This window comes from Halospina sp. K52047b, from assembly GCF_008709855.1.
Classification (GTDB): Bacteria; Pseudomonadota; Gammaproteobacteria; order Pseudomonadales; family Oleiphilaceae; genus Halospina; species Halospina utahensis_B.
Genome location: NZ_VYJH01000011.1, coordinates 55731 through 113401, shown reverse-complemented (window position 1 = coordinate 113401; position 57671 = coordinate 55731). Strand labels below are relative to the sequence as shown.

48 protein-coding genes (2 of these 48 cut by a window edge) are annotated in these 57671 nt (G+C 64.2%); 24 read left to right on the top strand and 24 right to left on the bottom strand.

The genetic code is table 11. The features are described from left to right. The 3 genes from F3089_RS13170 to F3089_RS13160 all read left to right on the top strand — a co-directional run. On the top strand, window positions 1–175 hold the end of the coding sequence (locus F3089_RS13170) for a DNA-binding protein (protein ID WP_151441246.1). 596 nt of this gene lie to the left of the window's left edge; only the last 175 of its 771 coding nucleotides appear in the window; the start codon falls outside the window, past its left edge; its stop codon occupies window positions 173–175. Between the two features lie 136 nt (window positions 176–311). Next, on the top strand, window positions 312–1544 hold the full coding sequence (locus tag F3089_RS13165) for a DegT/DnrJ/EryC1/StrS family aminotransferase (protein WP_151441245.1): 1233 nt from the start codon (window positions 312–314) through the stop codon (window positions 1542–1544). Window positions 1545–1590: 46 nt separating this feature from the next. Continuing rightward, window positions 1591–2961, top strand: a complete 1371-nt coding sequence (locus F3089_RS13160) for an MBL fold metallo-hydrolase RNA specificity domain-containing protein (protein WP_151441244.1) — start codon at window positions 1591–1593, stop codon at window positions 2959–2961. Between the two features lie 107 nt (window positions 2962–3068). Here the strand turns inward: F3089_RS13160 and F3089_RS13155 are convergent, their stop codons facing one another. From F3089_RS13155 to F3089_RS13145, 3 genes are all read right to left on the bottom strand, one after another. Then, window positions 3069–3416, bottom strand: a complete 348-nt coding sequence (locus F3089_RS13155; RefSeq protein ID WP_151441243.1) for a HepT-like ribonuclease domain-containing protein — start codon at window positions 3414–3416, stop codon at window positions 3069–3071. Beyond that, entirely contained in the window at window positions 3406–3720 is a 315-nt protein-coding gene (locus tag F3089_RS13150) for a nucleotidyltransferase family protein (RefSeq protein ID WP_151441242.1), read from the bottom strand. The genes F3089_RS13155 and F3089_RS13150 overlap by 11 nt, the downstream gene beginning before the upstream one ends. Window positions 3721–3826: 106 nt before the next feature. Further along, a complete protein-coding gene (locus tag F3089_RS13145) occupies window positions 3827–4321 on the bottom strand; it encodes a hypothetical protein (protein ID WP_151441241.1) in 495 nt (164 codons plus the stop codon). 419 nt (window positions 4322–4740) lie between these two features. Between F3089_RS13145 and F3089_RS13140 the strand changes: the two genes are divergently transcribed. Next, the gene (locus F3089_RS13140; protein ID WP_225741761.1) at window positions 4741–5793 is read left to right on the top strand and encodes a DUF2333 family protein; all 1053 of its coding nucleotides are present in this window, start codon (window positions 4741–4743) and stop codon (window positions 5791–5793) included. Between the two features lie 85 nt (window positions 5794–5878). Here F3089_RS13140 and F3089_RS13135 read toward each other — a convergent pair whose 3' ends face one another. Next, a complete protein-coding gene (locus F3089_RS13135; RefSeq protein WP_151441240.1) occupies window positions 5879–7858 on the bottom strand; it encodes a nucleoside-diphosphate sugar epimerase/dehydratase in 1980 nt (659 codons plus the stop codon). Between the two features lie 219 nt (window positions 7859–8077). On the opposite strand from F3089_RS13135, the gene F3089_RS13130 reads away from it, so the two are divergent. Beyond that, entirely contained in the window at window positions 8078–8437 is a 360-nt protein-coding gene (locus tag F3089_RS13130) for a rhodanese-like domain-containing protein (protein ID WP_151441239.1), read from the top strand. A 2-nt stretch (window positions 8438–8439) separates the two neighbouring features. Here F3089_RS13130 and F3089_RS13125 read toward each other — a convergent pair whose 3' ends face one another. Beyond that, window positions 8440–9171, bottom strand: a complete 732-nt coding sequence (locus F3089_RS13125; RefSeq protein ID WP_160897733.1) for a Crp/Fnr family transcriptional regulator — start codon at window positions 9169–9171, stop codon at window positions 8440–8442. A 225-nt stretch (window positions 9172–9396) separates the two neighbouring features. On the opposite strand from F3089_RS13125, the gene F3089_RS13120 reads away from it, so the two are divergent. Beyond that, window positions 9397–9975: a DUF2452 domain-containing protein gene (locus tag F3089_RS13120; protein ID WP_151441237.1), complete on the top strand. Its 579-nt coding sequence runs from the start codon at window positions 9397–9399 to the stop codon at window positions 9973–9975. A 111-nt stretch (window positions 9976–10086) separates the two neighbouring features. On the opposite strand, the gene F3089_RS13115 is transcribed toward F3089_RS13120, so the two are convergent. Further along, a complete protein-coding gene (locus F3089_RS13115; RefSeq protein WP_151441236.1) occupies window positions 10087–11361 on the bottom strand; it encodes an MFS transporter in 1275 nt (424 codons plus the stop codon). 232 nt (window positions 11362–11593) lie between these two features. On the opposite strand from F3089_RS13115, the gene F3089_RS13110 reads away from it, so the two are divergent. Next, entirely contained in the window at window positions 11594–12526 is a 933-nt protein-coding gene (locus tag F3089_RS13110; protein WP_151441235.1) for a carbohydrate kinase family protein, read from the top strand. Between the two features lie 173 nt (window positions 12527–12699). Here the strand turns inward: F3089_RS13110 and F3089_RS13105 are convergent, their stop codons facing one another. Next, entirely contained in the window at window positions 12700–13656 is a 957-nt protein-coding gene (locus F3089_RS13105; RefSeq protein WP_151441234.1) for a radical SAM protein, read from the bottom strand. A 321-nt stretch (window positions 13657–13977) separates the two neighbouring features. Here F3089_RS13105 and F3089_RS13100 point away from each other — a divergent pair, with 321 nt between their 5' ends. After that, the gene (locus tag F3089_RS13100) at window positions 13978–14751 is read left to right on the top strand and encodes an enoyl-CoA hydratase (RefSeq protein WP_151441233.1); all 774 of its coding nucleotides are present in this window, start codon (window positions 13978–13980) and stop codon (window positions 14749–14751) included. Window positions 14752–14814: 63 nt separating this feature from the next. Here F3089_RS13100 and F3089_RS13095 read toward each other — a convergent pair whose 3' ends face one another. Continuing rightward, window positions 14815–15948 (bottom strand): patatin-like phospholipase family protein, encoded by a 1134-nt coding sequence (locus tag F3089_RS13095; protein WP_151441232.1) that lies wholly within the window; start codon window positions 15946–15948, stop codon window positions 14815–14817. Window positions 15949–16097: 149 nt separating this feature from the next. Here F3089_RS13095 and F3089_RS13090 point away from each other — a divergent pair, with 149 nt between their 5' ends. Then, window positions 16098–16412 carry a DUF4156 domain-containing protein gene (locus F3089_RS13090; protein ID WP_151441231.1) on the top strand — a complete coding sequence of 105 codons (315 nt, stop codon included), beginning with the start codon at window positions 16098–16100 and terminating at the stop codon, window positions 16410–16412. 57 nt (window positions 16413–16469) lie between these two features. Here F3089_RS13090 and F3089_RS13085 read toward each other — a convergent pair whose 3' ends face one another. Further along, entirely contained in the window at window positions 16470–16889 is a 420-nt protein-coding gene (locus tag F3089_RS13085) for a hypothetical protein (RefSeq protein WP_151441230.1), read from the bottom strand. 55 nt (window positions 16890–16944) lie between these two features. Further along, window positions 16945–17679, bottom strand: a complete 735-nt coding sequence (locus F3089_RS13080; protein WP_151441229.1) for a hypothetical protein — start codon at window positions 17677–17679, stop codon at window positions 16945–16947. A 290-nt stretch (window positions 17680–17969) separates the two neighbouring features. Here F3089_RS13080 and selD point away from each other — a divergent pair, with 290 nt between their 5' ends. Then, window positions 17970–20243 carry a selenide, water dikinase SelD gene (gene selD, locus F3089_RS13075; RefSeq protein ID WP_151441228.1) on the top strand — a complete coding sequence of 758 codons (2274 nt, stop codon included), beginning with the start codon at window positions 17970–17972 and terminating at the stop codon, window positions 20241–20243. Window positions 20244–20329: 86 nt separating this feature from the next. Further along, window positions 20330–20911 carry an exopolysaccharide biosynthesis protein gene (locus F3089_RS13070; protein WP_225741760.1) on the top strand — a complete coding sequence of 194 codons (582 nt, stop codon included), beginning with the start codon at window positions 20330–20332 and terminating at the stop codon, window positions 20909–20911. A gap of 6 nt (window positions 20912–20917) precedes the next feature. On the opposite strand, the gene F3089_RS13065 is transcribed toward F3089_RS13070, so the two are convergent. The 3 genes from F3089_RS13065 to senB form a co-directional block, all read right to left on the bottom strand. Beyond that, window positions 20918–21661 carry a putative 4-mercaptohistidine N1-methyltransferase gene (locus F3089_RS13065; protein WP_151441227.1) on the bottom strand — a complete coding sequence of 248 codons (744 nt, stop codon included), beginning with the start codon at window positions 21659–21661 and terminating at the stop codon, window positions 20918–20920. 165 nt (window positions 21662–21826) lie between these two features. Continuing rightward, a complete protein-coding gene (senA, locus tag F3089_RS13060; RefSeq protein WP_151441226.1) occupies window positions 21827–23185 on the bottom strand; it encodes a selenoneine synthase SenA in 1359 nt (452 codons plus the stop codon). 138 nt (window positions 23186–23323) lie between these two features. Then, a complete protein-coding gene (gene senB / locus F3089_RS13055; protein ID WP_151441225.1) occupies window positions 23324–24298 on the bottom strand; it encodes a selenoneine biosynthesis selenosugar synthase SenB in 975 nt (324 codons plus the stop codon). Window positions 24299–24492: 194 nt separating this feature from the next. On the opposite strand from senB, the gene F3089_RS13050 reads away from it, so the two are divergent. The 4 genes from F3089_RS13050 (at window position 24493) to F3089_RS13035 (ending at window position 28670) form a co-directional block, all read left to right on the top strand. Beyond that, entirely contained in the window at window positions 24493–25350 is an 858-nt protein-coding gene (locus F3089_RS13050; RefSeq protein ID WP_151441224.1) for a putative selenate ABC transporter substrate-binding protein, read from the top strand. Further along, entirely contained in the window at window positions 25350–26000 is a 651-nt protein-coding gene (locus tag F3089_RS13045) for a phosphonate ABC transporter ATP-binding protein (protein ID WP_151441223.1), read from the top strand. The genes F3089_RS13050 and F3089_RS13045 overlap by 1 nt, the downstream gene beginning before the upstream one ends. Window position 26001: 1 nt before the next feature. Beyond that, window positions 26002–27474: a PhnE/PtxC family ABC transporter permease gene (locus F3089_RS13040; RefSeq protein ID WP_151441222.1), complete on the top strand. Its 1473-nt coding sequence runs from the start codon at window positions 26002–26004 to the stop codon at window positions 27472–27474. A 74-nt stretch (window positions 27475–27548) separates the two neighbouring features. Beyond that, the gene (locus tag F3089_RS13035) at window positions 27549–28670 is read left to right on the top strand and encodes an HD-GYP domain-containing protein (RefSeq protein ID WP_151441221.1); all 1122 of its coding nucleotides are present in this window, start codon (window positions 27549–27551) and stop codon (window positions 28668–28670) included. Between the two features lie 3 nt (window positions 28671–28673). On the opposite strand, the gene F3089_RS13030 is transcribed toward F3089_RS13035, so the two are convergent. Genes F3089_RS13030 through F3089_RS13010 form a run of 5 tightly spaced genes read right to left on the bottom strand, consistent with a single transcriptional unit; the run spans window position 28674 to window position 35361 of the window. Then, window positions 28674–32678, bottom strand: a complete 4005-nt coding sequence (locus tag F3089_RS13030) for a pilus assembly protein (protein WP_151441220.1) — start codon at window positions 32676–32678, stop codon at window positions 28674–28676. Between the two features lie 48 nt (window positions 32679–32726). Next, entirely contained in the window at window positions 32727–33284 is a 558-nt protein-coding gene (locus tag F3089_RS13025) for a pilus assembly PilX family protein (RefSeq protein WP_151441219.1), read from the bottom strand. A 3-nt stretch (window positions 33285–33287) separates the two neighbouring features. Continuing rightward, window positions 33288–34388, bottom strand: a complete 1101-nt coding sequence (locus tag F3089_RS13020; RefSeq protein ID WP_151441255.1) for a PilW family protein — start codon at window positions 34386–34388, stop codon at window positions 33288–33290. Then, window positions 34388–34846 (bottom strand): type IV pilus modification protein PilV, encoded by a 459-nt coding sequence (gene pilV, locus F3089_RS13015; protein ID WP_151441218.1) that lies wholly within the window; start codon window positions 34844–34846, stop codon window positions 34388–34390. The genes F3089_RS13020 and pilV overlap by 1 nt, the downstream gene beginning before the upstream one ends. Beyond that, complete coding sequence (locus F3089_RS13010) at window positions 34843–35361, bottom strand: GspH/FimT family pseudopilin (RefSeq protein ID WP_151441217.1); 519 nt, start codon at window positions 35359–35361, stop codon at window positions 34843–34845. The genes pilV and F3089_RS13010 overlap by 4 nt, the downstream gene beginning before the upstream one ends. A gap of 179 nt (window positions 35362–35540) precedes the next feature. Here F3089_RS13010 and F3089_RS13005 point away from each other — a divergent pair, with 179 nt between their 5' ends. From F3089_RS13005 to F3089_RS12985, 5 genes are read left to right on the top strand one after another with little or no spacing between them, the layout of a single operon-like run. Further along, window positions 35541–38519, top strand: coding sequence for a hybrid sensor histidine kinase/response regulator (locus tag F3089_RS13005; RefSeq protein WP_151441216.1), 2979 nt, complete (start codon window positions 35541–35543; stop codon window positions 38517–38519). Continuing rightward, window positions 38506–40284: an EAL domain-containing response regulator gene (locus tag F3089_RS13000; RefSeq protein ID WP_151441215.1), complete on the top strand. Its 1779-nt coding sequence runs from the start codon at window positions 38506–38508 to the stop codon at window positions 40282–40284. The genes F3089_RS13005 and F3089_RS13000 overlap by 14 nt, the downstream gene beginning before the upstream one ends. Window positions 40285–40287: 3 nt before the next feature. Continuing rightward, entirely contained in the window at window positions 40288–40845 is a 558-nt protein-coding gene (locus tag F3089_RS12995; RefSeq protein WP_151441214.1) for a copper chaperone PCu(A)C, read from the top strand. A 15-nt stretch (window positions 40846–40860) separates the two neighbouring features. Then, window positions 40861–41385 carry a DUF2489 domain-containing protein gene (locus F3089_RS12990; RefSeq protein WP_151441213.1) on the top strand — a complete coding sequence of 175 codons (525 nt, stop codon included), beginning with the start codon at window positions 40861–40863 and terminating at the stop codon, window positions 41383–41385. A gap of 58 nt (window positions 41386–41443) precedes the next feature. Further along, window positions 41444–43000: a sensor domain-containing diguanylate cyclase gene (locus F3089_RS12985; protein ID WP_151441212.1), complete on the top strand. Its 1557-nt coding sequence runs from the start codon at window positions 41444–41446 to the stop codon at window positions 42998–43000. On the opposite strand, the gene F3089_RS12980 is transcribed toward F3089_RS12985, so the two are convergent. The 3 genes from F3089_RS12980 to F3089_RS12970 all read right to left on the bottom strand — a co-directional run bounded on the left by F3089_RS12980 (window position 42968) and on the right by F3089_RS12970 (window position 47458). Next, window positions 42968–44335 (bottom strand): HDOD domain-containing protein, encoded by a 1368-nt coding sequence (locus F3089_RS12980; protein ID WP_151441211.1) that lies wholly within the window; start codon window positions 44333–44335, stop codon window positions 42968–42970. The genes F3089_RS12985 and F3089_RS12980 overlap by 33 nt on opposite strands. Before the next feature lie 76 nt (window positions 44336–44411). Next, a complete protein-coding gene (gene recG, locus F3089_RS12975) occupies window positions 44412–46490 on the bottom strand; it encodes an ATP-dependent DNA helicase RecG (RefSeq protein WP_151441210.1) in 2079 nt (692 codons plus the stop codon). 2 nt (window positions 46491–46492) lie between these two features. Further along, window positions 46493–47458 carry a hydrogen peroxide-inducible genes activator gene (locus F3089_RS12970; protein WP_151441209.1) on the bottom strand — a complete coding sequence of 322 codons (966 nt, stop codon included), beginning with the start codon at window positions 47456–47458 and terminating at the stop codon, window positions 46493–46495. Window positions 47459–47526: 68 nt separating this feature from the next. Here F3089_RS12970 and F3089_RS12965 point away from each other — a divergent pair, with 68 nt between their 5' ends. Both F3089_RS12965 and F3089_RS12960 read left to right on the top strand, forming a co-directional pair. Beyond that, window positions 47527–48384 (top strand): NAD(P)H-binding protein, encoded by an 858-nt coding sequence (locus F3089_RS12965; protein ID WP_192497381.1) that lies wholly within the window; start codon window positions 47527–47529, stop codon window positions 48382–48384. Between the two features lie 32 nt (window positions 48385–48416). Further along, entirely contained in the window at window positions 48417–51914 is a 3498-nt protein-coding gene (locus F3089_RS12960; RefSeq protein ID WP_151441207.1) for a hybrid sensor histidine kinase/response regulator, read from the top strand. 70 nt (window positions 51915–51984) lie between these two features. Here the strand turns inward: F3089_RS12960 and F3089_RS12955 are convergent, their stop codons facing one another. From F3089_RS12955 to acs, 3 genes are all read right to left on the bottom strand, one after another. Further along, window positions 51985–53109: an alpha/beta fold hydrolase gene (locus tag F3089_RS12955; protein ID WP_192497380.1), complete on the bottom strand. Its 1125-nt coding sequence runs from the start codon at window positions 53107–53109 to the stop codon at window positions 51985–51987. Between the two features lie 239 nt (window positions 53110–53348). Next, window positions 53349–54005, bottom strand: coding sequence for a response regulator (locus F3089_RS12950; RefSeq protein WP_095616503.1), 657 nt, complete (start codon window positions 54003–54005; stop codon window positions 53349–53351). A 178-nt stretch (window positions 54006–54183) separates the two neighbouring features. After that, entirely contained in the window at window positions 54184–56148 is a 1965-nt protein-coding gene (gene acs, locus F3089_RS12945) for an acetate--CoA ligase (RefSeq protein ID WP_151441205.1), read from the bottom strand. 267 nt (window positions 56149–56415) lie between these two features. On the opposite strand from acs, the gene F3089_RS12940 reads away from it, so the two are divergent. After that, window positions 56416–56694, top strand: a complete 279-nt coding sequence (locus F3089_RS12940; protein WP_151441204.1) for a DUF4212 domain-containing protein — start codon at window positions 56416–56418, stop codon at window positions 56692–56694. A gap of 12 nt (window positions 56695–56706) precedes the next feature. Then, window positions 56707–57671, top strand: the 5' portion of a protein-coding gene (locus F3089_RS12935; RefSeq protein ID WP_151441203.1) for a sodium:solute symporter family protein. 769 nt of this gene lie beyond the right edge of the window; the window shows 965 of its 1734 coding nt (coding positions 1–965); it begins with the start codon at window positions 56707–56709; the stop codon falls past the right edge of the window.

Here is a 57671-nt window from a genome sequence, read left to right as displayed (position 1 = left end):
CCACGATCTGATGAACGCGGTTTCTGAAGCATCGAACGACCTCAGAGCGGAAGTAGCACGAGTAAACCCCGCGCCAGTGCCCCACAACCAGCGGGTTCTGGTACAGATGTCAGGCCACCTGCCAACCAATTACAGTCCGATGGATTCAGAGGAATTCATTCCGCTGGTAGGCTGACTCCCTCAGAGCTAGCGATATCCCGCCCATGTAGGAGCGAGCCTTGCTCGCGATCTTTTGTATTCCGGATCTTATCGCGAGCGAGGCTCGCTCCTACGGTGTTGAATTCGAATTTGATGATGGAATGTTTTAACCGATGCTGAACGGTCCTTTCTCTCCCTGGCCCTCCTTCACCCAGGAAGAAGCCGATGCGGTGCAGCAGGTGCTGCTGTCCAACCGGGTGAATTACTGGACGGGCGGGGAGTGCCGTGCCTTTGAGCGGGAGTTCGCGGCCTTTGCCGAGACCGAATACGCGGTGGCGGTGGCCAACGGCACTCTGGCGCTGGATCTGGCGCTGAAGGGGCTGGGGATTGGTGAGGGGGATGAGGTAATCGTGACCTCGCGGTCCTTCATCGCTTCGGCGTCCTGCATCGTCACCGCTGGTGCCACGCCGGTGTTTGCGGACGTGGACCGGGATTCGCAGGTGATCACGCCGGAGACCATCCGCCCCTGCATCACGGAGCGCACCCGCGCCGTCATCTGCGTGCACCTCGCGGGCTGGCCCTGTGACATGGACGGCATCAATGCCCTGGCCCGGGAACACGGGTTCTCTGTGATCGAGGACTGCGCCCAGGCCCACGGGGCCCGCTACAAAGGGCGTGCCGTGGGCAGCCTGGGGGATGTGGGCTGCTGGTCGTTCTGTCAGGACAAGATCATGACCACTGGTGGCGAGGGTGGCATGGTCACTACCAGTGATTCCGAACTCTGGGCCCGCATGTGGAGCTTCAAGGACCACGGCAAGAGTTACGACGCGGTCTACAACCGCGAGCACCCACCCGGGTTCCGCTGGCTCCATGAGAGCTTCGGCAGCAACTGGCGCATGATGGAGATGCAGGCGGTGATCGGCCGCATCCAACTCCAGCGCATGCCCCGGTGGCAGGAGCAGCGCTTGGCCAACTGTGAGGCGATCTGGTGCACCGCCCGCGAGTGCCCCGGCCTGCGTGCGCCGGAGGTGCCGGCGGACATCGAGCATGCCGGCTACAAGTGTTATGTGTTCGTGGAGCCGGACCAGCTCGCCCCCGGCTGGGATCGCGATGCCATCCAGCACGCGATCATGGAGCGTGGCGTGCCCTGCATGTCCGGTTCCTGCTCTGAGGTTTACCTGGAGAAGAACTTCCGGGATGCCGGGCTTGGGCCCGGATCGCTTGCGGGGGTTCAATCGCGAGCGGGGCTCGCTCCTACAGAAGATAACGAGAATGCCTTCCTTCCTGTTGCCCGCGAGCTGGGCAGCACCAGCCTGATGTTCCTCTGCCACCCCACCCTGACTGATTCCGAAATTGAGAAAACCTGTGATGTGCTGAAGGCGGTTATGGTCCAGGCGACGGGGTAATTGAGCGTTCCAGCGCACTCTGGGAGGGCCGCTTAAAAGGACTTTTATGGCATTTACGATCACACACCATGGCGCAGTGAGCGGCGTCACCGGCTCCTGTCACGAGCTGACACTGGGCCCTAACGGCATTCTGATGGACTGCGGCCTGTTTCAGGGTTCGGACAGCCAGGGGCGGGCCTCGGCCAGTGAGCTGGCCATTGAGTTCCCCATCGAGCATATCCGGGCGCTGGTGGTCACCCATGTGCACATTGACCATGTGGGCCGCATTCCCTACCTGCTGGCGGCCGGCTTCGAAGGGCCTATCCTGTGCTCCGAGCCCTCCGCCCGGCTGCTGCCGGCGATGCTCGAGGACGCGCTGAAGATCGGCTACACCCGGGACTATGAGCTGATCGAGCGGGTTCTGGGGCTGATCCGCAGACGTACCCGGGCCATTCCCTACAACCAGTGGCATCCGGTGTTTGAGGAGGGGGATGCGTCGCTGGCCATTCGCCTGCAGCGGGCCGGCCATATCCTGGGTTCCGCCTATGTGGAGTGCGATGCCCGTTCGGGGAGTGCACGGGAACGCATCGTGTTCAGCGGTGACCTTGGCGCACCTGGGACGCCTCTGATTCCGTCACCCGAGACACCGGAAGCCTGCGATCGATTGATTCTGGAGAGCACCTACGGCGACCGGGACCACGAGCATCGGGATGACCGCCGTGAGCAGCTCCGGGCTGTGATCGAGCAGGCACTGGGCGACGGCGGCACCGTACTGATTCCCGCCTTCAGCCTTGGCCGCACCCAGGAGCTGCTCTACGAGCTGGAGACCATCTTCCACGACAACCAGGGCGAACCCTGGCGGGATCTGGAGATTGTGGTGGACTCACCGCTGGCGGCGAACTTCACGGCGCTGTACCGCGAGCTCAAACCTTTTTGGGATGAGGAGGCCATGGAGCGGGTGGAGGCGGGGCGCCATCCTCTTTCCTTTGAGCAGCTCACGGTGATTGATGATCACCAGGATCATCTCAATGCCGTGGAGTACCTGAATGACACGGGCCGCCCCTGCGTGGTGCTGGCCGGCTCCGGCATGTGCGATGGCGGGCGCATCGTGAACTACCTCAAGGCCATGCTGGGCCAGAGCCGCAATGACGTGGTCTTTGTGGGCTACCAGGCCGAGGGCACCCCGGGCCGCGACATCCTGCGCTACGGCCCGGAGGGTGGCTGGGTGGAGCTGGACGACGAGCGCTACACCATTAAGGCGGGCATCCACCAGCTCAGCGGCTTCTCCGCCCACGCGGGCCGTTCCGACCTACTGCGGTTCGTGGATGGCATGCGCCCTGCCCCGCAGGAGATCCGGCTGGTTCACGGCGATCAGGGAGCCAAGAACGCGTTGGCGGAAGCCCTGCAGGATCGCGGGCACCAGGTGGTGATTCCCTGAGCCCGTAGGAGCTTGCCTTGCAAGCGATCCTGGGGTTTCACGAGCCTCACTCGCGATTATTTTTCGCCTGCAAGCAGGCTCCTACAGGGGTTGCATCCCTTAGGTACTCAGGAAAGCTCCTCCAGTGACTCGATCAAATCTGGAAGATCATTGCAGACTATGCTCCAGACAATGTCGTTATCAATTCCCAGATAGGCGTGAATAAGCCGATTGCGAGTCGCAATCATCTTCCGCCAGGGGATTTCCGGATGATCTTCCTGAACCCAGTCCGGGATCTTGGTGGCAGCTTCGCCGATCAGTTCCAGATTCCGCAGAGTCGCATCGTAAGTCAAAGTATCCTGTACAAACTTTTCCTGGTTCAGTCCCTCTGTGTAATTCACCGCTTTCTGCGCAAACTCGAGCATGTCACTCAGATAAAAGCGCCATTCACGGTGTTGGGTTTTATCAGCGCACATGGAGAGCATCCTTTTCCACAAAGGGCTTGAGTTCAGCCCTGAGCGCCTTGTCCGTCACCAGGTCAATACGTTTGTCGAGCAGATCTTCCAAGTAGAACTGAAGTCCAAAGTAATCGTTGGAAGTAGCTGGGCCCTTGAACTGCACCAGAATATCCACGTCACTATCCTCGCGCGCCTGCCCGCGAGCAGTTGAACCGAAAATGGCCAGATCGGCGACATTGAACTGTTTTTCAAGCTCAGGGAGATGCTCCCTGATCAGCGCGATCAGGCCATCCCGGCTGTTTGTAGGTCCACGATTACTCATACCCCGAAGCCTACCATCAAGCAGCAAAAGCGGCCACGCCCGCCAGTTGGGCAATACCAACCTGACGGGTTCCGAGATCGAGAAGACCTGTGATGTACTAAGGCAGTTATTCTGGCATGGGCGGACCACTGGCGCTTTTGATCCGCTTGCCCAGTAGATTGATAGCCCTGAAAAGGGGTGAATACTTCAACGGCGTCTCGAGCACCTCCATCTGCCCTCCATACTCCACGATGATTCGGTTTTGGCTGAAGGGGCCGAATCCTTCCTCCGCACGGATGGCGTCGATTTTTTCCAGGTTGAAAGCGTATTCACGATCCAGATAGAGCCGGAGCTGCTGGTCATCGCATTGATACAGAAGCTTCTCCTGGCTCCCCAGCCGGCCCAAATAATCGGGGAGCTCTGTAACGAACAGATACCCGACAAAGACGGCCAACACAATCACCACGCTCGTGAACTCTATCCGTAGGATACCGACCGTTATCTCGAGCAGAAGAAAGACGCCAAACAAAAGGGGAATGAAAAGCCCTCTTAAAAGTCGGTACCACTTCGCAAACCCAACATTGAGCCCAAGAGCCGATATGGACACGGTTTCAGAGTTCAATCTTTTTCCCCGCCCGCCTGTTGATTTCTTCCTGAATCAAAAGCCAGAGACCAGCATGTATCGAAAAAGGTAAAAACTCCCCACAAACCCCCTTGGCCTGCACAGAAGGAGACGAGACGATGAACGCGTGTGGATATCGAACCCTATCGCCACCCTCCCTGTACCGTCAACTTTACCCAGGTCAGCTTCTGGACTGCTCATCGGCATTTGTGTCGGATGCTGCAGCAGAGGGGGGGGCTGCGGTGGTCGAAGGGCCTGGGACTGTAGGAACTTACTCTACAAGCGATCCCGGGCTATCGCGAGCTGGGCTCGCTCCTACAGGGGGTGATGATCGCGCCATGCACCCTGACCGATTCCGGGATCGCGGGAAGTCAGTTATCCTTGCGGCTGTGCAGTAATCAACGATGAAAGGAACCCCCATGGGAACTGTAAAACGGAAGATGCGGGCAATAACTGACCGGATCCGGATGCCGAGGCTGCGCGCCCGGGGTCTGATCATGACGCCCCTGGTGGCTGGGCTGGCCGTTGCGGTGGGCCTGTTTGTGGTCTCGTTCTGGCCCAACAGTAACCCCGAAGCGCCGAAGCAGGATGCCATTGAGGAGGCGTTCACGGCCGATTCCGACCAGGACGAGCCGCCGGTGGGCTATTACACCACCGAGTCGCTGATCCGTTCCCTGGACGTTATCGTCAACAAGCGTGGCGGCTTTCTTTCCAACGACGTGCTGCCGCCCTTTGTGCTGATGGACAACATCGCGGCATGGGAGACGGGTGCGACCCGCCAGGCGCGGGATCTGTCACTGGCGCTGCGCAATGACGTCTCACGCTCCCAGTCACAGTCGAACGAGAACCCGAATCTGGTCCAGGCCCAGATCCTGCTGAACAACGACAGCGAGCGCTGGATCTTCCCGTCGGCCGAGGGCAAGTACAACGACGCCATTGAGGAACTCAGGGCGTACCGGGATGACCTCGCGGATCCGGACACCGCCCGAGGGGATTTCTACGCCCGTGCGGATAACCTGGCCACGATTCTCGACCTGATGAACAAGCGCCTTGGCAGCATGTCCCAGAACCTGGCCGCCAGCGTGGCGGAGAAGCGCCGGGCCACGATGCTGGCGAACGACCCCAGCGCGGCTGCCGCCAAGGCCCAGCCTGTGGAGCAGGTGAGCCAGACGCCATGGATGCAGGTGGATGATGTGTTCTACCAGGCCCGCGGCACAACCTGGGCGATGCTGGTCTATCTCAAGGCCATCAAGCGCGACTTCCGCAGCGTGCTTGAGGACAAGAACGCCATGGTCAGCCTTGAGCAGATCATCCGCGAACTGGAATACACCCAGCGCTCAATGACCAGCCCGATGGTGCTCAATGGCTCCCAGTTCGGCATGGTTCCGAACTATTCGCTGACGATGTCGTCCTATCTGACCCGCGCCAATGCCGGGCTGATCAACATCATCAGTCTGCTTCGGGACGGCTGATCCGCGTGCCTCTGTAGGAGTTTGCCTCGCAAGCGATACCTGGATCCATCGCGAGCAAGGCTCGCTCCTACGGTAGGGTTATTGGCTATTCGAAGATGCGACGGATGGTTTCGCTGAGGTTGGCGCCGTCGCTGGTCATCGGGGCGTCGCCACCGTTGCGCCAGACCAGGTCGCAGACGCCGTCGTTGGGCTGGTAGCCGGTGGGGGCTGCTCGCAGGAGCTCCACGATGCGCTCGCAGTCGAAACCGCGGCTGGCCAGCATCAGCTGCTCCAGAAGCTCCTCCAGTGAGGCCCAGGCCATATCGCTTTCCCGTGCCTTCATGATGCGCGGGTGGCGGGTGCCCTGGGGATTGTCGCCGATCAACAGCTCCTCGTAGAGTTTCTCCCCGGGGCGCAGGCCACTGAAGACCACTTCGATGTCGCCGTGGTGGTTGTCCTCGCTTTTCTCCGTAAGCCCCATCAGATGGATCATACGCCGGGCCAGGTCCGCGATACGCACGGGCTCGCCCATGTCCAGCACGAACACTTCCCCCCCCTCCCCCATGGTGCCGGCCTGCAGGACCAGCTGGCTGGCCTCCGGGATCGTCATGAAATAGCGGATGATGTCCGGATGGGTCACGGTCACGGGCCCGCCACTGCGGATCTGTTCCCGGAACAGCGGCACCACGGAGCCGGAGGAGCCCAGTACGTTGCCGAAGCGCACCATGGAGAAGACCGTGTGTGTCTGGCGCCGGGCCAGCCCCTGCAGGACGAGTTCGGCCAGGCGTTTGCTGGCGCCCATCACGTTCGTGGGGCGCACGGCCTTGTCCGTGGAGATCAGGACAAACTGATCCACGCCCGCGGCAATGGCGGATTCGGCGGTGTACCAGGTGCCGAAGACGTTGTTCTGCACCCCCTCGATGACGTTGTGCTCCACCAGCGGCACATGCTTGTAGGCGGCCGCGTGGTAGACGATGTTCACCCCGAAGCCACGCATCACGCTCTCACACCGGCGCCGGTGGGTGACGCTGCCCAGCAGCGGGTGGATGGGAATCTCGAGCTGCTCGTTCTCACAGATGGTAAGCAGCTCACGTTCGGTGCTGTAGAGCGCGAATTCAGACTGTTCGAACAACACCAGCACCGCGGGCTTCTGCCTCAGGATCTGGCGGCACAGCTCAGAGCCGATGGAACCACCGGCGCCGGTCACCATGACCACCTTCCCGCTGAGCGATTCCGCCACCTCCTCATTACGGTAGCGCACCGGGTCGCGGCCGAGCAGATCATCAATGTCCAGATCGCGCACATCACTGATCTGGGCCTGGCCGGTCACCAGCTCCGTTACGGAGGGCACGGTCTGTACCGGCACGGGCAGTCCTTCCAGGTCACTCAGCAGCTGGCGCCGGTCCACATCCGCACGTTCGTCAATCGCCAGCAGGATGCGCTCCACCTGGTGCTTGTGCACCGCCTTGCGGGCATGGCCCAGGTCATAGACCGGCAGGGCATTGATGGTGGTCCTGTGGTTGTCCGGCTCCAGGCTGATGAAGGCCACGGGGCGGTATTCGATGCCCTGCCCGAGGGCCGAGGCCAGCTGCAGGCCAGTCTCCCCCGCGCCAACGATCAGCACCGGCATTTTGCTCAGGTGGCGCGGGCGGTTGAGCACGGTGCGCACGCTGAAGCGGGTACCGGTGACGAACAGGAATGCCAGGGCCCCGTACAGGAAGGGGACTGAGCGGGGCATGTCGACCCGCAGGATGAAGGCGGTCGCGATGAGCATCAGGGCCGAGCCGGTAACACCGGCAAGCACCGTCACCAGAGCCCGTTCGCTGAGATAACGGATGACGGCCCGATACAGACCCAGGCGCGCAAAGAGAAAGGTGGTTGCACCGGCGGTTACAGCGAACAGGGTCCAGTACTCCGCTCCCTGAAAGTGAAACAGAGTCTCGTAACGCAGGGAGAACGCCGCCCAGAGAGAAAACAGGACAAAGACCGCGTCCGACGCCACGGAAACAAGCCGCTTGTGGGGCCGCTCCAACGCGGCGAACCGCGAGAAAACGCGACGGAAGAGGGATTTGAGACGTCCGGTCATGCACCAGTCCTGTGGTGTGTTTGCGTTCAGTATAACAGCAGGCGCTTATACTGCCGTATCAACTGGGTTCATGGAATTGTCGGTGATTATCATCCACAGCACCGATGTGCGCCAATCCCGGAGAACGCGTACCCAACAGAATTGTCACTGGCCGGTAAGGGCTGGCGGGCGTTAATATTAGAAGGCACTGAAATAAATCAGAACGCACAAGGAGCCCCCATGAGCATCCGCACCCTCCCCGAAATCGTTGCCGAAACCAAGGCCAATCTTCACTGCCTCACGCCGGAAGCCGCCCGCAGCATGCTTGAGGACGAGCCGAATGCGCTGGTGATTGATGTGCGCGAGCCGGGCGAGGTGAGCGAGAAGCAGGCGGCGGGTACCATCAACCTGCCCCGGGGGATTCTGGAGATGAAGATTCCGGAGTACACCACCGACCCGGACACCCCCATCTTCCTGCACTGCGCCACCGGCGGCCGTGCCGCGCTGGCTGCGGAAGCGCTTGAGCGGCTGGGGTTCCGGAATGTCAGCATCATCGACTGCAGCTGCGATGAGGTGATGCAGGCGCTGGGCGCCGCCTGAGGTTACAGGCAGCGCTCTTCCAGTGCCCTGCGATCGGGGATGAACAGGCGGCCGCGGCGCAGCTCGAATACACCTTCCTCGGCCATGTCCCGCATCAGGCGGGAGAGGGTTTCCGGCTGCATGGCCAGGCGTGTGGCGATCTGGTTCTGGGGCAGGGGCAGCTCCACCTCGATGTTGTAACGCTGGTCGTCCGGCACGAATTCCAGCAGGTAGCGCATCACCCGCTGCACGCCCCGCCGCACCGTCATCACCTCCAGATCCCGGAACCGCTGGACCATGCGTGAGGCGTACTGGCGCAGCAGCAGCTGGCTGTAGGCCGGGTTCCGTTCGAGGATCGCCCGGAAACGATCCGTGGGAATAGCCAGAAGCTCGGTCCGGCGCAGCGGTTCGGCGTAGGCCACATAGCGGGCCGGATCCGCGTAGATCATCACGTCCGCGAACACCTCCCCCGGGCCGTGACTGTCCAGGGTGCGTTCCTGGCCGGTGGTGTCCAGCCGATACAGGCGCAGCCGCCCGCTCACCACATAGAAGAACTCGTAGGCCGGTGAATCCTGCTTGTACAGCACCTGCCCCCGACGCAGCTTGAGCAGACGGATGCTTTCCCCGAGATCCTCAAAATCCCGACGCGACAGGCCATTGAACAGCGGATGCTGGCCCAGCAGCGCCATGCCGGAGCCCGGGTTCTGGCACCGCTCGTCATCTTCCCGCGCAAGGGTCTGGATGTCGTCGCTCATGCAGTCATTCATACCAGGGGATCATCGTAAGCTATAACGTTATTGTCCAATATGCACTTTATCAATGGATAAGGGGGTCTGCCTCTTGCCCTGATGGCTGAGCAGGCTATCCCCAAATGGGTAAGACGCTTCCCTTCAATGTAGGAGCGAGCTTGCTCGCGATATCCCCGTGTCGCTTGCGAGCAAGCTCCTACAGAAGGAGATCTTTGTGGTAAGGTACGCCACATGCCTGAGAATCCAAACCCCCAGGGCAAGGGTCTGCGGCCGGTTCTGGCTTTCCTTGAGGAGAGCCGCGCGCCGGCGCTCATGGCCCAGCCCAAGCAGATCAAGCAGATTTCACTGGAGCTGTTCACGTCGCTGTTCGTTCTGGAGAGCGATTTCAAGTTCAAGCCTGTGCGCGGGAACACCTACTGGCTCTACCAGAAGAACGGCCGTTTCTGGCTCTCGCCCATCCATCCGGATGAGTGGAGCGAGGACGTTTACGGCCGCTACATCGGCGAGTGTGAGCTGCACGAGGACATGACCTGGTCGCTGGAGATGTGCGAGGAGGCAGCAGCTGATCCGCAGCTGATGGCCAGCCTGGAGCAGCGCTGGGAATCGTTCGAGGAGGCCATGGAGGAGTCCGAGACGGTGGAGGACGCCCTGCCCCGCTACCAGGGTCAGATGCCGTTCTACCAGCGCGCCTATGCCTTCGCCCTGGCCCATTCCCTGCGCGCGTCCATGCAGGGCTCGGGGATCCAGGCGCTGTCCTACCGCGAGGCCCAGGCGCAGCTGCCGGATGACTCCGGGGCTGACGCGACGTAACTGATCGCGAGCGAGCTCGCTCCTACACAGGAAGGGTTGCCCGATTTGTAGGAGCTTGCTTGCAAGCGATTCCAAAAACCATCGCGAGCAAGCTCGCTCCTACAGGGGCGTTCAGCGGTACCAGTCCGGGGGCTCTGGTTCTGTCTCCGGGCCAGCGTCTTCCTCCTCATACGCTCGCGGGTCCAGTTCCACGAGCGTGGGCGCGCTGCGTGTCATCATCCGGAAGGGACTGCGGATGCGCTCGAAGTGGCGGCGCTGCACCAGGGCGGCGATTGCGACCAGGGCGCTGATTACCCCCATGTAGATGAACAGCCCACCCGGCGGTGTGCGCGCCAGTATGGAACCGCCGAGGATGGGGCTGATGGCCGCGCCTATACCCCAGAGGAAGATCAGCGCTGCGGATACCCCGACGAAATTGCCCTCGTCCTGGCTGTCGTTCGCCAGCGCCACGGACAGCGGATAGAGCGTGAACACGAACCCGCCCAGCAGCGCGGAAAGCCCGACCAGCGGCCAGAGCGGAACACGGCCCGCCGCTGCCATCATGGCAGCCGTGATCAGGGTTGTGGCGGCCGCCACCAGAAGGATCAGCGGGCGCCGCCCGAAGCGGTCAGAGAAGTGCCCGATCGGCCACTGAAGCGCCACACCGCCCAGAACCAGCCCCGCCATCAGCGGCGCCACGTCGGAAACCGCCAGATTCATGCGCAGCGCCGCCAGCGGGATCAGCGTGTAGACCGCGCCACTGAGCAGCCCCGCGCCCAGGCAGGTGATCACCGCCAGGTGCGAGTCCCGCCAGGTCTGGCCCAGTGCCATGCGCGCCTGCGCCAGGGGCTCGGGCGGGTTGCTGGCACGGCTCAGGGCCACGGGCACCAGGCACAGGGCAAACAGCACACCCACAATCATGAACAGTTCCGGCCCCTGCGGGTCACCCAGATGCATCAGGAACTGCCCCATGCCGATGCCGGCGTAGGTGATGATCTGGTAGGCGGAGAATACGGTGCCCCGGTTGGAAGGCTCGGCCCGCTCGTTCAGCCAGCTCTCCACCACCATGTAGATGCCGGAGGTGGAAAAGCCGATCAGGATCCGCAGCAGGAACCAGCTCACCCCGGTCACATAGAGCCCCTGCAGCAGTATGGCCACGGTGCACAGCGCCGCGAAGATGGCAAAGGCCCGGATATGGCCGGCCTGGCGGATCACCCAGCCGCCTTTCTGGGAGCCGATCACCAGACCAATGTAGTAGGCGGAGAGGACCACCCCCTTCGCCTGCCCGCTCATATCCTCAAAACTCAGGCGCACACTGAGCAGGGTCCCCATGAGCCCCACACCCAGCAACAGAACGCCGATCGAGAACATCAGCGCGGTAATCGATACCCAGAACTGGCGCTCCATTTCCGGTTACTCCCGTCTCAACAGTGGGTTACGCAATTTTCCTGTTGCAGCCACCCGTTTCCGATTTGAAACAGAGGCCAGACAAAGGTAGCCTGCAAGGCGACCGTGGGGCCGGAAGCCCCAAACACACGACAAACACGCTTCCAGCACGGCCTCACTCCATGACTGACGCCGCATGGCGGTAAACAGCCTGTTTACCCGTGCACCGTTGGCAGAACACAGGAGACTACCTATGACAGCACTGATCTGTGGATCGTTCGCTTACGACACCATCATGACCTTTGACGGCAAGTTCAAGGACCATATCATGCCTGACCGCGTTCACATGCTGAACGTGGCTTTCCTGGTACCGGAGCTGCAGCGCAACTTCGGCGGCACCGCCGGCAACATTGCCTACAACATGAAACTGCTCGGCGGCGACGGCCTCGCCATGGCCACCGTTGGCGCGGACTTTGGCGGCTACCGCGAGTGGCTCAACAAGCACGGCATCAACGACAAGTACGTGAAGACCATCGATTCCGAGTACTGCGCCCAGGCGTACATCACCACGGACATGGAAGACAACCAGATCACGGCCTTCCACCCGGGCGCCATGAACCACGCCCACACCCAGAGCGTGCCGACCGACGAAGGCATCAAAATGGGCATTGTCGCGCCGGACGGCCGCAACGGCATGATCGAGCACGCACGCCAGTTCGCGGATGCGGGCATTCCCTTCATGTTCGATCCGGGCCAGGGCCTGCCGATGTTCGACGGTAATGACCTGGAGTGGTTCATTGATAAGGCGACCTGGGTTGCCGTGAACGACTATGAAGCGGGCATGCTGGAAGAGAAGACCGGCCTGAGCCGCCAGCAGATCGGCGAGAAGGTTGAGGCGCTGATCGTGACCCTGGGTGGCGAAGGGTCCGTGATCTACGCCGACGAGGAGGTGCACGTGGAACCGGTCAAGCCGGCCGCCATCAAGGACCCGACGGGTTGTGGCGATGCGTATCGCGCTGCCCTGCTGACCGGTCTGAGCGAAGGCAAGGACTGGAAGACCGCAGGCCGCATGGCGTCCCTGATGGGCTCCATCAAGGTTGCCAGCACCGGGCCGCAGAACCATTCGCTGACGCGTGATGAGTTCGCGAAGCAGTTCAAGGATGCGTTTGGCGTGGCTCTGGACTGATCGCCAGTCGTGATCGCGGCCATGGCCGCTCCTACGCTTGAGAATGCCCGGCCCTGCGCCGGGCATTTTTGGTTGCAGAAACCGTAGGAGCAGCTACAGCTGCGATCATGAGCCGCGATCCTGCCCTGGCCAGGAGAGGGATCGCGGCCTTGGCCGCTCCTACAGGGGTGACCTCAGCCGGAGCAGCTGGCGCCGCCGAGGACGCAGAACCTGGCGCAGTGGGGGTGGTTCAGGGGGACTTCCTGGAAGCTCTCGCTCAGGGTCTGGCCCAGCTCGAACTCGGGCTGGTACGGCAGCAGGGTGCACGGCACAACAACGGGGTGGTTAGCGCCCTTGCGTTTGATCACCATGCGGGAGCTGGCGCACATCTGGGCATCCGGGGAGACCTGGAGCTTGCTCCAGCAGGCGGTGGTGATCTCCGGCACATCCACCTTCTCGTCCATTTCCGGGAACAGGACCACCTGGTGCGGGTCGCGGGCGTCCATGCCGATGCCTTCGCGCTCGAACAGCCGCGCAAAGCCGGCGCGCATCTGCTCCTCCGTTTCCCCCGAAAACAGCCGGCCGGCGATGTCGAGGTTGAAGCCGTGCTCACTGAGCCACTGCATGCCCTGAATCGCCGGATCCCAGGAGCGTTTACCGCGTTCCTGCTCGTGCACGTCCTTGCTGTAGTGGTCGATGGAGATGCGCATGGTCAGGCGGTCGCCGTACTGCTGATGCACTTCCAGCAGCGGCTCGCTCACCTTCATCATCGGCTTCATGGCATTGGTTAGCACCAGCGCCTCATAGCCCCGGCGCAGCACCTCATCCAGGATCGGCACCATGTCCGGGTTCATGAACGGCTCACCGCCGGTGAACGCAATGGTCGTCGTCCCGAACCCTTCCCGCTCAATCTCATCCAGATACGCCGCTACCTCACCCACGCTGATGTAGACCAGGCTGTCGTTACTGGGTGAGGACTCGATGTAGCAGTGCTCGCAGGTGAGGTTGCACAGGGTGCCGGTGCAGAACCAGAGCGTTTCCAGCTTTTTCAGGTGCACACTCGCCCGCGGCTCGCCATCCGCAGTCGTCCACGGATCCCGGAACTTGCGTGGATCCAGAAGCTTCAGGGGTTGGGCTACGGTCTCTTCCATTATCGATTCCTGTCCTGTTACCGACTTCTCTTGTTTCTGATACGCACCAGACAGCGTGTGGACCATGATGTTACAGAATCGATGCGGGCCGTTATACTCTGCGATCAAGCCATTTTGGCCAACAGTGACCATTGCCTGCGGTATTCAGACTCCCCGTAGGAGCTTGCTTGCAAGCGATCCGAATATCGCGAGCAAGGCTCGCCCCTACAGGGCACAGGAATTGCGGCTACGGCTGTAGGAACCTGCCTTGCAGGCGATCCGGGTATCGCGAGCAAGGCTCGCTCCTACAGTGCGCGTCTCAACCACTTTCGGGGAACAACAATGACCGACAACATCATCCAGGAAAAAAGCCACCAGATCCTGATCCTGCGCATCAACCGCCCGGACCAGAAGAACGCCCTCACCCACGCCATGTACACCGCCCTGGCGGACGGCCTGGCCGAGGGCCATAACGACCCGGACATCCGCGCCATCCTGATCACCGGCAACACCGAATGCTTCACCGCCGGCAACGACCTCTCCGAATTTGCCAACGGCATGCCGGATGAATTCCAGCATACCCCGGTTGGCCGCTTCCTGTTCGGGCTGGCGGAAGCCACCAAACCGGTTGTAGCTGCCGCCAACGGCCCTGCCGTGGGCATTGGTACCACATTGCTGCTGCACTGCGACCTCGCCTGGGCCGGCAGCAACACCACCTTCCGCATGCCCTTCACCAACCTGGGCCTTTGCGCGGAGGGCGCCTCCAGCCTTCTGCTGCCGCGCTGGCTCGGCCGTGCACGCGCCGGGGAACTGCTGCTGCTCGGGCGCCCCTTCGATGCGGAGAAAGCCGAGCGCTACGGCCTGATCAACGGCGTCTGCGATCCCTCCGAAACCGAAACCAACGCCTGGAACGCCTGCCTGGAGCTGGCCGCCCTGCCGCCGGCCGCCCTGCGCGCCACCAAGGAATTGATGAACGCCGCAACAGCGGAAGAGGTCTCCGGGGCCATGACGCGCGAGGGCCAGCGGTTTGCCGAACGCCTGCAGTCACCCGAAGCGGCGGAGGCCTTCAAGGCCTTCAGTGAGAAACGGGCACCGGACTTTTCCCGGTTCTCGTAGGAGCCGCTACAGCGGCGATTGTCGCGGCCATGAACCATGCTCGGATCGCGGCCATGGCCGCTCCTACAGGTTGCCGGAGCCGAAGAACTGGGCGATCTCGTCGCTCTGGGCCTGGGCATCCTTGTAGCCCAGTTCGATCAGGTCCCGGCAGAAACGGTGATCGAACAGCAGGTAGCTGCCCAGGCTGGCGCCGGAGACGTTCCCGTCCTCCGGCACCCCCGCGAGGGTTCTCAGGATGGTGGGCAGACCGTCCATGTACTGCTCCGCAATGTCCTCCAGCGGCTGGCTGGGTGAAATGTCCAGCAGCTCGATCGGCTTGAGATCCAAGCCCGCCCCGGTCAGCGCCTCCTGCGGGATCAGCTCGACCAGCTGGTTGATCAGGTCCAGGCGTTCGATGTCGTAATCCAGGGTGTCCAGGAAGAGCCCGTTGAACACATGGCTCATGATCTGCCCGAAGGTTGGCACCGCCGGATGCTCCGGGCGCTTGGGCTCGGTCTGGCTGTTGCCGCTGACGCCGATGATGACCACCTTTTCCGCGCCCAGGCGGATCGCCGGACTGATGTGGGCGATCTGCCGGGTCACACCATCGCCGAAGTATTCCCGGTTGATGTGCACTGGTTCGAACAGCGTGGGAATCGCGGATGAGGCCATCACGTGATCCAGCGTCAGCTCTGTGCGTGAGCCGGCGCGCTGCCCATTGCTCCAGCTGGTGACGTCCGTGCTCCCTTCGAAGAAGCACAGGTTGCGGCCCGTGGTGTAGCCGCAGGCGTTGAGCCCGAGCGCGCGCAGGTGCCCCTGTTCGATGGTCTGGTGGATGGCATCAAAGTCCAGCTCCTTCTCCAGGAGCCGACGCAGCGGCTCATTGTTCAGCAGTGACAGGCTGTGACGCTGTTCACCGCCCGAGATCAGCTTGCGCGCCACCCGGCTCATGTTGCGCATGATGGCAAAGGAGCCGGCATGGTAGACCTGATCCACGCTCAGGTTCGCCCAGATGTTTTCCAGCTGACTCACGTTGTGCCGGAAGATACCGCCGCCCCCGGCCAGGGCCGCGGCATTGATGGCCCCCGCCGAAGTGCCAACCACCACGTCAAACGGGTAACCGCTGCCGGGATACATATCCGAGATCGCCCGCAATACGCCCACCTGATAGGCGGCCCGGGCGCCGCCGCCGGTCAGTACCACGCCGGTATGGGTCATCCTGCACTCCTGACTCGGTCGCTGTATTACTGTCAGCATAGCGGCTCAGCCGGGAAACGTGTTATCAAGGCAGCAGTGATGCGGGCCACCGGCCTGCGCGTGAGAGTGACGGATCGCGGCCATGGCCGCTCCTACAGCGGGAGATCTGAATGGGAATAGCGCGACAACTGACGGCACTGGTCACAGCCACTGGGATGCTGGCGGGCTGCGCCGCCAATCCCAGCCCGGAGGCGGCGCGGATTGTGGAGGCCCACCCTTCCGAGGTGGAGGGCTGTGAGCCTGTGGGGTCCGTCTACGGCAGTTCCTCGGGATTCCACTGGTCCCAGGGTGAAGCCATGGCCGCTGCCCGCAACCATGCGCTGGAGAGTGCCGCGAGGCGGGATGCCACCCATGTGGTCTGGCAGCACGACGAGACCAGCATCACGCCGGAGGTCAGTGGTACGGCCTACCGGTGCGCGCGGTAGGCCCGTAGGAGCCTGCTTGCAGGCGATTCCGGAAACCCATCGCGAGCAAGCTCGCTCCTACAGTGTATCTGCTGGTTTGCGGCGGGCACCCATCAGGACCATGAACAGCGCGGTGCCGATGCCCCAGGCGCCGTTGAGGAGGAACCCGCCAGCCCAGGTGGAAGCGGATACATCCAGCCCCTTGAGCGGGAAAACCACCAGCATGGCGACAGCCGTGGGCAGCACCGCCCCGAACACCAGCGAGACACCCCAGTAGCCCAGCGTGCCCATGCCGCGGACCACCGCCCACAGCGGCAGGCCCCAGAGTCCCCCCCAGAACGCCAGCGAGACGACCGCCGGCACGCCCAGAGGCGCCCTCGGCTCCATGTTATAGGGCGCGGCAGGAACCATCTCGGCGAGATACATCAGACCCAACACCCCCTGATGGAACACCAGGGTTGCGAGGAATGCAGCAACAAACGACTTGAGCCAGACCATGACCATCCTTCCGGTTTGCGGATACTGCTCTCCAGACTAGCAGTTCCCGCCCGGATTAAAACCGCAGCCGCAGACTCCCGATCAGATTATGCGAGCGCATCGAGAGATTGCTTTTGACCCCATTGGTCGCCTCCAGGCTGATGTCCTCCCAGGAGCGGTACCGGTAGGACACTTCCAAATCCAGCACACTGAACGGCTGCCAGACCAGACCGCCGATCAACTGATAGCCGTAGGTGATGTCATTCTCGTCCATCACCACGCCACGACCGCGCGCGCTGTGCTGATCAAAATTCACCTCTGCCAGGCCAAACCCGAAGCCGCCAACCAGCGCCGTACTGCTGGTCAGACTGAAGTCCCCGATGGCATTGGCAAACCCGAACGCCGCCTCGGACTGACCCGACACATCACTCACCCGATCGCGACTGCCCTCCTCCTCGAAGTCGCCGGTTTCCTCATCCACCACCGGATCATCATCAACCGCGGGCTCCTCGTTCGTAGTGTCATCAAAGACCATGCCGCTCACACGATCCCTCTGGAAGCCGAGCTCAAGCTCCGTCCGGCCATTGAAGGTCCCACTGCCCTCAGACGCCCGCCCGATACTCACCGACACCGTCTCACCCCCTTCATAGGAGCCGATCACACGGGTGTCCCCGCCGTCACCATAGGCGAAGCGCGTATCCCGGAAATCGGAATAGCCACCGTTCACACCGATGTAGTAACTTTGCGCCTGCAGTGGTGTCGCCAGCACCAGCAGGATCAGCACAGCCACCGCGGAAAAGGCCTGCCTCATGCGATATCTCTCCCTGTCGCTGTATCGCGAAGGGCATTGATACCATAGCGCGCTTGGTGATTCCGTGGCGCTTTTAACAGTGCCAGGAATCAGGCCAGGTTATCGCGAGCAAGTTCGCTCCTACAGGGCAGCGGTTTGCAGGGGCCGTAGGAGCTTGCTTGCAAGCGATGCGTGGGCTTTATCGCGAGCAAGCTCGCTCCTACGGGGTGTGGCCCCGCGAAACCGGTAATCACTTCTCACCGTACAAAGCAGCGCGGTACAGGCAACAGACCATCACTCAAGAGGTACCAATGGACCAACCAGACCAGCCAGTACTCCGCGACATCGTCCTCATCGGAGGCGGCCACAGCCACGTCGGCGTACTGCGCAACTTCGCCATGAACCCCATCCCGGGCGTGCGCCTCAACCTCATCTGCCGCGACACCCACACCCCCTACTCCGGCATGCTCCCCGGCTACATCGCCGGCCACTACAGCTACGACGACGTCCACATCGACCTCAGCCGCCTGGCCGAATTCGCCGGTGCCCGCTTCTACCGCAGCGAAGCCATCGACATCGACCGCACCAACCAGCGCGTCATCTGTCGCGACCGCCCGGCCATTCCCTACGACCTGCTCTCCATCAACATCGGCTCAACACCACGGGTCGACCAGGTCGCCGGGGCCGAGGACCACAGCGTACCCGTCAAGCCCATCAACCGCTTCAACAACCGCTGGCAGACCCTGCTCGAACGCATGGAGAACCACGAGGGCGAGCTCAATGTGGCCGTGGTCGGCGGCGGTGCCGGGGGCGTGGAACTGACGCTGGCCATGCAGTACCGCCTGCGCAATGAGCTGGGCGCCATGGGCAAGGACCCGGAGGCAGCCCGTTTCCACCTCTTCAATGCTTCTGATCAGCTCCTGCCCACGCACAACAGCAGCGTTCGCCGCCGATTCGAGTCCGTTCTGCAGGAAAGGGGCGTGAATGTTCACGAACGAACGCGGATTGAGCAGGTTAACGACCGCCAGCTGGTGGCTTCCAGCGGCGCGACCTTCGAGGCGGACGAAGTCCTCTGGGTCACCCAGGCCGGCGGCGCGGAATGGCTGACCGGCACCGGGCTGGAACTCGACGAGGGCGGTTTCATCCGGGTTCGTGACACCCTGCAGACCGTTACGGACCCCAACATCTTCGCCGCCGGCGACATCGCCACCATGATCAACCACCCGCGCGAGAAGGCCGGCGTCTTTGCCGTGCGCCAGGGCAAGCCGCTGGCGGAGAACCTGCGTCGGGCCGTCCACGGCAAGGCACTAAAGGACTACCACCCGCAGAAACAGTGGCTGGCCCTGATCAGCACCGGCGACCAGTACGCCGTGGCCTCGCGCGGGTCCTTCGGGGTTGCGGGCGAGTGGGTCTGGCGCTGGAAGGACTGGATCGACCGGCGCTTCATGGCGAAGTTCAACAACCTGCCGGCCATGAGCGAGGACAGCAAGGACGACCCCACGTCGGGCATCGCGCTGAGCAGCGAGGAAGCCCAACAGGCTATCTCCGCCGTGGCCATGCGCTGCGGCGGCTGCGGTGCCAAGGTCGGCAGCACCGTGCTCTCGCGGGCCCTGAACAGCCTCCAGCCCATTGAGCGCGACGATGTTCTGGTGGGCCTCCATGCGCCGGACGACGCCGCCGTGGTGCGCGTACCCGACGGCATGGCGATGGTGCACACCGTGGACTTCTTCCGCGCCTTCATCGACGACCCCTACATCTTCGGCCAGGTCGCCGCCAACCACAGCCTCGGGGACCTCTTTGCCATGGGCGCCGAGGCCCAGAGCGCCACCGCCGTGGCCACGGTGCCCTACGGGCTGGAGTCCAAGGTGGAGGACGTGGTCTACCAGATGATGGCCGGCGCCGTGCAGACCCTGAACGAGGCCGGCTGCGCCCTGGTGGGCGGCCACACCGGCGAGGGCAAGGAGCTGGCCCTGGGCTTCGCCGCCAACGGCTACATCGACCCGGACACCGTCATGAGCAAGGGCGGCATGAAGCCCGGGGACGTGCTGATCCTGACCAAGCCCGTCGGCACCGGCACCCTGTTCGCCGCCCATCCACGCCTGGAGGCCAAGGGGCGCTGGATCGATTCGGCCCTGGCTTCCATGCTCGTCTCCAACCAGAAGGCCGCCCGCTGCATCCATGAACACGGCGCCCAGGCCTGCACCGATGTGACCGGCTTCGGCCTGCTCGGCCACCTGGTGGAAATGACCCGCCCCTCGGGCGTGGATGCGGAGCTGGACCTGAGCGCCATACCGGTGCTGCCCGGCGCCGAGGAAACCGCCGCCTCCGGCATCCTGAGCTCACTGCAGCCGGCCAACGTGCGCCTGCGCCGCGCCATCCGCAACCAGGAGGAGGTGGTGAACCATCCCCGCTACCCGCTGGCCTTCGACCCCCAGACCGCTGGCGGCCTGCTGGCGAGCGTGCCGGCGGACCAGGCGGACGCCTGTGTGGCCGAACTGAAAGCCCTGGGGTACCCGGAAACGGCGGTCATCGGCCGGGTGAAGGAGCAGGGCGAGGCACTGGAGCCGATCCTTCTCAATCCCTGAGGGCTGTTAATGGACCACTCATGCTCCGGACATCCAAAACGTGTAGGATTCCCGCATAGTCACTGGGGTGGAGCACGGTTGCCGGCATGAGCCAATCAATGGGGATCACGGATGTCCTCCTGAGGGTCCGTGCGCAGACGGACACGGAACAGGTGCCGGTGGACACGCTCATCACCGCCCTGGAATCCCGCGGCTTCGGTCCACTGCTGCTGGCCCCGGCACTGCTCGCGCTCTTGCCCACCGGCGCGATACCGGGCGTACCCAGCGTCTGCGGCATCCTGATCTTCCTGATCGCCATTCAGGGCAGCCTGGGCCGGCGCTCCCCCTGGGTGCCCCGGCGTCTGCGCGAACTCAGCATCCACAGGCAGAACCTGATCCGCGCCATCGACCGGGCCCAGCCCGTGACCCGCCGGATCGACCGCCTGTTCTCACACCGACTGTCACTGCTCACCCACCCTTGGGCCAACAGCCTCATCTTCCTGGCCTGCGCAGTGTCCGGGCTGACGATGATCCCGCTGGAACTGATCCCCTTCGCGGCCGCCGCTCCCGCACTGGCGATCTCCCTGGCCGCCATCGGCATCAGCACCCGGGACGGGCTTGTCATCATCGGGGCCGGCCTCGCGGCCGCCGGGGCCCTCTACCTTCTGGTTACGAACTGGCCTTTCTGAGCGGACTCAATCCATCCGCTCCCAGACGGTCAACTGGGCCAGGGTATGCTGGTGCTTGCGCCGCGTTTCGCGGATCACGAAGGGGACGTCCTCGGGCTCGGCGGCCAGCCGCATGCCAGGCTCCAGGTGGGCCCGCATGCCATCCAGCACCGTCACCGGCTCGCCATCGGCACCGTAGTAACCGCCGATCCAGCTTTCGCGCGGCGTGAACTCGGGCAACAGCGTGTAGGGCGACGTCACCACCAGCACCCCGCCCGGATTCAGGCGCGCCCTAAGCCCACCGAGAAACGGCCCCGGATTCGGCATGCGGTCGATCAGGTTGCCAGCGAAGATCAGGTCATAGCCGCTGTACTCCGGCCCCAGATTGCCCGCATCGCCCTCCTCGAACGACACCCGCGCGGCTTCCCCGGCCAGCCCGAGCTCGGCCAGGGACGCGGTCTCCTGGTGACCGATCTCGCCTTCATCCACCAGCTGGTAGCTCAGCTCCCCATCCCGGCGCAGCCGCTCCGCCGCCTCAATGAACCGATGCGAGAGGTCCATGCCCAGCACATGCCCAAAGCCCTTCGCCAGCTCCAGGGTGCTGCGCCCGGTGGCACAGCCTAGATCCAGGGCGCGCTCGCCCCGGGGTTTGGCTTTCAGGCAGCGCTCGGCACAGGCTTTCGGGAAGTTCGGTACGCCGAAGTGCTTTGGGCCGTAATGGAAGTCCATGTACTGGCCCAGCTGCTCGTCGGTTTCGTAGAAATCCGTCATTCAAGTATTCCAGTTCGTTGTATACGAGGCGGTGGGGAAGAGGGGTATGGGGGATCCCTTCACGGGAAGCTCTGGAGCCAGGGATGGCGGAAGAGCAGCCTACAGGGACGTACTCGTGGCGATTCCCGTGAAGGGATCCCCCATGGCCCGAAAGGCTACAAGCCCTCAGTCTTCAGCAGACAAAGCACAGGTCCGGAACCCGGTATAAACATCACACCGATCCGGATGATACGCCTGCCGGTAAGTCCCGCGGATCAGCATGGACGACGCCGCACAACCGCCCCCTTTGGTGGTCTTGTGCGTCGCGAACTGCAACGTCGACATGAACGGATACATATCCACCGAGAAACCGTCATAGGGCATGAAATGGTCGCCCGTCCACTCCCAGACCGTACCCAGCATCTGCCGGCACCCGAAGGGACTCTCACCCGCCGGGAACGCCGTCACCGGCACACGGCCCATGTAGCGCTGGTCCATATCCAGCTTCGCCGGATCCATCTCATTACCCCACGGATAACGCCGGCGTTCCTCGCCCGGCTTGTTGGCAAGGGCTGCCACTTCCCACTCGTACTCGCTCGGCAGCCGACGCCCGGCCCAGCTGCAGAACGCCTCCGCCTCCCAGTAACTGATCTGCTTCACCGGATGCCCCGGCTCCAGCGGCAGCCACTGGTCAAAGACCCGCTCGTACCAGCGGCCATCGCGCTTGCGCCAGTGGAACGGCTGCGTCTGGGTGCCCATCAGCGGCGGCTCGCCAGTGCCGAAGTTCAGGTTGATCTCACGCTCCAGCCACTTGCGTCCCCCCTGGCTCCAGAACTCAGGGCGCTCGTAACCGCCCTCTTCCACGAACTTCTGGAACTCACCGTTGGTCACCAGGGTCCGGGAGATGCTGAACTCCGGCATGTCCACCTCAAAGGCGGGCTTTTCGTTGTCGAAGCCGAAGTCCTCGGTGGCGTAGGCGTCCGAATCCCGGTTCGCCGGCAGGCCAATGAGATAGCGGCCGGCGGGAATGGTGACGTCGCCGCGCGCATCCTGGTCAACGCCTTCCCCGGTCAGCCCTTTGGGCTCCGCGAACGGCGGTGCCGGGTAACCCACGGTCTGGCGGCACCAGGTCATGGACTCCACGTGCATGTTCTGGTGGTAGATGGCATAGCGGTACAGGTACAGCGCCTCATCCGTGAGCGGCTGGTTGCGGATGCGGTCCTCCATGCGCTGGATGATGGTGTCCATGTAGGTGAGCGTGTCCTCGCGCGAGGGGAACAGCGTCTTCGACCAGCGGTCCTCGTGGTCCATGTGGAAGGAGTCCCAGAGCTCGTCCATTGAGGGATCGTAGCTGGGCGTGCCGTCCAGCCAGTTGAGGACGAACACCTCGTAGAAGAAGGTCGAGTGGCCCATTTCCCAGACCGGCGGGTTCACGCCCGGGTGGTAGGGAACGCTGAGCTGGTCCTCGCGCAGGCTGCAGACCAGGTCCTTAACGCGGTCCCGGGTGTGGTGTAGGGCGTGGATCAGGCTTTCGCGGTCGTTCATCCCGTGCGTTCTCCGTCAATGATCGCGTGTTGTGTTGTAGGAGCGAGCCCTGCTCGCGATCGCGCCCCGGATCGCGCAGACTATCGCGCGCGAGGGGCGCTCCTACAAGGGTATGTTGCATCACCCAGGCGGTTACGTTTAATTCTCTTTACCGTATTGGTCCATGACCGCATTGACCACCCGTTCCAGGGCAGCCTGTTCGGCTTCCGGCCGGAACAGGGGCGCCCGGGCCTCAACGCGGCTCTGCAGGGCCGCCAGGAATTCCGGCTCGTTTTCGGCGCGCAGAAGCTGCTCGCGCAGCGCGGTGGTGTCCTCCACTGGATAGGTCCCGGGATAGTCCCCGCCGAGCAGCCCCACGTTGCCGGGAATATCCGAGGCGATCACCGGCAGGCCGGCCACGCAGGCCTCGGAGACCACATTGGCACCGCCTTCCATCACCGAACTGATCACCATCAGCCGCGCCTTCGCCATGTGCCGGCGCACCTGCCAGCGGGGCAGCTCCCCCTTCCAGTCGAAGCGCGGATTCTCCCGGGCTTCCTGCTCCGCCAGGGCCTGCCACTGGTCATCATGAGCCCGGCCGAGCTGGATCACGTTGAGCCGCGACTCCCGCGGCAGCTGGCGGGCGGCCCAGGCGGTGCGCAGTGAGTCCTTCTCGTCACGCAGATGGCCGATAACCACCACGTCGAACCGGGACTGTACCGGAGCCCTGCGGCTGGGCAGTGGTTCCGCCGATTGAAAGATGGTATGGAGACGATTATGGAATTCTCTCGGGATGTCATCCGCAACCCGCTCATGCAGCCCGACCAGGGCATCCGCCTGCGCCATGCTGTAACGGGTGGCCTCCGGGTGCGTCTGCTGGAAGCGGTAGATATCCGTGCCGGTGAGCGCCACAATCAGGGGCCCCGAGGGGGTATGCGCCCGGTATTGGCGCACCGACTCACTGCTGCGCCAGGCGTGGAGCGCCACCAGCAGGTCCGTGGGTTCGGCGTCGTATTCCGTTATAATGCGCGTCCGGTGCCCGGAGGCCCGCAGCAGGCGGGCCCAGCGTTCGGCGGTGGCCCGGTTGCCCGCGCGGGAACCGCGCGGGGCGGGGGTGATCAGCGTGATGTGCAAGATACTCGACCTCCTGCTGTAGGAGCGGCCATGGCCGCGAGCGCGAGCCTGTGCAGGGGCTGTGGCTCTGGGTAACGGGATCGCGGCCATGGCCGCTCCTACAGATTAGTGGGTGCGATGATGAACGCTGGTATCGCGCCACACGTAGAACCTTACGTTACCTTCGACACGACAGTAATCAAGGAGACAGAACAATGCGATGGATAACCGGCCTGCTTACGGCCCTGATTATGGCAACGCCGGCCATGGCGGCGCCGACACTGTACTTCACCGCCATCCCGGACCAGGACGAAACCAGCCTGGAAGAACGTTTTTCCAAAGTCGCGAACTATCTGGAGTCGGAGCTGGATGTACCGGTGCAGTTCGTCCCGGTCAAATCCTACGCGGCCTCAGTAACCACGTTCCGCAACAACCAGGTGCAGCTGGCATGGTTCGGCGGCCTTTCCGGCGTGCGTGCCCGCGAAGCAGTGCCGGGCTCGAAGGCCATCGCCCAGGGGGCGGAAGACCAGGAGTTCCGCAGCTATTTCATCGCCCATGAAAGCACCGGCATTGAACCCTCTGACGGCAAGCTCCCGGAAGCGGTGAAGGGCAAGACCCTGACCTTCGGTTCACGCGGTTCCACCTCCGGGCGCCTGATGCCGGAGCACTATATCCGCGAACGCTTCAACCAGGCGCCGGGAGAGGTCTTCAGTCGCGTCGGCTTCAGCGGTAACCATACCCGCACCGCACGCCTGGTGGAATCCGGCTCCTACCAGGTGGGCGCGCTGAACTACAGCGTCTGGGAAGAGATGGTCGAGAACGGTGAGATTGATACCGACGACGTCCAGGTGATCTGGAAGTCGCCCACCTATCCGGATTACCAGTGGACCATCCGGGGTGACGTCGATGAACGTTTCGGCGATGGCTTCAGCGACCGGGTCCAGCAGGCGCTGCTGGATATGGAGGATCCGGAGCTGCTGGAAAGCTTCCCGCGCTCCTCGTTCATCCCCGCCAGCAACGACGATTACGCGACCATCAAGCGGGTTGGCAGGGAAACGGGTCTGCTCGACTGATGGCGATACTGGCCGTCAATGACCTTTCCGCCAGCTATGGAGGAGAGCGGGTTCTCGGCCCGCTCTCACTCAGCCTGGCATCCGGGGAGCGTGTTGCGCTGGTTGGCCGCAGCGGTGCCGGCAAGTCCACACTGCTCAGCCTGCTCTACGACGAGGCGGAATCCGGCACGGCCTACATGCCCCAGGACCTTGGGCTGGTGGATACGCTGTCGGTGTTCCACAACGTCTACATGGGGCAGCTGGACCGCCACACCACCCTCTACAGCCTCTGCAACCTGCTGTTCCCCCTGAAAAAGCCCAGGGGCGAGGTTCAGGGTATCCTGGATAAGCTCGGGCTCGGGGATAAGCTGCGCGAACCCGCCGGTGAACTGTCCGGTGGCCAGCGCCAGCGCGTGGCGGTGGCACGGGCGCTTTACCAGCAGGGCAGCCTGCTGCTGGCGGACGAGCCGGTCTCCGCGCTGGACGGCCCGCTGGCACGGCGCGTCATGGCGGCCCTGACAGAGGCTTACCCCACGTCGGTGATCGCTCTGCACGATGTGGAGCTGGCCCTGGCCTTCTCCGACCGGATCATCGGTATACAGGACGGCCACATCGCCCTGGATGAACCCAGCGCCCGACTGACAGCCGCCGACCTGCAGCCGCTCTACTGACATGCTTCGATCCCGCACCGGCCTCACAACCCTGGCATTCATCGGCGTGGCCCTGGCCTGCCTGCCGTTCTCGGACCTGGCGATCACCACGCTCAACCCCTGGCAGGAGCTGCAGCGGCTGCTGTACGGGCTGGTCACACCGGATCTCACGGCCACGAACGAGCTGTTCACCGCGTTCACACGCACCCTGGCCTACGCCTTTACCGGGGTCGCGCTGGGCGCGGTGATCGGCTTCCTGCTGACCACCCTTTTCTCCTCCCGTCTGGTGCGGGCGTTCTGCGCCTTCATCCGCTCGATCCATGAGATCTTCTGGGCGCTGATCTTCCTGCAGTGCTTTGGGATCCACCCGCTGTCCGGGGTTCTGGCCATCGCCATTCCCTTTGCCGGGATCTTCGCCAAGGTGTATTCGGAGATCATCGATGAGGCGGACCCATTGCCGGCGAGGGCGGCTCCGAAGAACACCCGCCGCCTGCTGCGCTATTTCTTCACCCAGGTGCCCGAGGCCTGGCCACACCTGCGCACCTACACCGCCTACCGCCTGGAGTGTGGCCTGCGCTCATCCGCCATACTCGGCTTCATTGGGCTGCCCACACTGGGCTTCCACCTGGAGGCGGCGTTCTCCCAGGGGTATTACTCCCAGGTGGGCGCCCTGCTGCTGGTGTTCTATGTGCTGATCGCCACCATGCGGCTCTGGCTCCGGCCGCGGCTGGTGCCCGTCTACCTGCTGGCTGCCCCGTTCTTCCTGGGGGAGGGGCTGCCCATTATCTGGGGCAACGTGACCCGCTTCGTGACTCAGGATATCGTGCCCCGCCCCCTGCGCGAGGGTGAAGGCTGGGAGGGGTTCCAGCCCTGGCTCACGGAGATACTGGCCAACCAGGCGCTTCCCGGCATCTGGAACACCCTGCTGCTGACCCAGATGGCGCTGGTGGCCACGGGCGTTCTGGCACTGCTGGCTTTCCCACTGATTTCCACGCATTTCACCGGGCCGGTACGGCGTACCAGCGGCCATGTGCTGCTGGTCATCGCCCGTTCCACACCGGAGTACATGCTGGCCTATCTCCTGCTCCAGCTCTGGGGCCCCTCCATGCTGCCCGCAGTAGTGGCGCTGGCCCTGCACAACGGTGGCATCATCGGCCATCTGGTGGGCCGCATGAGCGATGAGGTGCCCCTGCGCAAGGGGGCGCCCATCGGCTTCAACCGCTATGCCTGGGAGCTGGTCCCCAGGGTCTATCCCCCCTTCCTGGCGTTCCTGTTCTACCGCTGGGAGATCATCATGCGCGAAACGGCCATCCTGGGCATTCTCGGCATCACCACACTGGGCTTCTACGTGGAGGGCGCCATCCAGGAGATCCGTTTTGACCGGGCCATGGTGCTGATCCTGATCACGGCCCTGCTCAACATCGGGGTGGATGCCCTGTCACGCCGGATCCGGGCCTGGCTGAGACTGAGAACCCGGCCAACCTGTGAGGCATAAAATCCGGCGTTGGTCTGTGCTTTATTGCCTCTGTGCTTTATTGTCACACCTGACGTATTCCGACGAGGTATTCGATGTCCGATCTGGTACGGCTCGCTCCGGGGCTGCTGACCGTGGGTAAGCCACTGCCCTGGCCAGTCTATGATGAAACCGGCAACCTGCTGGTGGCCCAGGGGTATGTCATCCAGAACGAATGGCAGCTTGAGCGGCTCTATGAGCGGGGCATGTACGAGCCGCCCCAGCGTCAGGCGGAGAAGCGCCAGAAGGACGATGCCACGCCGCGCTTCAGCCCCTTCGCGGAGTATTCGATCCTGCTGTACGAACTGGAGCAGGCCCTGGAGCGGATCATGAATGCGGATGCCCGCGCCAGTGAGCGCCTGGAACACCTGGCCCGGCGCATCCAGAGCCTGTGCCAGCAGGACGCGGACGCCTGCATCGGCCTGGTGCACGTCTATGCGGTGGAACCCACGGCCTATGAGCAGACCCTATTCTACGCCATCATCTGCTGGCTGGCGGCCTACCACTTCGAACTGGACGACACCCGGACCCTGCTGCTGCTTCAGGCCGCGCTGACCGCGAACATCACCCTGCTGCCGTACCTGGATAAGCTCAACAACTCCAACCGGAAGCTGACCGACGAGCAGCGCCGGGTGATCGAGAAACACCCGGAACTCAGCGCCAGTGCCCTGCGCAAGGCCGGCATCAACCAGGAGGTCCTGCTGACGATCGTGGAGCAGCACCATGAGCGCTTTGACGGCGGGGGCTACCCCAAGGGACTGAGCGGCAGCGAGCTGCTGGTGGAGGCCAAGGTGCTGTCCCTGGCGGAGCGCTATACCGCCATGATCACCAAGCGCGCCTACCGCAACCGCTACCGGGCGGATCACGCCATGGATGAGATCCTGGAGTCCATGGCGGAGGACCCGCACCAGATGGTCTATGAGGCGGTGTTCCGGCAGCTCACACCCTACCCGCCGGGCGTGCTGGTGCAGCTGGCCAATGGTGAGACGGGGCTGGTCACCCACCGGCGCCGCACCCCGCGCTCGCCCATTGCCCAGGCGGTGTTCAATGCCCAGGGCAAGCGCTACCTGGGACCACTGCGGCGCGACACCAGCGTGGAGGACTACCGCGTCCGTACCACCCTGGTGCCGGACATGCTGCCGTCACTGAACCTGGCCCTGCTCTGGGGCTACGGCTGAGGCTCAGCGCGGGCGCACCAGCTCCTGCCAGCCCAGCCGGCCACGCCGGATGGCGGGTTCGCTGGTCCGGGTGATCCGGGTCTCCTCATCCTTTTCCTCATCCGTGGAATTGTCCACCTGCACGTCCAGCAGGCCACTGCCACCGCTGAGCAGGCCGTCATCATGCTCGGTACCCGCGCTGGGCTCATCCTCCAGCTCCCCGTCATTGTCATCGTCCACGTTCGGCTCGTCCGGGTTGGAGCCGTCGAGGTCCACGAACATGCGGAAGCTGCTGCCACCGGCGGAACAGGGGTCCGTCTCCGGTATGGTGGTGTTGAACCGCAGCTGACCGTTGCGCAGCCTTGGCCGCTCCACCACCCGTTCACCGATGCGGGTATCGAAATCAAAGTACCAGCCGTGGTCATCCGTGGGATTCCGGCCCCAGGCCACTTCATTACCGCTGAGGCTGCGGGTCCGGGTCTGGCCGGCCACGGATTCGGTGAGATCCTGGGCCTGCAGCTGATCCCTGCTGATCCCCGTACCACCATGGTCCCAGACCCCGTAGAAGGACTGGGTGGTGGTGTCGCTCAGGTCACCAGTGCTCAGGTACTGGCCGGTGCCGAAGAACACCAGCAGGCTCGGGGCATTGCTGTCCTCGTCCGGCACAAAGCGGTTGCCGGTCACCGTCACGCCGGTGGTGATCGGCTGGCCTCCCGGAGTGCGGAACAGGGGCTCATCTTTGGCGACCCAGCTGCCACTGTTCTCCACCAGCACCCAGATACGGCCCTCGCGGTCGCTGGCATAGAGCCGGTCCGGAACCCGGTCGCGATCGGTATCCACTGGCGTCACATCCGAGGTCACGCCCGGCAGCCCATCGCCGCCGGTCTCGATGAAGCGGTAATCCGTGCCCCGGCTCCATTCGCCGTCCAGGCCGCCCTCCAGCCGCAGCATGAAGACGCCGGAACGGCCACTGGGCGCATTGTAGCCGTTGCCGAACACGGCCACCCACTCATGGCCGTCATCCCAGGGCATGAGCACGATGTTCACGGGCTTGTTCAGGGTCCCCAGGTCCTGATGCTGGAACTCCCACAGGAGCAGGTCCTCGGGCGAGTCGGAGCTGGCCACATCGGGATCCGTGACATCCAGTGCGAACAGGCCCCGGCCACCGGTGCGCATGCCGCCCACCAGCACCGAGTGCCATTCAGGGCCGGCATCCGGATCCGTCTGGATGTGGGCATCGGAGACCGCCGGCGCCAGATCCACGCTGTAGCGGTGCTGGTATTGCGGTGACGTGAGGTAGCTGAAGCCGCGGCTTTCCGCGTCATCAAAGGCGAAGGACGGGATATAGGCAAAGCGCTCGCCACCGCCGGAGTCATCCGGGGTGCCGTCAAAGGCGTGCAGCATGCCGTCATTGGCACCCGCGTAGATGGTGCGCTCCCGGTCCCTCTGGGCGGCCAGGTAATCCGAGTAGCGGTCATCTTCCGTGCCGTAGGGCGCCTCGTCCGGCCACCCCATGGCGGGCCGCCCCACATGGACCGGATTCGAGTGGACAATGTCGCCCAGGCGGCCGCCGCGCTCGCGCAACCGTTCCCCCTCAAGGTTGCGCCGGCCCGCCAGGTACGCAATGCGATCCTCGGCGGTGGCACGGTCGCCGCCAGCGCTCAGATCGGCCCGGGCCTCATCGGGCAGCTGATCAAGGTTGTCCGGCTCAAACGCCACGGGTTCCCCGTCGGCACCGGCCGTGAGGATGGTACGCGGGTTGCTCTGGAGGTTACGTTCATCCAGGACCGTGCCCGCATCCCACAGGACCTCCCCGAGGACCTGGTCCTGCGGGTCGTCACTGTCCGTCGCGGTGAGATCCGCGCGCCGGGCGGTCAGTCGACCTTCCCAGTCACGGGGATTGAAGGAGGCGCTGTAGACCAGCCCTTCGCGCTGCGAGATCTCAACCGCCTCGGGCGTTGCGGCGGACTCCCAGGCGTTGAGGGTGCTGGGGCGGTTCAGGGCATTGTTGAGCGAAGAAGCTGCGTTCACGGCATCATCCGCACTGAACAGTTCCCCGAAACCATTGGTTGCAGCGTGATAGAGATCATCCCGCTGGGCGGCGCTGCCGGGGTTATCTCCCGGGCGATCCGTGGAGACCGGCCACCACTGGGGTGGCTGTTGGTGCGCATCCCTGCGCCGCTCATAGCCATCGTCCGTGCCGGGCATCGGCCAGCCCCAGACATTGGCGCCCTGGTGGCCGGTGGTCACCCCGAAGGTGTTGAGGTGGAGGTCGCGGTTGCAGTCCAGCCAGCCCGCTGGGTTACGCTCACTGCAGGCGTCCGGAACCGGCACATTGCCGTTTTCCAGGCCGGGGACCTCAAGCTCGTCGTAATAGTTCCAGGCAACGTCGGCCAGGGTTCCCCTGGCGCCGTCGGAAAAGGGCTCACCGGCGCCGCCATCGGCATTGCCCACGGCACTGACCGTGCCATCGGTGCTGTAGCCGTCCGAATACAGGCCCGCGATGTTCTGCTGGCAGGAGGCGGTCACAGGGGCATTGTCGTCGCTGCGCTCAAACTGCTCCCCGACGTGATTGAGGGTGCTGCGCAGGGGCGCTGTCCGCTCATCCGTAGCGCCGTTATAACCCGTGTAGATCTGCGCCAGGAACCGGTCCAGCCCGCCGTTCCCGGAACGGTTCTGCAGGTCGTAAAGGGGCAGGTCCCCGGAGGCGCTGTTGGTAAGCACCGGCATCCCACGCAGGTTATCCACCCGCACCGCTGTCTCCCCCAGTGCCGCCCTCAGGGACTGGTGGCGGCGCCGGTGGTAGGTGAACCAGTTGGCGAAGTTCTGGAGTTCTTCCTCGTAGGTGCGGCCGTAGCGTTCCTGCACAAGGTCCCGGACGGCATCCGGATCGCTCAGGTTCACCCGCCGCAGGCAGGTGCCGTCAGGAGCCAGGGCTCCGGGGAACTGGTTACCCTGCGCGTCCTCGAACCGCAGTGCCTCCTGATCAAAGTTCTCGATGAACTCAACAAAGTCATCACTTTGCCGGCTGCCGCACTGCCCTTCTCCGAGAACACCGAAAAGGTCGCCCTCCCAGCGGTAGGAGCCGGTCTTCTGGGGCACGTAGTAACTCGCCTGCACATGCGGCATACAGACGCTGTTCTGGTTGAACAGGGTCTCTTCGCCCACAACGGTGCCGAAGTCATTGCGGAATTCATCAATCGCACAGGCGCTCCGGTCAAGGAATGTCGAGCCGGGGCTGAGGCCCAGCGTGCTCTCCTTGATCGAGGTGCCCGCCGAGTCCAGTACGCCCTTGACCGCATCACGCAGCTCACCGGATACCGTGAAGGGCCGGTACTGCACATCGAGCATGGGCCGGTTCGCCTCACAGTCGGTGAACCAGGAGGTCAGGAAGCACTCCACATCACTGAGGAAATCAGCGCCATCCCTGAGCCAGTTGGCGAAACCGCTGTCCGAGCGCATCTCGCTCATCCGCTGCCCATACAGCGGGTCCAGCTTCGGGTCGCTGGTGCTGGCCGGAGGCATTGTGTGCATTCCGTCCGGAACCGGGTAGGGCCAGGGCTCGTAATCCACCCCGGGGTTGTAGAACTGGGGGTTCCAGGCTGCGGAGCGAAGGAACCCGAACTTCGCCAGTGGGGGCACGACGTGGTATTCCGGATTGATGCGGCGGCCGTCGTAGGTGTCGACCAGGCCCGGCTCGAACAGGTACCCATAGCGGATATCGCGGAGCAGCGGCTGGGCGATCGACTCGAACAGATTCACATCGCTCCCATCCAGAAGCTCCCCCAGCCAGCGGCTGAAGCCATCCCTCTCCAGGGCCCCCTGCCGGGTGCCGGGAACCTGCAGCTCAAAATCCGCGCTGGCGGAATCGTCCAGCACAAACGCCATGCTGTCTGCCGCTGGCTCATTCAGGAACAGCGGTGACTGGGCAAAGCCACTGTTTTCCGCCCCCGCTGCCACCACCGGAACCAGCAGACTGACTCCGAGCAGATACGTCAGGATCCTGTCCCGTACTGCGGTTACCGCCATGATTGCCTGCTCCTGCCCATTGTTCTTCTTGTGTTCGATGCCACCGGCTCACCTCAGATCCGCCGCGAAATAGCCTTCAAGGATCCGGTCACTGTGTCCCGTGGCACCCCGTGAGCGCACGATGATCCGATAGCCTTCCATCTGCCCGCCGGCGGCCAGCTGCTGTCGGCCACCGACCATAACGCTGCCCTCGCCGCTGTCGCCGATCCGCCCGATGCGTTCGATGATGAACCGGGGAATGGTGGCGTCGCTGTACTCCTGCACCCAGCGGTTATGGGTTGCCTTGGCCTCGCGGCTGCCGCCGCCGGGTTCCCAGGTAGCATGCTCGAAGGGGTCCGGGGCCTCACCCTGGCTGTAGAAGGGGCCCTGGGCGCTGAAATCCGCGGGCGTCACCTGGCCGGTCTCGAGCAGGGTTTCCGCCTCATTGAGGGCCTCCTCGGCCATCTCAAAAGCGATATCCGCATCCCGCTGGCTGCCCACCATACGATCCTGCAGGGTGGCCCTTTCGGCGCTGCTGATCGCCAGCAGCGACACCACCAGCAACACCAGCAGGGTCATGATCAGTGTGGCGCCCTGCTGTTGCTGCATTCCGCTGCTCGCCTGCATACCTCACTCCGTCAGCCGGTTGCGGATGGTCATCGACGTCGAGTACACCCGGTAGAGGTGGCGGTCCTGCGCACTGACGAGGCCTTCGCCGCTGTCGGTGCAGTCCCGCCATGCCGGGAAGCAGTAGGACTGCGGCTCCTCGGTCACTTCCCCGCCCGGCGAGCGCACCAGAAGGCTGATGCGCAGCCCAATGGCCTCATCGAGAACGGATTCATCGCCGCCCTGCGCAGGGGGTGCCTCCCAGGCATCAACCGCGTCATCACCGTCCGTATCCAGGCCCAGCCGTACGCGCATGGCACGCACCCCGGAGACCACCTCGCGCGGCGGGCCGAGCTCAGCCGTGGTGCTACCACCGCCGCCCGGACCACCACCGGTCGTGGTTCCGGTGATCTCCTGGATCATCAGTGAGTAACGGCCCTCCCCCTGCTCAGCAACGAAGAAACGCTGGGTGCTGACGCCCATCATCCGGGCGCCGGCGCCCGGGTCGGTCTGCAGCTGGTTGTTTCTGTTACCCGGGGTCACATTGGCACTCGGCTGGTGGCGGACCTGGTGCTGCTGCACGGATGTCGCCTGGAAGATCTCGCCACCCCCGCAGTCCGCGACCACCATCAGGTCCCCGGGCTTGAAGTAACGCGTCAGGTCGCGCCCGGAATCACTCCTCAGGCCGCCACTGTTGCTGGCCGTCGCATCCACCCGGGCGGAATCGCCGCCCTTCGCGCCACGGAAAACCAGCACATGCGAATCCGCCACGGGGTTGAGGTCATCCATATCGTCCATGGGTCCGCTGTAGACGCCGAGCCCGCGGCTGAAGTCAAAAGCCACGGACTGGCCGTTGCCCGCATTGAGGTTGCTCTCCAGTCCGGAGGCATCCTGGAGACACCCCCAGTAATCAGTGTTACGCCCCGCCCGGGACAGAAACTCCACGGCGATCCGACCGGTTTCCTGGACCTGGTTGGTAGCCTCGGCCAGCGCAAACGTCTGGCGCTGGCCGACAAAGATCTGGACGATCGCCATCAGCACCAACAGTCCCAGAACCATGGCGATCATGACCTCCACCAGGGTCATGCCGCCCTGCGCCTTCATGCTGCCGGCCTGCCCGGGCATCAGCCGTTCTCCCGTGCGGTTGCATCCAGTCCGTACTCAGTACGCTCGCGCTCATCCTGGCTGAAATCCTGGGAATCCGGGGCCGCGCGCTCCAGCCAGCTCACCTGCACCCGGATATCGGTGCCATCCACACTGATCAGGCCACGCCCGCCGGGCAGCCCGTTCGCGACGGCGCGGCACCAGTTGTTGACCTCATTCGCCACGAAACCGCTGCCACCCGGTAAGCTGTCCGCCGCGCAGCTGTTCCCGGTAACCTCAAACGCTTCACGATCCTCCGGGGTCATGCGGATCCGCTCAATCATGTCGCGCACGTGCAGTCGCGCCTGGGTACGCAGGTCCGCCTCCGTGGACGAACGCAGCGCGTGCAGCTGGAGCCCGGCCACCCCCAGGATCCCAAGCGAGAGCAGCAGAACGGAGATCAGCACCTCCAGAAGGGTCAGGCCACGCTGGTGTCTCATGCCCCGTCACACTCCCCGCGCTCGATGGTCGTGGTCTCGATCTGGCCACCCAGGTTGATCCGCACTCGCCGGCTGTCCGAGGGCGTGATGCTGTTGCACAGCACAAAGTCCACTCGATCCGCATTGAGCAGGTACCCTTCCGGGCTGAAACCAAAGGCGTCCTGGGTGGCATCGGCGCCGTCAACACTGACCTCCAGTCGGCCATCGATGGTGCTGACCGCCCTGAGGAACACTGTCTGTTCCAGAAACTCCTCCGGAGCGCCGACAGTGGCATGGATCCCGTTCTGCCACGCCGTGGTGCCGTTTTCACCCACTCCGGGAGAGATCCAGACGGTGCGGTTGCGACGTATGCCCTGGACACGGGCTTCGTTCAGTACCCCCACCATGGCGTTTGTGGTGGCCGTCAGCTCGCTGGACGCCATGATGCTGCGGCTGACCGGAATGGCCATACCCAGAATCAGCGCCATGAGAGCCATGGTCACTATGAGTTCGATCAATGTCAGACCCCGCTGCACCCGGCCTCCTTACAACAACGGATCACGTGGCACTTTGCCCTGATCTGACGTTATCAAGGTGTGGTGGGGGAGGAATTGGCCGAAACGGCCACGAATGTAAAAGATTGAACAAAAATTCAGCGCAAGCAGACAGACAGCCATAATGATGAACACAGCATCCGCGTCAGAGGTGGGGAGCCATGGCTACGCCGTATCCCGATGAGAACAGTCGGCTGGCCGCCATTGACCGGCTTGGCCTGATGGGCACGGCCCCGGAAACGGCCTATGACCGGCTGACGGAACTGGCCCGACACCTCTTCGGCACACGCCTCGCCCTGATCACCCTGGTCGGAGTCGAGCGCCAGTGGGTCAAATCCTGCTCGGGACCGGATCCCCTCACGGACAGTCCCCGTGAGGAGAGCTTCTGCACTGAGCTGATTGCCGACAACGCCCCTCTGATCTGTGAGGACGCCTCTCTCGAGCCCCGCTTCCGGGACAAGCCTTTGGTCCGCGGCGAGCCGGGCATCCGGTTCTACGCCGGCATTCCACTGCGCCCTGAAGGCGACGCCATCGTGGGCAGCCTGTGCATCCTGGATGTTGCCCCGCGCAGCCTTTCCGAATCCGACCAGTGGACACTGACGCGCCTGGCCCAGCAGGCGGAAGAACTGCTGCGCTTCCAGCTGGCGCGGCGGGAGCAGGAAAAGGAGCACTACCAGGCGCTGGTCTCCAATGCCCGCTACGGGGCCCTGATCGCCGGCGCTTCCGTGGGCATCATCCGCGTCAACAGTGAGGGCCTGATCCAGGACGCCAATCCTTTTGCCCTGTCACTGCTCGGTCATACCGGAGCCAGTCTCCAGAACCTCTCCCTGCAGCGGGTCCTCCCGGAGTTCCACCTTGATCACGCGGACCAGCCGCAGATCACCCGGGAGACCGGCGCCCTGACCCGGAACGGAGGCGGCGTGCCGGTCCAGGCCACACTGAACCGGGTCTCGCTGGCGGACGACAGCAGCAGCGAGTTCATGGTGGTGCTCACGGATCTCAGCGACATCCGTGAAGCCGAAGCGGAATCCCGCCGGGAGCGGGCCTTTCTGCGTTCGATCATCGATGCGAGCCAGGACCCGATCTATGTGAAGAATCGGGAAGGGACCTATCTGCTGGCGAATAAAGCCAGCGGGATCCTGGCACGGGAGCTGGGCCAGAATCAGGTTGAAGGCCTGACCGCCTGCGATCTCTACCCGCAGGAAATCCTTGAGGAGGCCGAGGCGGCCAATGAACGGCTCCTCGCCACGGGGCGCCCAGAGGCGCTGACATTCAACAACTCCGACGGCCGCTGTTTCCGCATCAGCAAGGCGCCCCTGTTCGACGCCAATGATGCCATCCACGGCATTGTGAGCGTGGCGCACGATGTGACCGAATACCTGCAGATGAACGAGGCACTGCGTGAACGTGAACGCGAACGGGACCGCCAGAGCCAGCTGCTTCAGGTATTGCACCGGGGGCTGACCGACTACGAGGCCCTGATGTCCGGCGACCGGCTCTGGACCTTTCTCCTGGATGCGCTCAGGGAGCTGACCGGCAGCGACTACGGCCTGATCGGTGAGGTGATCACCAACGAGCAGGACACGCCTGCGCTCAAGATCCATGCCATCACGGACCTGTCCTGGAGCCCGGAATCCCGGGAACTCATGGAGCAGCTGCGCGCCGGCGACATGACACTCAGCACCCCGGACAGCCTGCTGGGCAAGGTCTTTGCCCACGGCGAGACCATCATCTCCAGCGCCCCCATGCAGGACGAGCGGGGCGCCGGGCTGCCCGAGGGCCACCCGCCGCTGTACAGTTACATGGGTGTGCCCATCCGCCACAACGGCGAAGTCATCGGCATGTTCGCAATCGCCAACGGGGCGTACGACTACGACGACGCCGTGCTGGAATGGCTGGAGCCGTTCACCGCCACCTGTGCCCTGCTGATCAACCTGAGCCGCCACTTCGAGGAGCGTGACCGTTTCACCCGGGAACTGGCACAGGCCCGGGACCAGGCCGAGAAAGCCAGCAGGGCCAAGAGCCACTTCCTCTCAGCCATGAGCCATGAACTGCGCACGCCGCTGAACTCCATCCTCGGCTTCGCCCAGCTTCTGGAGAACAGCCAGCGTTCCCACCTGGACGAACGCCAGCAGCGCCAGGTGGGCCAGATCCAGCGCAGCGGCCAGCACCTGCTGGAACTGATCAACGAGATCCTGGACCTGGCGCGCGTGGAATCCGGGCGCATCCAGCTTTCCATGGAAGCGCTGTGCAGTGGCGAAACAGCCCGGGAGGCACTGGACACCATCGCCGGTATGGCGGAAACCCACGGCATCGAAGCCCACCTGCACGGGCAGCCCAGCCAGTGGCCGCGGGTGCATGCGGATTTCACCCGCCTCAAGCAGGTGCTGCTCAACCTGATCTCCAACGCCATCAAGTACAACCGCCCCGAAGGTCAGCTGCGGCTGTTCTGGACCCTTGAGGGGGACTGGGCGGTGCTGCACTGTGAGGACACCGGCATGGGCATCGATGCCGGCAAACTCGAGCAGCTGTTCAACCCCTTTGACCGGCTCGGCGCGGATCACAGCATCGAGGGCACCGGCATCGGGCTCGCGCTCACCCGCCGCCTGGTCGAGGCCATGGGCGGCTGGATCGACTGTGTCAGCGAACCCGGCGTGGGTTCCGACTTCCGGGTGCATCTGGCGCTTGCGGAAACACCGGCCACAGACGCGACGGCCCCGGAGGACGCCACAGCAGCAGCCCGGCCCGAAAACCAGAGCGGCCGGCGACGCATCCTCTATGTTGAGGACAACCCGGCCAACCAGCGCCTGATGCAGGAGGCCTTCGAGGAGTACACTGAGCTGGAGCTGGTCTGTGTGCACAGCGCGGAACTGGGCCTGGACATGGTCCGCTCCCAGCTGCCGGACCTGGTCTTCATGGACCTCAACCTGCCCGGCATGGACGGGGAAAGCGCCCTGGGCGAACTGCGGGACGATCCCGTCACCCGCCCCATCCCCGTGGTAGCGGTTTCGGCCAACGCCATGCGGGAAGACATCCGCCGTGGCATGGAGTCCGGTTTCGTGGATTACCTGACCAAGCCGGTGGACATGAACTACCTGTTTGAACACCTGGACGAGTGGATCCGCAATGACCCGGAATAACCCCATCGGGGAGACCCAGACCCCACACGCCGATGCGACCATCATGGTCGTCGACGACAACCCGGCGAACGTGGAACTGCTCTGCGAGATGCTGGAGGATGCCGGTTACAGCAACCTCATTGGCCTCTCGGACCCGAAACAGGTTGAGCCCCGGTGTGAGCGGGCACTGCCGCAGCTGATCCTGCTCGACATCCGCATGCCCGAGCCGGACGGCCACAAGCTGCTGCGGCGCCTGGTGGAACGCTGGGAGGACCAGTGCCCACCAGTGATCGTGCTGACCGCACAGACCGATGAGGAGACCCGGGACCGGGCCCTGGGGGCCGGCGCCCGGGATTTCCTGACCAAGCCCTTTGACCAGCGCGAGGCACTGCAGCGCATCCACAACAGCCTGAGCAGCCATTCCCAGTATCTCGAGCGGGTCTCCGAGGCGCGCACGCTGGAACAGATGGTGGCGGAGCGGACCCGTGAGCTGGAACGACTGGCGCTCCAGGAGCCGATCACTGGGATGCCCAACCGGCGCGCCATCCTCGCCGGTATGGCGGAGCATCTGGAGCAGGGTGACACACTGGCGGTGGCCTTCATCGCCCTGAGCGACCTGGAGGAGATCGCTCACCTGCACGGCTACCCCGCCATGGAGCAGCTGCTGCGGTTGGTCGCGCGCCTGCTCAACCGCAAGCTGGAAGAAGCGGAGGTGGGGTGCTGGGGCAACGCCGAGTTTGTCTGCTTCCGCCGGGAACACGGAACAGGGCGGCAACTTGAACAGGACCTGGTCGCCGTGGTTGAGGAGCTGACCCGCACTTTCCAGATCGGTGACCTGCGCCTCAACACAGGCCTGCGCATCGGCATGAGCCGCAGCGACCGGGACGGCAACGACGCCGAGCAGCTCGTGCGCTACGCGGCCCTGGCACTGCCGCGGCATGATGGCACCGCCATCCGCCAGTTTGATGCCAGCCTGGAACAGAGCCTGCGCCGACGCGGCGAGATTGAGCACGAGCTGCGCAATGCGGTCAGCAACCATGAACTGTCACTGATGTTCCAGCCCAAGATCAATCTCGCCACGGGCGCCCTCGCCGGTGCCGAGACCCTGCTGCGCTGGTACAATCCGCGCCTGGGTCAGGTCTCGCCCGGCGATTTCATCCCCCTGGCCGAAGGCAGTGGTGAGATCCTGACCCTGGGGCGTTGGGTGCTGGAGGAGACCATCCGCCAGACCGCCCAGTGGTACCGGGCCGGCCTCACCGGTGGCGACTGCCGTATGGCGGTGAATGTGGCGGCGCGCCAGCTGACGCGCCCGGACCTGGCCGAGGAGATCCTGGCACTGCTGACGGAACACGGCCTGCCCAGCCACTGCCTGGAAGTCGAGGTCACCGAGTCCGGCCTGATGGAGGATGTGGAGCAGGCCCGCCGGCAGCTGAAGCAGCTGGCCGATGCCGGGGTGAGCGTTGCCATTGATGATTTCGGCACCGGCTACTCCTCCCTGGCCTATCTCAAGGACCTGCCGGTGAGCACGCTCAAGATCGACCGCACCTTCATCAACGCCATGGGCGAACACCAGCAGGACCAGAACCTGGTGCGCACCGTCATCGCCATGGCCCATAATTTCGGATGCGCCGTGGTCGCGGAAGGCATTGAGAGCCCCGACCAGGCCCGGACCCTTCTGGGACTGGGCTGCGAGCTGGCCCAGGGATTCTGGTTCGCCCGCCCCATGCAGGCGGCACAGTTTGAACAGATCTGCCGGCAGCCGCCGGACTGGCACTTTGGAGCCTGAACAATGACATCACTGCTGAACACCGTAGGAGCGAGCCCCGCTCGCGATCACAACGGATACCCCTCGCATAGTCGGTCCGAAAGTATCGCGAGCGAGGCTCGCTCCTACAGTAACGGTATGCTCGCGTTTCTGGTATTGATGCTGGCGGCGGGCGCCAGCGCCGCCTCCGCGGAGATCCGCATCGAGACCCCCTGGGCCCGCGCCACCCCGCCCGGGATCGACCGGGGCGCCGGTTACATGACACTGCACAACGACGGCGAACAGGCCCGCACCCTGACCGGCGGAACAGCGGACTGGGCGGAAAGCATCGAGATCCACGAATCCCGCGAGGTGGACGGCCAGATGCGGATGCAGGCCCTGCCCGAGGGGCTGACACTGGAGCCGGGCGCGGCGGTTGAACTCGCGCCCATGGGCCTCCATCTCATGATCAAGGGGCTGGATGAGCCACTGACCGAAGGCGACACAAGGTCGCTGACCCTCGAATTCCGCAACGGCGAAACCCGTGAGGCCCAGCTGGACATCCGGGCCCCGGACGGCACAGCCGGCCATAACAGCCACTGATCACCAGGAGTCATCATGCCCCAGAATATGCAATGGATGCTCATCATTGCCGGCCTCATCGCCATAGCCGGCCTGAGCCTGTACATCCTCCGTAAGGGGCGTCGCCTGCGCCAGCACCAGCGCGCGATTGAGCGCACACGGGCACTGCAGGCCGAGCGCCGCGAGAGCATGATCGAGAGCATCCGCATCCTCGCCATGACGCTCGAACAGGAACAGGTTGAGCCCTCTGAGGGCTGCATCCGCATCAAGGGCCTCCTGGACCATGTGGAACCGGAGCTGCTGAACCACCGCCCCTACGACGTCTTCCAGACCATCTACGAGAAGACGGAACACATGCCCACCCACGAGGCACGCAAACAGGCCGACCCCAAGCTCATACAGCGCCTGGACCAGGAGCGGTTCGCACTTGAGGCGGAGCACGCCGAGGCCATCCATGAAGCCGCGCTGGCGATCCGCTACTACCGCTTCGACGGCAGTGTCAGCGCCTCCGCCGGTGAGCCACGCACCGTTGACCCGGGCCGTTCAACACTGCATCCATGACACCCCGCCCTAACTGACCTATGCTTGCAGAAAGCACACTTCCCGGAATGGGACACTGATGGAAACCGCCCTTTCCCAGCTTGCGCACTCTGTTGCCTCGGCGGTCTCGCTCGAGGGGCTCGTCCGGCCCATGCTGGATCTGATCCAGCAGGCAACCGGGCTGGACTCGGTCTACCTGACCATGTACCGGCCCGAGGATGACTCCCAGGAGATCATCTACGCCCGTAATACGGGTGCACTCACGCTCAAGGAGGGCCTTCGCGTCCCCTGGCAGGACACCCTGTGCCGGCGCGCCCTGACCGAAAACCGCCTGCTCACCCAGGATGTACCCAATACCTGGGGCGACTCCCTGGCAGCCCGGCGCCTGGGCATCCAGACCTACGTAACCGTGCCCGTGCGCCGGCTGGATGACGGGCTTCTGGGCACCCTCTGCGGCGCCAGCTCCCGGAGCGTGGAGATCGCGGACACCAGCCTTGCCACGTTGAGACTCTGCGCGGACCTCATCGCGCACCAGATCACGCGCGAGGAACACGCCCACAGCGTCCGCCGCCAGGCACTGGAGGCGGAACAGCAGATACAGCGCATGGGGCTGATCTCGGAGGTAAGCCGGCTGTGCCTGTCCGCCTCCCGGCTTCATGACGCCGTGGCCGCAGTAGCGGCCAGACTCGAACACTCGCACCTGTGGGAGAGAGTGATTCCGCTGTACCTGAGGGATGACGGCCACGCCCGGACCCTGGGCGAGAAGGACCCGGAAGCGACCTGGATGGCGGATGCCCTTATGGAGGCCAATCCCGAGCACCTCGAGGGGATGCTGCACAGTGACCACGAACACCTGATCTTCCCGCCGGAGGACATGCAATGGGTGCGTGAACAGCGCCGCCGTGAAGCCCTGCCCGAGGATGGCGATGCCGCCCTGCTGGTGGTCACATCGGAAGAGAAAGCCGAGGCGGCCATCCTGATCCTCGCCGCCCATGACCTGAACCGTTCCCCGGATGAACGTCAGCTGCTGAACAGCGTTGCCAATGCGCTGTCACTGCTGGCCAACCGGCTCCTGGACCATGCCCGCCTGGAAGCGGCCAATCTCGAACTCAAGCATAACGCCCTGCACGACACCCTCACGGGCCTGCCCAACCGGCGCTATCTGATCCAGGAACTCGAACGGCTGCTCGCACAGGCACAGCGCGTTGACGGTGCCGTTCACGTTGCCTTCATCGACCTGGACGGCTTCAAGCGGATCAATGACACCCATGGCCACGAGGTCGGTGATGAATTCCTGCGCCAGTTCGCGGTGCAGCTGCGCAACCTTTCCCGCATGGGCGACATGGTGGCGCGCTACGGGGGTGACGAGTTCGTGTTCGTTGGCAAGCCGGGCGCGGGCGGCGACCCCGCGCACGAACGCAGCGTGATCAGTGAGCGGCTGCGCACGGGCACCCGTGGCACCTACGAACTGGAGAGCACCACTATCGAGTACAACGGCCCCAGCGTCGGTGTGGTGACCTGGCAGGCCGGAGAAGTCGCGGATGCGGATGTGGTACTGGCGCGCGCGGACGAAGCCATGTATGCGGACAAGAAGGCCCGCCGTTCAGCTCAGCATACCGGCCATGCTGGCGACTGAATCACTGTTCTCCACGAGTATGTCCATCTCCTCGGCCACCCGTCCGGGCGCCAGGTTGAGGCGTTCATAGAGCGCATCCGGAACCGGGAGTTCCGGCCCCAGGCGCACCCCCCTCTCCACCAGCAGCGCCCGCGCCAGATAGAGCGCGTTGGCGTAGGCGCAATGCTCGCCCGCGTATTCCGGGTTCTTCTGGTGCCGGATCGCGGTGACCACCTCTTCCGGCATGTTCCACAGATCCATGAGTACACCACCGATCTGCTCACGCGTAATGCCGATCAGGTGGTGCTCCACCAGCTCGTGGGGCACATGGGTGTTCACCTCGGTATAGCGGCAGATCAGCGAGAAATGCGGCGGGAAGACGTGGGCCAGCACCAGGTAGCCGAAGTTGTGCAGCAGCCCCGACAGATAGGTCAGGCCGAAAGTGGGCCGCTCGCGCCTGGGCATGCAGCTGATGATCACGCTCACCGCCTGGGCCATCCAGATGGCCTGGGTCCAGTAGCCGATGAACCCCTCGGGCTGATCCGTGGGCTGTTTGAGTGTACGCCCCAGGGACAGGCCCATGGCCAGGTTCATCACCAGATCAAACCCGAGCACTCTCTGGATGGCATCGTAGATGGAGTTCACCGGCGTATGCGACGCATAGAACGAGGATGAGGCCCAACTCACCACCTGGGCCGCGAGGCTTGGGTCGTTCTCCACAATATCCGCCAGATCTCCGATCTCGGCGTTGGGCTTCATGCGCAGGTGCAGGATGCGCTGGGCCGTCTCCGGCAGCGGCGGGATCTCAAGCGTGTCGTCCAGGCGCTGCTTGATGCGCAGGCCGGTGAAGCTGTGCAGCGCCTCGCGCAACTGGACCTCGTCCTGTTCTGGTGACAGATGGTTGACCGCGATGTCCGTTAGCGGGCGGGAGATGGCCAGCCAGCGCGCGCCATTGAGCAGTCGCCTGTAGTCATCCATGGCCAGCGCCAGATCCTCTTCCCCCTGACCGCTGTAGAAGCGTGCCTGCTCGAGTTCAGCGATCCGGTTGTCCACGGCCGTCTCAAAATGGGTCATTGCCGGCAGGGGCGGAATCTGGCGAACCTGGTACTTCTGGCGCAGGCGCCCCATTTCGCGCAGGGGCAGCCCCCGCAGCTCCCGCGCCAGCGCCTGGTTCAGGTGGTCGATGTCGAGCAGGCTGTCGTCGCGGAAAAAGGCCTGGACCCGGCCCAGAGCATCAGCCAGCACCGCTGTCCGGATGCGTGGTTCGGCAGCGGGCTCCCTGCTGTTAAGGCTTTCCGGCGTAAGCCCGCCCTCGTCGGTGCGGAGGAAGGCCTCCAGGTGTCGCGGTGTGGTCATCGGTACGTCCTGTCCATATCAAGCGTTTTTCAGGGGCCGGGATTACTGCTTTCTGTATCCGTTCCGGAAGGATACCTCAGACATCCCCGTACCGGATACGCTCCCCCAGCCATCGATCGATCAGTGCGGCCACCCGTTCCGGTTCCGGCAGCAACCGGGGTCCGATCCGGTGCACGTCCTCGAGCCAGCCGGCGTCCTGCTCCCAGTCCGCGAGACGGAACCCCATCAGCCCGGTCTGACGGGTGCCCAGAACCTCGCCCGGACCGCGGATTTCCAGGTCGCGCTGAGCGATGGCAAAGCCGTCCTGGGTCTCGCGCAGGGCCTGCAGGCGGGACTTGGCGGTGTCCGACAGCGGCGGGTGATAGAGCAGGACGCAGTAGCTGGCCCGCTCGCCACGCCCGACGCGGCCACGCAGCTGGTGGAGCTGGGCCAGCCCCAGACGCTCCGGATTCTCGATGATGATGAGCGTGGCCTCGGGCACATCCACGCCCACCTCGATCACGGTGGTGGCCACCAGAAGGTCGATCCGCCCTTCCTTGAAGGCCTCCATCACCTCCGCTTTCTCCGCCGCCTTCATGCGCCCGTGCACCAGCCCCACGGTCAGCTCCGACAGCTCCGCCTGGAGCTGCTGCGCGGTGTCTTCGGCAGCCTGGCACTGCAGGGCCTCGGATTCCTCGATCAGGGTGCAGACCCAGTACGCCTGGCGGCCCTCGGCGCAGGCCGTGCGTACCCGCTCCACCACATCGCCCCGGCGCGAGTCCGGCAGGGCGATGGTCTCGATGGGCTGGCGACCCGGCGGCAGTTCATCGATCACGGACGTGTCCAGATCCGCGTAGGCGCTCATGGCCAGGGTGCGGGGAATGGGGGTGGCAGTCATGATCAGTTGGTGGGGCACCGTCTCCGCATTGGCGCCCTTCTCCCGCAGGGCCAGACGCTGGTGGACGCCGAAGCGGTGCTGTTCGTCGATGATCGCCAGCGCCAGCCGGTTGAACACCACCTCTTCCTGGAAGAGCGCGTGGGTGCCGATCACCAGCGGGCACTCGCCACTGGCCAGCTGCGCCAGGACAGCCTGTTTCTGTTTTGAGCGGCTCTTACCCGAGAGCCAGCCCGGCTCAATGCCCAGGGGCGCCAGCCACTCACGGAAGCTCAGGTAATGCTGTTCAGCCAGGATTTCGGTGGGCGCCATCAACGCCACCTGGGCGCCGGCTTCGATGGCCTGCAGCGCGGCCACGGCGGCCACCACCGTCTTGCCCGAGCCCACATCGCCCTGGACCAGGCGCAGCATGGGCACCGGCTGGGCCAGGTCGTGGCTGACCTCTTCGGTCACGCGCCGCTGCGCGCCGGTGAGCTCGAATGGCAGGGCATCGAGGAACCCGGAAACCAGGCGGCCATCACCGGTGTTGAGCGCCAAAGCCTGCCAGGACTGAACCTGGGCGCGGAGTTTCAGCAGGCTCAGATGATGGGCCAGCAGTTCTTCCATCACCAGCCGGTCACGGGCCGGATGGCGCTGCTCCATCAGGGCGGCCAGGTCCGCACTCGCCGGTGGCTGGTGCAGCATCCGCAGGGCCTGGTTGATCTCCGGTAGCTGGTACTCGCCGAGCACGGATTCCGGCAACCATTCGCGCACCGGGTGGCGTTCCAGCATGGCCACCGCCTGCTCGCACAGGCGTCGCAGCCGGGGCTGCTGGATGCCCTCGGTGAGCGGGTAGACCGGGGTGAGCGTGGCCTCGTCGCCGGTGGGCAACGGCCCCGGGTTGGTCTGGTATTCGGGATGGTAGATCTCGAGCCCGGCCCGTCCGGGGCGGATCTCGCCAAAGCAGCGCACGCGGGTGCCCGGGGCGAACTGGCGCTGCTGGGCGGCACTGAAATGGAAAAAGCGCAGGGCCACGAAACCGCTGCGGTCACGGAGGGTCACCTGGAGACTGCGGCGCCGCCCCTGGACCACGTCCGCACTCACCACCTCACCTTCCACCACCCCGGAATCCCCCACCCGAAGCTGGCCCATGGGCAGAACACGGGTGCGGTCCTCGTAGCGCAGGGGCAGGTGGAACAACAGGTCCTGAAGGCTGGTGATCCCCAGACGCTCAAGGGTGGCGGCCAGTTTACTGCCAACCCCCTTGAGCACGGTCACATCCACTGTGGCCGGATCCGCCATAATCAGCCCCGGGTGGGTGCGCGCAGGCTCAGCCCACAGGCCGCCTGGGTGGTACTGCTGTCACGGCACTGGGCCACGGCGTGGGCCAGTGCATCGATCGCCTTGGGTCGCGGGAAGGTCACCCGCCAGGCCAGCGCCACGGTCCGCGAAGGCACCGGATCCACAAAGGGCCGCACGGCCAGCAGTTCCGGCTGATAGTTCATGGCGGTGGCCGCCGACAGCGGCAGCACCGTGATCCCCAGACCGGAGGCCACCATGTGGCGGATGGTCTCCAGGGAGCTGCCCTCGGTCACCACCCCGCCGGCGGTCTCGCGGCGCTGGTTGATGGTGTCGATCAGCTCCGGGACGGACTCCAGCACCTGATCCCGGAAGCAGTGACCGGGGCCAAGCAGCAGCAGGGGCTGGTCCGCAAGCTGGCTGCTGTCGATGTGCTCGCATTCCGCCAGAGAGTGATCCGAAGGCATCAGCACAACGAATGGTTCATCATAGAGGGGCAGGGTGACCACCTCGGGTTCCTCGAACGGGAGCGCCACAATGATGGCATCCAGCTCTGAGTGGCGGAGCTTGCGACGCAGATCCCCGGTATAGCCTTCCTCAATGAAAAGGGACATCTCCGGGGCTTCTTCCCGCAGGCTCGGCATAAGCTGGGGGAACAGGTAGGGGCCGATGGTGTAGATGGCACCGACCTTGAGCGGCGAACTGAGCTGGTTCTTGCCGTCCTCGGCCAGATCATGGATCACACCGGCCTGATCCAGAACGCGCTGGGCCTGCTCCACAATGCGCTGGCCGATCTCGGTGACCTGGATACTGTTCTTGCTGCGCTCGAAAAGCGCAATACCCAGTTCATCCTCGAGTTTTCTAACGGCCACGCTGAGTGTAGGCTGGCTGACGTGGCAGCGTTCCGCCGCATGGCCGAAGTGCTTCTCCCGCGCCAGGGTGACGATGTAGCGAAGTTCGGTAAGGGTCATGGCCACTCCCGGGCCGGTGATGATTAAATTTTTCTATTGCAGCATATGAAATGAGCGGAGACAGCGCAATGCGCGATGCACGAATCCTCATGGCCGGCTGCGGCCGGCTCGGCCAGCGCATCGGCGCCGCCCTTGCCGAGCATCATCAGGTATTCGGTCTGAGGCGTCAGGCCAGCCGTGTACCCCTGCCCCTGACGCCCATCCAGGGGGATCTGCTGGACCCGGACAGCCTGGGCGAGCGGGTTCCGGAGGTGGACGTCGCCATCATCTGCCTGACACCGGACCAGTACGACGAGACGGGCTACCACCGGACCTTTGTGCAGGGCACCAGCAACCTCATGACCGTTCTGGAAGCCGCAAGCAGGCCACCACGACGGGTGTTCTTCATCTCCTCCACCGCGGTCTATGGCCAGCACCAGGGGGAATGGGTGGATGAAACCAGCCCCACGGAGCCGCCGCGCTACAACGGTTCCGCTCTGCTCACTGCTGAGCAGCGCCTCGGGGAGAGCCCGATCCCCGGCACAGTAGTGCGTTTTTCCGGCATCTACGGCAACGACCGGGACGGCATGCTCTCGCGCATGCGCGATGGCAGCATCGCCCCCGAACCGGACAGCGGCTATACCAACCGCATCCACGAAGACGACGCGGTGGGTGCGCTCTGCCACCTGGTCAACCGGACGCTGGACGGCGACGACCTCGCGGACTGCTACCTGGCCAGTGACTGCGAACCGGCCCGGCTGGGCGACGTGGTTGCCTGGGTGCGGGAGACCATGAGCTGTGATCCGGTCCGGCCCGATGCCCGGCGCGACAGCCGTGTCGGCTCCAAGCGTGTGGACAGCAGCCGGTTGCGGGAGGCGGGGTACCGCTTCCTGTTCCCGACCTTCCGGGAAGGCTACGCCAGCATGACTGGACATCCTGTGCCATAGTGTCCGTCTGTCCATTCTGACCCAGGGAGATCATGGCGAGTAACGAGCTGATCCTTTTCGGCGGCCTGTATGCACTGATCCTTGTGGCCCTGGCGTGGCTGGCCGAGCGCACCGGCGGCTGGCCGAAGCGCATGCGGGGCCTGCTCTACGGGATGTCGCTGGGCGTCTACTGCAGTTCCTGGACCTTCCTCGGTGCCGTGGGCAATGCGGCGGACAGCGGCTGGACCTTCCTGCCGATCTACCTCGGCCCCATCCTGATGTTCGTCTTCGCCTGGCCCTTCATCCGGCGTCTTCTGCTGGCCGGCAGCCGCAACCGGGTGACCTCCATCGCGGATTTCATCGGATCACGCTTCGGCAAGGACCAGAAGCTGGCGGCACTCGTGACCATGGTCGCGCTGATCGGCACCCTGCCCTACATCGCCCTGCAGCTGCGCGGCATTGCCCTGGCCTGGAGCTCGGCGAACATCTCCGACTGGCAGGTGCCCTTCGCCCTGGGCAACAACGTCAGTTTCTTCGCCGCCCTCTTTCTGGCCTGGTTCGCGATCACTTTCGGGACCCGCATCATCGATGGCGCCAATCGCCACCGGGGCCTTCTGGCCGTGGTGGCGGCAGAGTCCGCGGTCAAGCTGCTGGCCTTTATCCTGCTGGGCGGCTTCGCGATCTGGCTGCTGGCCGGTGAGACCGATATGCGGCCTCTGGGCGAGGCGTCGCCATTCTCGTTCTCCACCTTCGGTGATGCCGGTTTCTACACCCAGCTCCTGGTGAGCGCCCTCGCCATCGTCTGCCTGCCACGCCAGTTCCATGTCCTGGTGGTGGAATACCATGACGAGGCCTCGGCCCGCTGCGCACGCTGGATGTTCCCGCTCTATCTGGCACTGTTCGCCATTATGGTGCTGCCCCTGGTGGAGGCGGCCCGCCATCACCTGGCCGGCATGGCCATCCCCGGAGACAGCTATGTGCTTGCCCTGCCGGCGATCACCGGCCACTCCTGGCTGACCGCGGTGGCCTTTGTGGGCGCCATGTCGGCCGCCACCGCCATGGTGCTGGTGGCCACCATCGCCCTGTCGCTGATGATCTCCAACGAGCTCTTCATGCCGGCGTATCTGCGCATACGGGAGCGCCTGGACCGGCCACGCAGTGACCTGGGGGCGGTGCTGCGCCAGGTGCGCCAGGCCTCGATCCTGGGCATCCTGCTGCTGGGGTGGATACTGGAGCAGGCGGCCCGCTTCACCGAGGGGCTGTCCTACATGGGCCTGCTGGCCTTCACCTCCTGCGCCCAGCTCATGCCGGCACTGGTGGCGGGGCTCTACTGGCGCGGCGCCCACCGTAACGGTGTCCTGCTCGGCCTGCTCACGGGCACGCTGACCTGGCTCTATACCCTGCTGCTGCCGGTCCTCATCCAGTCCGACAATGGCTGGCTGACCCAGGGGCCCCTGGGGCTGGGGTGGCTGCAACCGCAGAACCTCCTGGGTCTCGGGAACTTCCTCGATCCCCTGACCCATGGCGTGGTCTGGAGCCTGGGCCTCAATATCCTGGTCATGACCCTGGTCTCCCGGGTTTCCAGGGCCACAGCCCTGGATGAACGCCAGGCCCTGGCCTTCATCGACCCCATGCCCGGCCACGGTCTCAGTGACGAGGACCTGTCTGCCACCGAGATCACCCTGCACCAGCTGCACGGGCTGATCCGCCCCGTCCTTGGCCAGGAGGAGTCCGACCGGCTCTGGGCGGAACTGGAGCAGAGCCAGGAGCAGCGCCTGCTGCCCTTCGACAAGGCCACGCGTTACACCGTGCGGGTGACGGAGTCCAAGCTGGGGTCCGTCATCGGGGCGGCTTCCGCGCACCGTGCCATCCGGCTGCTGGAGCGCCAGACGCCCCTGCAGATGGAGGACATCGTGGATCTGATGGGCGGCACCTCGGAGCAGCTCCAGTTCTCGCGCCACCTTCTTCAGACCACACTGGAAAACGTCCCCCAGGGGATCAGCGTGGTGGACCGCAACCTGGAACTGGTGACCTGGAACAGCCAGTACGAGAACCTGTTCAACTACCCGCCACGGCTTCTCTATGTGGGCTGCCCCATCGCACGGATCTATGAGTACAACGCCGCCCGTGGCCTGCTGTCGGATGTGCGCGACAACAACATCAATGCCGCCGTGGAGCGGCGCCTGGAGATGCTGCGCTCAGGCCGCCCCTACCGGCTGGAGCGCCATATGCCGGATGGCAGCGTCATCGAGATCCGGGGCAAGCCCATCCCCTCCGGCGGCTATGTGACCGCGTACAACGATGTCTCCGAATACCACCGCGTGATGACGGAACTCGAGGACGCCCGGGATACCCTGGAGCAACGGGTGGCCGAACGGACACGGGAGCTGTCCGCCGCCAACGAATCCCTCCAGAACGAGAATGAGCTCAGGGCGCGGATCGAGCGTGAGCTGCACCAGGTGCATGCCAGCAAGAGCCGCTTCCTGGCCGGTGCCAGCCACGACCTGCTGCAGCCGATCAACGCGGCTCGCCTGCTGTCTTCCACCCTGCTGCGCCAGCAGGGCAATGAGGCGGCCCCGGAGCTGCGCCACATTGATTCGGCGCTGGCCTCCGCCGAGACCCTGATCAGCCACCTGCGCGAGATCTCCCGGCTGGATTCCGGGCGCCTGGAACCGGAAGTACGCAATGTGGAGCTGGGCGCCATCCTGGAGGAGCTCATCAACGAGTTCCGCATGACCGCCGAACGCAAGGGGATACGGCTCGACTATGTGCCCTGCTCGCTCTGGATCCGTACCGACCCCCATCTGCTGCGGCGTGTGATCCAGAACTTCCTGAGCAACGCCATCAACTACACCCGCGAAGGGCGTGTGGTCCTGGGCTGTCGCCAGAGCGCGCAGTCGGTGAGCATCCAGGTCTGGGATACCGGTCCGGGCATCGCCGAATCGGACCAGCAGCGCATCTTTGATGAGTTCGAACGTCTCCATACCGACGCCACACGCGAGGTCCAGGGGCTGGGTCTGGGACTGCCGATCGCCATGCGCATCGCCCGCCTGCTGGAGCATCCCATCGACTGCCGATCCATCCAGGGGCAGGGCTCGATGTTCGCGCTGACCGCACCGCGGGGCACGCCGGAGCAGACCCGCCGGGATCAGCCCCAGACCGAGGATCCACAGCTGACCGGCCTTCAGGTCATCTGCATTGATAACGAGCCGCACCTGCTCGCCGGTCTGCAGGCCCTTCTGACCCAGTTCGGCTGCCGGGTCACCACCGCCAAGTCCCTGGGTGAGGCCATGCAGAAACGGCCGGCCGAGGCGCCGGATCTGGTGATTGCCGATTATCACCTGGACCAGGAGACCGGCGTGGAGGTGGCGCAGGCGCTGACGCTCAACTGGGAAGAGAAGGTACCGGTTCTGATCATCAGTGCCGACGACAGCGATCCCATCCGCAACGCGGTGCGCGAGGCGGGCTACCGTTTCCTGGCCAAACCGGTGGATGCGGCATCACTGCGGCTGACGCTGCGTCGCCTGCTGCGCCGCCGGCCCGGACACTGAGCCTGCGGGCGTTTCAGGGCACTAACATTATCGCGAGCAAGCTCGCTCCTACAGGTGCTGGCGCTGCGGGTCAGTCGGAGCGCTTCGCCAGCCAGTCAACCACCTTTGGCCAGATGTGGGTGGGGGCCGCACTGCCGGCCAGGATGCCCATGTGCCCACCCGGTACCAGAGCCTGCTCGATCTCGCGGCTTGAGACCTGATCCACGAGCGCACGACTGCATTCGGGGGTGACGAGCGGGTCGTTGTCGCCGTACACCAGCATGATGTCCGACGTGACGTCCTTCAGGGTGTGCTCCGGGTCGTGCATGGGCAGATCCCCGTGCGCCGTGCAGTTGTCCACCCACAGGTACTGCACAGTGTCCTGAATGACGCCGCCGGGGTAGGCCACCATGTCGTTGAGGAAGGCCCCCTGGGTGGCGTTCCGGGTCACGTACTCTTCCGAATGCAGGTTGCGCACCAGGTCCAGGTAGTTGCGCAGGCTGCTGATCGGCGAGGTGAGCTTGAAGGCGGTGGCGTTGGCCCAGCCCGGGGAACGCCAGAAGCGGCGCCTGGTCTGGTGGACCCGGAATCCGAGGGTGTTCTCGAGGAAGCTCAGGGACTTTGAGATCAGCTGGTACTGCTTACCGATGCTGCCGTTGGCGTGGTAGTCGCAGGGGCTGCCGATCAGGACCAGGTTACGGATGCGTTTGTCTTCGTCCAGCGCTGCGGCGCAGTAACTGAACAGGGCACCGAAGCTCCAGCCGTATAGGGAGACGTCGCTGGCGCCACTGTGTTTCCGGACTTCGTCGAGCAGTTCCGGCAAGTAGTCGGCGAAGTAGGTGGCGATGTCGAAGTGGTTGTGGTCCCAGCCCGGGGTGCCCCAGTCGATCAGGTAGAGCTCAAAGCCGCTGGCGCGCAGGTATTTGACGAGGCTGCGGTTGGGGAACAGGTCGTAGATGGACATGTTGACCGCGAGCGGGGCGACCAGGACCAGCGGGACCTTGTGGGTATCACGCTGGACGGGCATGGGGGTGTCGTCGTCGCCGACCGGAATGTGGTTTTCACGCAGCGGTGGGTAGTAGCGGACGTTCACGAGGTCGTCGCTGTGGATGACCTCGTAGGGGGTCTGTTCGGCCTGCACCAGGGTTTCCGGGTTGAGGAAGCGCTGGCGGGCATTGCGGGTGATTCTTGTAAAGCTGGTCAGGGGTTCATTCATGGATGCTGACATTCCCGGCTCCGGGGTCTTGGGGACTGAGACCTTGCTGCATCGGGGGTGGGGAGTGCCCTCCGGGAATCGCCACAAGTACGTCCATGTAGGCTGCGCGGTGGCCATCCATGGCCACCGAGCTTCCCTCCGAGCACTCCCCACCCCCTCAGGTCATACTCTTTAGTGGACGCCAGAAAGCATACCAAAGATTAAGAGAGAGACATTGACCTTCCCGGCAATCGAGCCAGTCAGGACTCTTCCTGGGAGACGTCGGCGAGGTCCAGCTGGCCCAGCTTGAGGGCGGCCTGGGTGCGGGAGTGGACGCCGAGTTTGCGGAATATCTCGGTGACGTGGGCCTTGACCGTGGCTTCCGTGACGTTCAGTTCGTAGGCGATCTGTTTGTTGAGCAGCCCCTGGCTGATCATGGTGGCAACGCGGAACTGTTGCGGGGTGAGCTCGGAAAGCGCATCCGCAACGCCGGATTCCTCCTCGCTGACGCCGGGTACGGCAAGGTCAACACCGTCCGGGAAGCAGAAGTCACCGCGTGCCACGTTCCGGATGGCCTGGCCGATGGCTTCCATGCTGGCACTCTTGGAGATGAAGCCAGCGGCGCCGTGGTCGGCAGCACGGCGGATGATGTCGTCGCGCTCGTTGGCGGAGATCATCAGCACCGGGATGTCCGGGTAGTGGGCGGTGAGGAAAAGCAGTGCGCTGAAACCGTGGGCGCCCGGCATGTGGAGGTCGAGGAGCACCAGTGAGGGCTCCCCGATCCGCGTTATCACCGACTGCAGGTCCCCGAAGTCCGATGCCTCTTCGAGGGTGGCATCAGGCTCTTCCTGACGGATCACATCCTTCAGGGCGGAGCGGAACAGCGGGTGGTCGTCGGCGACGATCAGGGTAGTCATGATTGGGGCATCACGCGTTTACCGGTTTCATACGGAAATGGGGCAGCGACTCAAGGTCGGTGCCCCATTGAAGATAGTCCTCGTTCAGCGCCTGCGCAATAAACCGTGGACCATGTAGGAGCAAGCCTCGCTCGCGATCGCAATCAATCGCGAGCAGGGCTCGCTCCTACAGGGCGGCTTACTGGTTGGAACCGGCTGCGACGCGGTGACCTTCGATGAGGTCATCGACCACGTTCGGGTCCGCCAGCGTGGAGGTGTCGCCCAAGGAGTCGAACTCGTCCGCGGCGATCTTGCGCAGGATGCGGCGCATGATCTTGCCGGAACGGGTCTTGGGCAGGCCGTCGGCCCACTGGATGACGTCCGGCGTGGCGATCGGGCCGATCTCCTTGCGCACGTGCTGCTTGAGTTCCTTGGCGAGTTCGTCGCTGGGTGACTGACCGTGGGTCAGGGTCACGTAGACGTAGATGCCCTGGCCCTTGATCTCGTGCGGGCAGCCCACCACGGCGGCTTCGGCGACGGCGTCGTGGGAGACCAGTGCGCTTTCCACCTCGGCGGTGCCCATGCGGTGGCCGGAGACGTTGAGGACGTCGTCCACGCGACCGGTGATCCAGTAGTAGCCGTCTTCGTCGCGCTTGGCACCGTCACCGGTGAAGTAACAGCCCTCATAGGTGGAGAAGTAGGTCTCCACGAAGCGCTGGTGGTTGCCCAGGATGGTGCGCATCTGGCCGGGCCAGCTGTCCTTCAGAACCAGGCCGCCGGAGGTGGCGCCTTCCATCTCGTTGCCCTCGGGGTCCATCAGCGCCGGCTGTACGCCGAAGAACGGCTTGGTGGCCGAGCCGGGCTTGAGGTCGATGGCGCCGGGCAGCGGCGAGATCAGGATGCCGCCGGTCTCGGTCTGCCACCAGGTGTCGACGATCGGGCACTGCCCCTTGCCGAACTTCTGGTGGAACCAGCGCCAGGCCTCGGGGTTGATGGGCTCGCCCACGGTACCCAGCAGCTTCAGGGAGCTGAGATCGGCGTTGGCCACGGGGGCATCACCCTCGGCCATCAGTGAACGGATCGCTGTCGGCGCGGTGTAGAAGGTGGCGATCTTGTACTTGTCGATGATACGGCCAAGGCGGCCCACATCCGGGTAGGTCGGCACGCCTTCGAACATCATGGTGGTGCCGCCGTTGGCGAGCGGGCCGTAGACCACGTAGGAGTGACCGGTGATCCAGCCCACGTCCGCACTGCACCAGTAGACCTCACCCGGGCGGTAGTCGAACACGTACTCGTGGGTAATGGAGGTGTGCAGCAGGTAGCCGCCAGTGGTGTGGACCACGCCCTTGGGCTTGCCGGTGGAGCCGGAGGTGTAGAGCACGAAGAGGGTGTCCTCGGCGCCCATCTCTTCCGGTTCGCACTGGTCGGACTGCTTGCCCACCAGGTCGCGGTACCAGATGTCGCGATTGCCATTGAAATCGACGTTGCCGCCGGTCGCCTTGAGCACCACGACGTTGTCGACGCTGGATTCCTTGCACAGTGACACCGCTTCATCGACGTTCGCCTTCAGCGGTACCCGCTTGCCACCACGGCGCGCTTCGTCGGCGGTGATGACGACCTTTGAGCCCCCGTCGTCAATGCGGCCGGCCAGTGCCTCCGGCGAGAAGCCACCGAAGACCACGCTGTGGATGGCGCCGATGCGCGCGCAGGCCAGCATGGCGTAGGCCGCCTCCGGCACCATGGGCATGTAGAGCGTCACGATGTCGCCCTTCTTCACGCCCAGCGACTTCAGGCCATTGGCGAGGCGGGAAACTTCCTCGTGCAGCTCGGCATAGGTGATGACGCGGTTGTCTTCACTTTCCTCGTCCGGCTCCCAGATGATGGCCGGCTGACCACTGCGCTCCGCCAGGTGACGGTCAATGCAGTTGGCCGCCGCGTTCAAAGTGCCGTCATCGAACCAGCGGATGTGCACATCGTTGCTGGCGAAGGAGACATCCTTGACGCGCGAGAACGGCTTCATCCAGTCGAGCCGCCTGGCCTGCTCCGCCCAGAAGGTCTCTGGCTCCCGAATGGAACGCTGGTACATGGACTCGTAGGTGTCCTTGTCGATCAGCGCCTTGTTCCGGAAGTGGTCCGTGACCGGGTAGACCGCTTCGTCACTCATCACTGCCTCCTTAAAATCATTGTTCGTTGGTCAATTCGGGGCCTTCATTGGAAAGGCATCGTGTCTGCCAGTGTCGGCAAGGGCGGCGGCTCTGGGTATTAGACCATGGTCTAAAAGCGTTTATCCCTTTCATGGCAAGGGCTTAACAAAAGCGTGACGCAGTTTAGACCAAAGTCGTATGGAGACTGGTGCCCAGCCGGTCAAAGCTGTGTCGTAGCGGTGATCCCACCGTGAACGCGTTGACAACAATAATGGGGGGAAATGCTGATGGCATTCCAGAATGAAACACTCAAAAAGCAGTACTGGCGCGACAACCTGCGCATCATCGGTGGATTGCTCGCTGTCTGGGCCTTTGTGTCCTTTGGCTGCGGCATCATCTTCGCGGAGGCGTTAAACGCCATCCACATCGGCGGTTACCCGCTCGGTTTCTGGTTCGCACAGCAGGGCTCGATCATCACCTTCGTGGTGTTGATTTTCGTGTACGCGAAACTCATGGACCGGCTGGACCGGAAATACGGCGTCCAGGAAACCGAAGACGCGAAGTAAAAGAGGCTTACCATGGACCAGCAGACACTGATCTACATTGTCGTGGGCGCCACCTTCGCGCTCTACCTCGGCATTGCCATTTACTGTAAGGCGGGCTCCACCCGCGAATTCTACGTCGCATCCAAAGGTGTTCATCCGGTTGCCAACGGCATGGCCACGGCAGCCGACTGGATGTCTGCGGCGAGCTTCATCTCCATGGCCGGCCTCATTGCCTTCCTCGGCTACGGCGGCTCGGTCTTCCTCATGGGCTGGACCGGCGGCTTCGTACTGCTTGCCATGCTCCTGGCGCCTTACCTGCGCAAGTTCGGCAAGTTCACGGTGCCCGAGTTCCTGGGGGATCGCTACTATTCCAACACTGCGCGCGTTATCGGCGTGATCTGCCTGATCCTGGCCTCGCTGACCTACGTCATCGGCCAGATGACCGGTACCGGTGTCGCCTTCTCCCGCTTCCTGGAAGTGAGCTATGAGATGGGCCTGTCGATCGGCATGCTGATCGTGTTCTTCTACGCGGTCATGGGCGGCATGAAGGGGATCACCTACACCCAGATCGCCCAGTACTGCGTGATGATCCTGGCCTACACCATTCCGGCAATCTTCATCTCCCTGCAGATGACCGGCTGGGCACTGCCACAGATCGGCCTGGGGGCACAGCTGACCGAGCACGGCACCTACGTGCTGGACCGTCTCGACCAGGTCCTCAACGAGCTGGGCTTTGCCGAGTACGTGGCGGTGGATGAACACAACCGCATCAACATGTTCTTCTACACCCTCTCGCTGATGATCGGTACTGCGGGCCTGCCGCACGTGATCATCCGCTTCTTCACGGTTCCGACGGTCAAGGCGGCACGCTCCTCCGCGGGCTGGGCCCTGGTGTTCATCGCCATTCTCTACACCACCGCTCCGACCGTTGGCGCCATGGCCCGTCTGAACCTGATGGAGACCTTCGGCACCACCGAGGCCACCGAGATGGTCTACGA

Coding starts and splice junctions, on each gene's coding strand:
- F3089_RS12940 (WP_151441204.1), top strand. CDS start 56,416: ATGGCATTCCAGAATGAAACACTCAAAAAGCAGTACTGGCGCGACAAC.
- acs (WP_151441205.1), bottom strand. CDS start 56,148: ATGAGTGACGAAGCGGTCTACCCGGTCACGGACCACTTCCGGAACAAG.
- F3089_RS13030 (WP_151441220.1), bottom strand. CDS start 32,678: ATGGCGGTAACCGCAGTACGGGACAGGATCCTGACGTATCTGCTCGGA.
- F3089_RS13160 (WP_151441244.1), top strand. CDS start 1,591: ATGGCATTTACGATCACACACCATGGCGCAGTGAGCGGCGTCACCGGC.
- F3089_RS13025 (WP_151441219.1), bottom strand. CDS start 33,284: ATGCAGGCGAGCAGCGGAATGCAGCAACAGCAGGGCGCCACACTGATC.
- F3089_RS13135 (WP_151441240.1), bottom strand. CDS start 7,858: ATGACCGGACGTCTCAAATCCCTCTTCCGTCGCGTTTTCTCGCGGTTC.
- F3089_RS13020 (WP_151441255.1), bottom strand. CDS start 34,388: ATGCCCGGGCAGGCCGGCAGCATGAAGGCGCAGGGCGGCATGACCCTG.
- F3089_RS12990 (WP_151441213.1), top strand. CDS start 40,861: ATGCCCCAGAATATGCAATGGATGCTCATCATTGCCGGCCTCATCGCC.
- F3089_RS13125 (WP_160897733.1), bottom strand. CDS start 9,171: ATGAGCGACGACATCCAGACCCTTGCGCGGGAAGATGACGAGCGGTGC.
- F3089_RS13095 (WP_151441232.1), bottom strand. CDS start 15,948: ATGACCCATACCGGCGTGGTACTGACCGGCGGCGGCGCCCGGGCCGCC.
- F3089_RS12960 (WP_151441207.1), top strand. CDS start 48,417: ATGGCGAGTAACGAGCTGATCCTTTTCGGCGGCCTGTATGCACTGATC.
- F3089_RS13080 (WP_151441229.1), bottom strand. CDS start 17,679: ATGAGGCAGGCCTTTTCCGCGGTGGCTGTGCTGATCCTGCTGGTGCTG.
- selD (WP_151441228.1), top strand. CDS start 17,970: ATGGACCAACCAGACCAGCCAGTACTCCGCGACATCGTCCTCATCGGA.
- senA (WP_151441226.1), bottom strand. CDS start 23,185: ATGAACGACCGCGAAAGCCTGATCCACGCCCTACACCACACCCGGGAC.
- F3089_RS13155 (WP_151441243.1), bottom strand. CDS start 3,416: ATGTGCGCTGATAAAACCCAACACCGTGAATGGCGCTTTTATCTGAGT.
- F3089_RS13005 (WP_151441216.1), top strand. CDS start 35,541: ATGGCTACGCCGTATCCCGATGAGAACAGTCGGCTGGCCGCCATTGAC.
- F3089_RS12980 (WP_151441211.1), bottom strand. CDS start 44,335: ATGACCACACCGCGACACCTGGAGGCCTTCCTCCGCACCGACGAGGGC.
- F3089_RS13035 (WP_151441221.1), top strand. CDS start 27,549: ATGTCCGATCTGGTACGGCTCGCTCCGGGGCTGCTGACCGTGGGTAAG.
- F3089_RS13165 (WP_151441245.1), top strand. CDS start 312: ATGCTGAACGGTCCTTTCTCTCCCTGGCCCTCCTTCACCCAGGAAGAA.
- F3089_RS13065 (WP_151441227.1), bottom strand. CDS start 21,661: ATGACGGATTTCTACGAAACCGACGAGCAGCTGGGCCAGTACATGGAC.
- F3089_RS13040 (WP_151441222.1), top strand. CDS start 26,002: ATGCTTCGATCCCGCACCGGCCTCACAACCCTGGCATTCATCGGCGTG.
- F3089_RS12950 (WP_095616503.1), bottom strand. CDS start 54,005: ATGACTACCCTGATCGTCGCCGACGACCACCCGCTGTTCCGCTCCGCC.
- F3089_RS13150 (WP_151441242.1), bottom strand. CDS start 3,720: ATGAGTAATCGTGGACCTACAAACAGCCGGGATGGCCTGATCGCGCTG.
- F3089_RS13000 (WP_151441215.1), top strand. CDS start 38,506: ATGACCCGGAATAACCCCATCGGGGAGACCCAGACCCCACACGCCGAT.
- F3089_RS13115 (WP_151441236.1), bottom strand. CDS start 11,361: ATGGAGCGCCAGTTCTGGGTATCGATTACCGCGCTGATGTTCTCGATC.
- F3089_RS13130 (WP_151441239.1), top strand. CDS start 8,078: ATGAGCATCCGCACCCTCCCCGAAATCGTTGCCGAAACCAAGGCCAAT.
- F3089_RS13090 (WP_151441231.1), top strand. CDS start 16,098: ATGGGAATAGCGCGACAACTGACGGCACTGGTCACAGCCACTGGGATG.
- F3089_RS12970 (WP_151441209.1), bottom strand. CDS start 47,458: ATGACCCTTACCGAACTTCGCTACATCGTCACCCTGGCGCGGGAGAAG.
- F3089_RS13110 (WP_151441235.1), top strand. CDS start 11,594: ATGACAGCACTGATCTGTGGATCGTTCGCTTACGACACCATCATGACC.
- F3089_RS12995 (WP_151441214.1), top strand. CDS start 40,288: ATGACATCACTGCTGAACACCGTAGGAGCGAGCCCCGCTCGCGATCAC.
- F3089_RS12985 (WP_151441212.1), top strand. CDS start 41,444: ATGGAAACCGCCCTTTCCCAGCTTGCGCACTCTGTTGCCTCGGCGGTC.
- pilV (WP_151441218.1), bottom strand. CDS start 34,846: ATGAGACACCAGCGTGGCCTGACCCTTCTGGAGGTGCTGATCTCCGTT.
- F3089_RS13070 (WP_225741760.1), top strand. CDS start 20,330: ATGAGCCAATCAATGGGGATCACGGATGTCCTCCTGAGGGTCCGTGCG.
- recG (WP_151441210.1), bottom strand. CDS start 46,490: ATGGCGGATCCGGCCACAGTGGATGTGACCGTGCTCAAGGGGGTTGGC.
- F3089_RS13100 (WP_151441233.1), top strand. CDS start 13,978: ATGACCGACAACATCATCCAGGAAAAAAGCCACCAGATCCTGATCCTG.
- F3089_RS13105 (WP_151441234.1), bottom strand. CDS start 13,656: ATGGAAGAGACCGTAGCCCAACCCCTGAAGCTTCTGGATCCACGCAAG.
- F3089_RS13120 (WP_151441237.1), top strand. CDS start 9,397: ATGCCTGAGAATCCAAACCCCCAGGGCAAGGGTCTGCGGCCGGTTCTG.
- F3089_RS13050 (WP_151441224.1), top strand. CDS start 24,493: ATGCGATGGATAACCGGCCTGCTTACGGCCCTGATTATGGCAACGCCG.
- F3089_RS12955 (WP_192497380.1), bottom strand. CDS start 53,109: ATGAATGAACCCCTGACCAGCTTTACAAGAATCACCCGCAATGCCCGC.
- F3089_RS12965 (WP_192497381.1), top strand. CDS start 47,527: ATGCGCGATGCACGAATCCTCATGGCCGGCTGCGGCCGGCTCGGCCAG.
- F3089_RS13085 (WP_151441230.1), bottom strand. CDS start 16,889: ATGGTCTGGCTCAAGTCGTTTGTTGCTGCATTCCTCGCAACCCTGGTG.
- F3089_RS13045 (WP_151441223.1), top strand. CDS start 25,350: ATGGCGATACTGGCCGTCAATGACCTTTCCGCCAGCTATGGAGGAGAG.
- F3089_RS13140 (WP_225741761.1), top strand. CDS start 4,741: ATGGGAACTGTAAAACGGAAGATGCGGGCAATAACTGACCGGATCCGG.